Genomic DNA, 57,671 nt, shown 5'->3' with positions numbered 1-57,671 from the left:
TGGTGGATTCTGGTTGCCAATGCGTGGATGCAGAATCCCGTAGGTATGGAGTTCAATCCCGATACGGCACGCAACGAGATGGTGGACTTCTGGGCTGTGGCAACTTCGCCGATGGCTGTCAACAAGTTCTTCCACAGCGTGCTGTCCGGCTGGGTGCTGGCTGCCGTGTTTGTAGTAGGCGTAAGCTGCTGGTATCTGTGGAAGAAGCGCGAGAAGAAATTTGCGCTGGCAAGTGTAAAGATTGCCGCATGGGTAGGTCTGTGTGCCGCTGTGCTCTCTGCCTGGACGGGTGATGGCTCGGGCTATCAGGTGGCGCAAAAGCAGCCGATGAAGCTGGCTGCTATGGAAGGCTATTATGAAGGGCGGCAAGGTGCCGGACTGGTAGCGTTCGGGCTGCTGAATCCTGCCAAGCAGACACCGCAGGACGGAGTAGACCCATTCCTTTTCCGTGTGGAAATTCCGAAGATGCTGTCGTTGCTTGCCGAGCGCAAGATGGATGCTTTTGTTCCCGGTATCAATGACCTGCTGAAAGGCGGATATCCGTTGAGCGATGGTACCGTAGCGCTTTCGGCAGAGGAGAAAATAGAAAAAGGAAAAACGGCTATCGGTGCGTTTGCCGCCTATCGTGCAGCCAAGGCTGCGGGCAATGAGGCAGATGCAGAGGTGGCTGCCAAAGTGTTGAAAGATAATGTAGCCTATTTCGGTTACGGTTATATCAAGGACGTGAACGAGCTGGTGCCCAATGTGCCCCTTACGTTCTACATGTTCCGTGTGATGGTGATGTTGGGTGGGTACTTCATCCTCTTCTTTATTGTGGTGCTGTTCCTGGCCTATAAGAAAGACTTGTCGCGGATGCCATGGATGCATTGGGTGGCTATGCTCACCATTCCGCTGGGCTATCTGGCTGGACAAGCCGGATGGGTGGTTGCCGAGTGTGGTCGCCAGCCGTGGGCCATCCAAGATATGCTGCCCACGAGTGCCGCCATCTCTAAGCTGGATGTAGGCTCCGTGCAGACCACGTTCTTTATCTTCCTGGTACTTTTCACTGTCATGCTGATTGCTGAGGTGGGAATTATGCTGAAGGCCATTCGCAAAGGTCCGGAAACCGAAACGCACACACCGTCACATAACTCATAACTTATAACTCATAACTCACAATGAATGCTTATATATTTCTTCAACACTATTGGTGGTTTGTAGTCTCCTTGCTGGGAGCACTACTGGTATTCCTGCTGTTCGTGCAGGGAGGTAATTCGCTTCTGTTCTGTCTGGGGAAGACGGAGGAGCAGAAGAAGATGATGATTAATTCTACGGGACGGAAGTGGGAGTTCACGTTTACAACGCTTGTCACGTTTGGAGGCGCGTTCTTTGCTTCGTTTCCGTTGTTCTATAGTACCAGTTTCGGAGGAGCTTATTGGTTGTGGATGATTATTCTGTTCAGCTTTGTGTTGCAGGCTGTCAGCTACGAGTTTCAGTCGAAGGCGGGAAATCTGCTGGGCAAGACAACGTATCGCACGTTCCTGGTGATAAACGGAGTGGTAGGTCCGGTATTGCTGGGTGGGGCGGTTGCTACGTTCTTCACGGGGTCTAACTTCTATATCAATAAAGGGAATATCGCAGATGCGGCAATGCCGGTTATCAGCCAATGGGCTAACGGCTGGCATGGGTTGGATGCGCTGCTTAATCCGTGGAATGTGGTGCTGGGGCTGGCTGTGTTCTTTCTGGCACGTATCTTGGGAGCGCTTTATTTTATTAATAATATCAATGAGGATGATTTGGTGAAACGCTGCCGCCGGGCACTCTGGGGAAATACGGCGTTGTTCCTGGTATTCTTCCTGGCCTTCGTCATCCGCACGCTGCTTGCCGACGGCTATGCTGTACGTCCGGAAACGGGAGAGGTGTTTATGGAACCTTACAAGTATCTGACGAACTTCCTGCAGATGCCGGTAGTGCTGCTTGTATTTCTTGTTGGTGTGGTGGCTGTGCTCTGGGGCATCATCCGCACGCTGTGGAAGCCGACATTCGATAAAGGTATCTGGTTTGCCGGTGCAGGGACGGTGCTTACGGTATTGGCACTGCTGCTTGTGACAGGCTATAACAATACGGCCTATTATCCTTCTACCCACGACCTGCAAAGCTCACTCACGTTGGCAAACAGTTGCTCGAGTCAGTTCACACTGAAGGTTATGGCTTATGTCTCTATCCTTGTTCCTTTCGTTCTTGCCTACATCTTTTACGCATGGCGCAGCATAGACAATCGTAAGATTGATGCGAAGGAGATGGAAGAGGGTGGACACGCATATTGATTGAAAATTGAAGTGAGAGAGACTAAGGATGCAGAACTGGGTGCCAGTTTCATCAATCGCAGAATTAGTCTTTCTCTTTTATCGTTTTTTGTATTTTTGACAATGTGATTAATGTGCCAATATGCTAATCGGCACATTAATCACATTCGCACGTTAATTAGCTGCTTCCGCATTCTTAATCATCTGTTCGCTGGCATACATGTATACTTCCACGCGTCGGTTCTGGTCGGCAGACAGACTTTCGTCGTATTCGTTGTATCCCACGCCTTCCACTTTCTTGAATTGGGCTGGAGATACACCGCAATCCTGCAAATAGTTCTCTACGGCATAGGCACGATTCTTGGAAACCTTCATGTTAGCTTCGTAAGTACCCACCTTGTCGGTATGGCCGATGATGGCAATATCCGTTGTCGGGTCTTCCTTCAGAATTTGTGCAAGTTCGCGCAGGGAAGCCTTGGCATCGTTGCTCAGTGCTGCAGAGTTGAAGCCGAACAAAATACCTGCTGCAAAGGATACTTTGACAGCCGGCAAGCCGTTGGCATCCGTTACCTGCTCCACTTGGGCACCTTCAATCTTGGCAGCTTCGGCAGCCTTTTTGTCCATTTTGTGTCCGATGGCAACACCGGCACCCGTACCTACTGCCGCGCCTACTGCCGCGCCAATGGCAGCACCCTTGCCTTTACCTATCAGTCCGCCGATAATGGCACCTGCCGCTGCGCCGGAGCCACCACCGATTATTCCACCTTTTGCTTTGTTGTTCATGGTGCCACAACTGCCCAGCAGTAATGCACTGCACAGAAACAATACTGTAATTTTCATTTTCTTCATAATTCTTTTTCTTTTAAAAGTTGACTTTATCTTTAATACTGCAAATTTATGTATATAATAACCATATTTCTCTTCCTAAAGTTCGTCAGTGCGGTTGTTTTTCTAGAGAATTCTCCTTTTGATGGATATGAACCAGACTGTCAGTATCAGACCTTTTGCAATGGTGGTTCCGCTCACTGCCCACCAGATGGCATCCACCCCCCATACCCATGTGTACCAGCAGTAACGCCACTGGAATGCGCATATAGTTACATCCGATGCTTACAATGGCAGGCGGTATCGTCCGTCCCAGCCCGTAGAACACACCTTGCATGGTGATTTCCATCATCATGAACATTTGCGAATAGCCGTCAATGCGGAGATAGTCTCCACCCACGCGGTAGGCATCGCTCTCAGGCACGAAGATGGAGAACACCTCGTTGCCGAACAAGATGAACAGCAACGAGCAGAGGCTGCCGAATACACCAGTCATCCATAGGGTGGTGCGCCATGCCTGCTTCACGCGTGACTTCTGTCCCGCTGCATAGTTCTGGGCGATGAATGTACTCAGCCCTGTAGAGAACCCCTGCGAAGTATTCCAAGTAATTGCCTCGATTTGTCCTCCGGTGGTGAATGCCATCAGTCCGATGTGTCCTCCCTGCTCCGAGGCGGTGCGCGAGAGGAACATGTTGACGAAGGCAAAGAGCGTGTTCAGTGTAGCTACGGGCAGGCCGAGTTTGAAGATGCGTCGGGTATATTTCTTTTTCAGCGGAACGATAAAGGAGAGCCCTCCGAACACGGCGCTTTTCCCCCGGAGCTTGTAGAGGAAGATGCCGAAGACCGTGGCTTCGGACAGCCAGGTGGCAAGTGCGGCCCCTACTGTTCCCCAGCCAAAGCCGAAGATGAACAGAGGGTCGAGGAGGATATTCATTATCAGTCCCGTTCCGCTGATGTAGAACGGAATCTTGCTTTGCCCCGCCGCGTTGTAGATTCCCGTAAAGGCAGCAGAAAGAAAGATGAACGGCAGTCCCGTCGATACGATGCGCAGATAAGTTACGGCGGCATCCGTAATGTGCTGTTTCAGCTCGAAGATGTTCAGGATGGGGCGGGCGAAAAAGAAGAGCAGGCCTCCCCAGCAGACGGAGATGAGCAGGGCAATCGTAATGTTGTGCGAAGCAAAACTGCGTGCATCCTCTTCGTTGCGTGCACCGATGGACTGGCCCACGCTGACTTCGGCACCCACCTTGTTCAGCAGTGCGATGGAACCGGACATCCACGTCAGTATGCCTACCGCGCCTACTGCTGCCACAGACTCGCTGCCCAACCGTCCTACCCATGCCATGTCCGTCAGGCTGTAGGCCATCTGGATGAACGAGGTGGCCATGATGGGCATTGCCAGCGTGAAGAGCTGACGGTTGATGGGACCTTGTGTCAGATTCTTTGTTCCTTGCACATTGACGGGGGTTAGGTAAACAATGTATTGGCTTCTTCCACCAGTCTGCCTGCTTGCCAGACAGCGCGTATGTTCAGTTCCTTGTCCAGAATGAGGATGTCGGCATCCTTGTCTTTCTGGAGCGAGCCTTTGCAGTCGAATACGCCCATGATGCGTGCCGGAGTTTCGGAGGACATGCGCAGAGCATCGCCCAAGGGGATACCTGCTTTCACCATGGTGCGTACAAGTACGTCGCTGGTGGCGATGCTGCCCGCCAGTGCGGAACGGTCGGCAAGCTTGCAGACACCGTTGTCGATGATGTAGTGCGGGTCGCCGGACTCCTTGCTGCCGGTGGCTGCGCAGGAGAGCGCGTCGGTGACGAGGCAGGTATGCTCCACACCTTTCAGCTTGTATGCCAGGCGCAGGATGGTGGAGGGCAGATGGATGCCATCGGCAATCAGTTCGATGGTCATGCCGTCCGTCAGATAGACACTTTCCACGGTGCCTTCGTACTTGTACTCACGGCGTTTATGGAAGCCCGGCATGGCATTGTAAAAGTGTGCGGCATGGGTGAATCCGGCTTCGTAGGCTTTTTTGATACCGTCGTACTCGGCCTCGGTGTGCGAGGCGGCTACCAGTATGCCGTGGTCGTGGAGGTAGCGTGCCATCTCCAGTGCTCCGGGCAGTTCGGGGGATGCGTCCCAACGGCGGATGCAACGGGTGCTTTCGATGAGTTCGCGATATTCCTTTTCTTCAATTTCCTTCACCAGTCCGGAGAACTGGCTGCCTGCCATCTTCGGGTTAAGGTAGGGCCCTTCGATGTGCAGGCCGAGTATGGGGCTGCCGGGTTCCTGCATCAGTTGCTCGCAAAGGGCGGCTGCCTGGTGCAGCTTGTCGAAGGGGGAAGAGGAAAGGGTGGGGAAGATACTCGTGGCTCCATACTTCAGATGGGTGTGGACAGCGGTGCGGAAGGCTTCCGGGGTACATTCCGTAAAGTCGTATCCGCCACCTCCGTGAGCGTGCATACAGACGAAGCCGGGGACAATGTACATGCCTTTGGCATCTATCATCCGGGCACCGATGAGTGCGAGGTCACAGTTGGTCACTTCGAGAATCTTTCCATCGCGTATTAGGACAGAACCTTCGTTCAGCCAGCCTTGCGGGGTGAATATACGTCCGTTTATTATTTGGGTCAGCATTGCATTTATTTGATTATGAGTTATGAATATAATTTTGATATTAGTCTATTTTTTAATCATCGCCTTCTCCGTCTTCGGTGGTGGCGACGTTTCTGCTTGTACTTGCGTATCTTGGTATATACCAGCCAGATGAAGAGCATGCCGAAGACGGCGAAGATGAGCAGTACGATGCCCGTATTGAGGTTGTCGCCTTTCACGCGGCTCCACATTTCGAGTACCAGTTCCGTGCGGTCGCCGAAGTCGCGTATCATGGCACAGCGCTCCACGACGCGGCGGTCGGGATATTGCACCGGGTCTATCTGCAAGTTGTTGGCTCCGGGCAGGGAACCAAAGAAATAGCTTAGGTCGGAATGCACGTTAAGCGTGGTGTCGGTTTTCGCCTCCATGATTTCCGGTGTGGCGACGGCACTGACGTAACCGATGGCATCCATGTTGCGCAGTGCCACGGAGGGTTGGCAGAGGTAGTTGATGAAATAGCTTGCCGCCTTCACGTTGCGGGCGTAGCGGGGGATTACCCAGCCGTCGTACCAGATGTTGCTACCTTCGCGGGGAACGGTATAGTCCAGTTCCACGCCTACGGCATCGGCTTCCTCGATGGCCCAGACGGCATCACCGCTCCAGGTGAAGTTAAGCCACGCCTTGTTCTTGGTCATCATTTCCTTGCCGAAGTCGGCTTCCCAACCGGCAATGTTGGGCTTCATCTCCTTGAGGTATTCCTCGGCGAGGGCGATGGTCTGCGGAGAATTGTCGTTCATCAGTTGCTCTATGGTGACGGTGCTGTCGGCAAGTTCTCCGGTGTGGGCGTAGATGATGGCGGTGCCATAAGCATCGCGGTAGCTGTCCTTCATCAGTATCTTGCTGCGGTTTTCGGGGTTCCAGAGGATGGCCCACGTACTTGCCTCTTCGGCCGTGACGAACTTCTTGTTGAAGAGGATTCCGGCCGTGCCCCACATGTAGGGAACGGCATAGTCCTGAGTCCGGCGTTCCGGCTGCGAGGTCTTGTTCAGCTCTTGCCGTATGTAGGGTGACACATTGGGGATGTAGTCTGGCGTGCTGCCGAAATTGCGGTCGATGGGCAGCAGGAGGTTTTTCTTCAGCATGCGTTCGATGATATACTCCGAGGGGCATACAACGTCGAAATCTTCGTGCCCGCGTTCAATCTTGGTGAGCATGATTTCGTTGATGTCGAACACTTGGTAGATGAGGCGGATTTCTTCACCCGTCTGCTGCTTGTACCATTCGGGGAATTCGGCGAGGACATCTTCGTCAATGTAGTCGGCCCAGTTGTATATTTTCAGTACACGGTTGCGCTCTTCTGTGGAACTTCCGCAGGAGACGAGGGAGGCTATGCTGCACAGCAGAATCAGTATGTCTATTGTCCTTTTCATTGTCTTGTTTTGAAACTCCGGGTGTCTTTTTCGTTATGTCATCAAGTGTTCTTCGTCCGTTCAGCACGTTTGTTGATTACTGTCAGCAGCACCAGCACTGTCACGAAGATGATGGTGGATAAGGGGCGCAGCTCCGGTGTCAGTCCGCCTTTGCGCGCATCGGCGTAGATGTAGGTAGAGAGCGTCTCCAACCCTTGGTTGCCGATGGTGAAAATCGTCACGGCAAAGTCATCGATGGAGAGCGTGAAGGCGAGGATGAAGCCGCTTATCATGCCTGGAAATATCTCCGGAAGAATCACTTTGCGCAATGCCTGGAACGGTGTGGCGCCCAAGTCGAGTGCTGCTTCGTAGACATTCTGGTTCATCTTCTTGAGCCGGGGCATCACGCTGAGCACCACGTAGGGCGTGCAGAAGGTGATGTGTGCCAGCACCACCGTGGTGAATCCCTGCGATATACCGAAGCTGACGAATAGCAGGAACAGTGACACACCGGTGATAATGTCTGCATTCATCATTGGGATGGCATTGGCGAAGTTCATCACCTGCCGTGTGCGCGAGCGCAAGTTGAAGATGCCGATGGCGGCAATACTGCCCAGCGCCGTGCTGGCGGTGGCGGCTAGGAGCGCAATGGCGAACGTGTTCCAGATGGCGTTCATCAGCGAGTGGTGCATTCCACCCATGAACAGTGAGCTGTACAGCTTGGTGGAGAACCCCGTCCAGTTGCCCAGCACCTTGGCCTCGGTGAAGGAGAATGCCATAATTATCAGGATAGGCGAGTAGAGCAGCGCCAGCAGCAGCCACAAATAACCGCGTGTCAGAATTCGTGTCATCATATCACACCTCCGCTTTCATTCGATGCCCCGTCTTCCTCGTTGGTGAAGAGGATGGTGATGCCTATCAGCAGTAGCATGATGAGCGAGAGGGCGGCACCGTAGTTCCACATTCCGTTGTAAATATTCTCTTGTACCGTGGTGCCGAAAAGCTTGATGTTGTTCATCGTCAGCAGCTCGGCGATGGCGAAGGTGGAGACAGTGGGCATGAACACCATCACCACGCCGCTCATGATGCCCGGCATGGAAAGGGGCAGTATCACCTTGCCGAATACGCGCGTGGGGGAAGCCCCCAGGTCCTGCGCCGCCTCAATCAGGTTGTGGTCCATCTTCTGAAGTGTGTTGTAAATGGGGTATATCATGAATGGCAGGAAGTTGTAGACCATGCCGAACACCAGTGCTCCTTCGCCCAGCGGTAGGTTCAGGAAGTCGAACAACGCTACTGTGGCGAGCGTTCGTATCAAAATATTCACCCACATGGGGAGGATGAACAGCACCACCATGGTGCGCGAGGTGTTGAATTGCTTCTGGCTCAGTATATACGCTGCCGGATAGCCCAGCACGAGGCAGACCAGCGTTGTGATGACGGCTATTCCGATGGAGTAGACAAAGGTGTTCATCGCCTCGGGATGTATCATGAACTTGCGGAAGTTGGCAAGCGTAAACGCTCCCCCTTCGTCCGTAAAGGCGTAGAGCACGATGAGCAGTAGCGGCACTATGACAAATACAAGCAGAAACAGCGCGTAGGGTACCGTCCAGTTGCGCCGGCGCATGAAGAAATGGGATAACTTATTGAGCACTTCCTTCCTTATTAATAGATTGAACAATCCGTATATTTTCGGGCGCTATGGTGATACCCACGCGGTCACTGTCGTCCCATACGTCATTGGTATCAACAAATATATCTTCGTCCCAGTCCGTAAACACGGTCAGGTGGTAATGGTTCCCTTTGTAGAGGATGAATTTCACTTCACCCGTCAGCCGACCGTCCTCTTCGTTGTCTTCGAGGATGACGTGCCGGAAGTCCACTTCCACCTGCACGGTGCTGCCCGGCTCGATTTCCTGCACGGGAAGGCACTCGAAGTTGCAGCCTAGGAACTCTACGTGCGTTTCGTCCACCAGCTTTCCCTCGAAAGTGTTGCAGGTGCGTTCCTTCTTCATCACGTGGATGTCGAAGGGCTTTACCAGTAGACCCACTTCGCGTCCTGCCTCAAAGGCGTGGTAGTCCTGCACCATCAGTTCGTAGCCCTCGCGCGTCTGCACCAGCATCTCGTAGTGTACGCCTTTGAAGATGCAGCTTGTCACGGTGCCCGTCAATTGTGCGGCATCAGACACGTCGAAGATGTATATGTCTTCGGGGCGGATCACCACGTCCACTTGCGTCTGGCAGCCGAAACCTTCGTCCACGCACTCGAATTCGTGTCCGCAGAAGGTGACGGCTTTATCTTTTATCATTACTCCATTCAAGATGTTGCTCTCGCCGATGAAGTCGGCTACAAAGGAATTGATGGGCTCGTTGTAGATGTCCGTCGGCACACCTATCTGCTGGATGCGACCTTCGCTCATCACGACGATAGTGTCGCTCAGGGTCAGTGCTTCTTCTTGGTCGTGGGTCACGTACACGAAGGTGATGCCCAGTTTCTGGTGCATTTCCTTCAGCTCCATCTGCATGTCTTTGCGCATCTTGAGGTCTAGGGCGGCAAGTGGTTCGTCCAGCAGCAACACTTCAGGTTCGTTGACGATGGCGCGGGCGATGGCTACACGCTGTTGCTGCCCACCGGAGAGGGAATCCACGTCGCGGTCTTCATAGTCCGTCATGCCTACCATGCGCAGGGCTTGCTTCACCTTCTTCTCGATAGTGGCGCCGGACAGCTTCTTCAGCTTCAGCCCGAAGGCAATGTTATTGAATACGTTGAGGTGGGGGAAGAGGGCGTACTTCTGGAACACGGTGTTCACCGGACGCTTATGCGGCGGTGTCTGTGTGATGTCCTTTCCGGCAATGGTTATTACTCCTTTCGAGGCTGTCTGAAAGCCTGCGATGAGGCGCAACAGTGTTGTTTTTCCGCAGCCGGACGGTCCCAGTATTGTTACAAACTCGCCCTTACGGACAGACAAATTCACATCATTCAGCACGGCCTTGTCTCCGAAGAATTTCGATACGTGCTCCACACCGATGATGCAATCGGACTTTTGCATAAGCGTCTTTTACTTTATCCAAACGAATTAAACAAATCTCAGGCTTTCAAAAAAAGCGGATGCAAAGTTACATAATTTATTGGGAATTTTTGCTTTACTCTAAAATTCATTTGAAGTTAAAATAAACACATAGCGAAAAAGTAAATTTGGGCAAAGCGTAGCGAATTAGCTGATAGAGCGTTCGTTACGCTTTGTTTTTCTATGGGGCAGAGCCAACGAAATACCACCTCGAAGCCAAACGGTGCAGAAGTTCAGTTACCACCTCGTTACTCTCGTAACGGGTGCGGTTTTCTTGCTAAAATATTCTGTTTCTGCGTTTTGCGTTGATTTACATAGCTGTCGGTAACTCACTAAGAACTAATTTTGTAACCAAAAAAGGAGTGAGTTATGCGTAGTACATTCAAGGTATTATTTTACGTGAAGAAAGGCAGCGAGAAGCCGAACGGCAACCTGCCTCTGATGTGCCGTATCACGGTGGACGGCGAGATTAAACAGTTCAGTTGCAAGATGGACGTTCCCCCACGCTTGTGGGACGTGAAGAACAACCGTGCTTCGGGCAAGAGCGTCGAAGCGCAGAGAATCAACCTTGCGGTAGATAAAATCCGTGTGGAGGTAAACCGCCGCTATCAAGAGTTAATGCAGACGGACGGTTATGTTACCGCCGCCAAACTCAAAGACGCCTATCTCGGTATAGGCATCAAGCAGGAAACCTTGCTGAAGCTGTTCGAGCAGCACAACGCCGAATTTGAGAAGAAAGTCGGGCACAGCAGGGCGCAGAGTACATTTACCCGTTATCGGATGGTCTGCAACCATATTCGGGAGTTTTTGCCCCATACCTACAAGCGTGAGGATATTCCGTTAAAGGAACTCAACCTTACGTTTATCAACGACTTCGAGTATTTTTTGCGCACGGAGAAGAAATGCCGCACCAATACCGTGTGGGGCTATATGATTGTGTTGAAACACATCGTTTCGATAGCGAGAAACGACGGACGTTTGCCCTTTAATCCCTTTGCCGGATATATCAACTCACCCGAAAGCGTGGATAGAGGCTACCTCACACAAACGGAGATACAGACGCTCATGGACGCACCGATGAAGAATGCCACCCACGAGCTTGTACGGGACTTGTTCGTCTTTTTGGTGTTCACGGGTTTGGCGTATTCGGACGTGAAGAACCTCACCGCCGACCGCCTGCAAACATTCTTCGACGGCAACCTGTGGATAATCACACGAAGAAAGAAGACCAACACCGAATCGAACATCCGCCTTTTGGATGTTCCCAAGCGTATCATCGAAAAGTACAAGGGACTTGCAAGGAACGGTCATGTTTTCCCCGTTCCGAGCAACGGAAGTTGCAACAAGATACTTAAAGATATAGGCAGACAATGCGGCTTCAAGGTGCGTTTGACCTATCACGTTGCACGCCACACGAACGCCACGACCGTGCTTCTGTCGCACGGCGTACCCATCGAAACGGTAAGCCGCCTTTTGGGGCATACCAACATAAAGACCACCCAAATTTACGCCAAAATCACCGCCCAGAAGATAAGCCAAGACATGGAAACCTTGTCGCACAAGTTGGAAGATATGGAGAAGAATATCTGCCGAGCCATCTAATTAAAAACAGAATACCGATGAAAGAAGAAAGGGATATTATCACGATGGACGAGCAGGGCAATATCTTCCTGCCGGGCGATATAGGTGCAACCGCCATGACCGAGCGGGAAATCTGCGAACTGTTCGGGGTTATCGCCCCGACGGTTCGGGCAGGGATAAAGGCACTCTGCAAAAGCGGAGTTTTGAGTATATATGACATAAAGCGCATTATCCGCATATTGGATAGATACAGCGCGGAGGTTTACAACCTCGAAACGATAGCCGCCCTCGCTTTCCGTGTCGAATCGTTCGGGGCGGCGAAAGTCCGCAGGGCATTATTGGAAAGGATTATACACGGGCGAAAAGAGAAAACGACGGTGTTCGTGTCGGTTGTTTCGGACGGCAAGCCCAACAGCCGTTGGAAAGCATGATGATATATCAACATACCAACATGCAAACATATCAGCATACCAACATGAAAACCTATCACTATGGTGATATATATTGCAGGTTCTATTCCTCTTTTCAGAGGAAAGCGGAGCAATCATTTCCGTTTACAAAGGCAAAGCAAGCACGGGGCTTTATGTCGGCTAAAAGGTCAAGCGGCTGCGCCGTTTCCCGATAAATCTTCCTCTCGCTTCGCTGCGAGCGTATTTATCGGGAAAACCTTGTATCCGACCGCCCCATGCAAAGGAGCCTTTGAAAACGGAAACAACCGCCCCGCCACCCACCGACCGAAAGGGGAAAAATTAGGTGGGGTTATATGGGTAAGCAGACGGCAGGGACAGCCACCGCAGGGTATTTACGGAGAAAATACCGTAGCTTATTAGGGAATTTTCCGAGCCGCAATACTACGTATCGCTGAAAATTCCCCAATAAGGCAAGGGGCAAGCCCCTCTGCACACCCCATCGGGGACGGCATTTGCCGCCCCCGAAGATACAAAAAATCATTGTTTCACAAGCCAAAAAAGAAAGGAAGAATATATGGGTTTCGTAGTTTTACACATGGAAAAGGCGCACGGCAGCGACAGCGGAACGACCGCACATATCGAGCGTTTCATCATTCCGAGGAACGCCGACCCCACACGCACGCACCTAAACCGCAGGCTCATCGAATATCCCGACGGGGTGAAAGACCGTTCGGTGGCTATACAGCGAAGATTGGAAGAAGCGGGACTGACACGTAAAATCGGAAGCAACCAAGTACGGACAATCCGCATCAACGTATCGGGAACGCACGAGGACATGAAGCGGATAGAGGAAGAGGGGCGTTTGGACGAGTGGTGCGCTGACAATCTGAAATACTTCGCCGACACGTTCGGAAAGGAGAACATCGTGGCGGCTCACCTGCACAGGGACGAGGAAACGCCGCACATACACGTTACGCTCATCCCCATCGTCAAGGGAGAGCGAAAGCGCAGGAAAAGGGAGGAACAGACGAAAAAGCGATACCGCAAGAAGCCGACAGATACCGTGAGGCTGTGCGCAGACGATATTATGACACGGCTGAAATTGAAGTCCTATCAAGATACCTATGCCGAAGCGATGGCGAAATACGGGCTGCAAAGAGGCATAGACGGCTCGAAAGCTCGCCACAAGTCCACACAGCAGTATTATCGGGATATACAGAAACTTGCCGACGACCTCAAAGCGGAAGTGGTGGATTTGCAGCAGCAGAAAGAAACGGCACGGGAGGAACTAAGACGGGCGAAAAAAGAAATACAGACCGAGAAGCTGAAAGGGGCGGCAACCACCGCAGCCGCAAACATCGCCGAGAGTGTCGGTTCTCTTTTCGGCAGCAACAAGGTCAAGACGCTGGAAAGGGAAAACACTGCCTTGCATAGGGAGATAGCCGACCACGAGGAAACCATCGAAGCCCTGCAAGACAGAATACAGACCATGCAGGCAGACCACAGCCGACAGATGGCGGAAATAGAACGGAAGCACCGCAGGGAGATAGCGGACAAGGAAACGAAGCACAAGGAAGAAATATCTTTCTTGAAAACGGTAATCGCAAAGGCGGCGGCATGGTTTCCCTATTTCCGTGAAATGCTCCGTATCGAAAACCTCTGTCGCCTTATTGGGTTCGATGAAAGACAGACCGCAACGCTTGTCAAGGGAAAGCCGTTGGAGTATGCAGGGGAACTCTATTCGGAGGAACACGGACGGAAATTCACGACCGAAAAGGCAGGGTTTCAAGTGGTGAAAGACCCCACGGATGGGACGAGATTAGTTCTTGCCATTGACCGAAAGCCCATTGCCGAGTGGTTCAAGGAACAGTTCGAGAAGTTAAGGCAGAACATACGCCGACCAATACAACCGCAAAGGAAAGGCAGGAGGATTTAAGAAAAAATAGATAAATAATTAGCTGTACTACAATCACTAAATTCAAGTTAATCAAATTATTGTCTTTCTATAATGCATAAACAAAATAAAAGTAATAAATTTGCCAAATAATGTCAAGACAATAAAGAGTAAGGGCAGATGTTTTCAGAGCGCATAAAAGAACTTCGTATTCAAAACCAAATGCTGCAACGTCAATTGGCTGCGGCACTGGATATTGACACTGCAACATATTGCAAAATAGAGAAAGGTGAGAGGAAAGCAAGACGAGAACAAGTTGAAGAGATTGTCCAAATATTGCAGATTGATAAAAAAGAACTTGTAACATTATGGCTTGCAGATAAAATTTGTAGGCTTATTAAAAATGAGAATAATGCTACCCAGATATTGAAAGTAGCACAAAAAACTTTATAAACAATATGAATAGTATTGAAATTATAGGAAATACAGAACATAAGATAATTCATTCAGATGCAATAATAGCTCTGAATGAAGAAATCGCGGATGAATCAATTGATTTAATATTCGCAGACCCTCCTTATAACATAGGAAAGAATTTCGCAGGTTGCAAAGACAAGTGGGAAACGGATAATGCATATTTGGAATGGTGCTACCAATGGTTAAATTTATGCATTAAAAAGTTGAAGCCATCGGGAACTTTTTATGTAATGACATCAACGCAATTTATGCCATATTTTGATATTTTTCTACGTGAGAAACTAACAATTTTATCTCGTCTAATATGGTCTTATGATAGTTCAGGGGTACAAGCCAAACGTTACTTTGGCTCTATGTATGAGCCTATTCTTTTTTGTGTAAAAGATAAAAATAACTATACATTTAATGCTGACGATATAAAGGTTGAAGCAAAGACAGGTGCAAAACGCAAATTGATAGATTATAGGAAAAATCCTCCACAACCATACAATACAGAAAAAGTTCCGGGTAATGTTTGGGACTTTGCACGAGTAAGGTATAGAATGGGGGAATATGAGAACCATCCGACCCAAAAACCAATAGCTTTACTCGAAAGAATCATAAAAGCAAGTTCTAAAGTTGGAGATGTTGTATTAGACCCATTTTCTGGTACATTTACAACTTCTTATGTAGCCCAAAAATTAGGACGACAATCTATCGGTATTGAGTTACAAGAAGAGTATATCAAAATTGGACTTAGGCGGTTAGGATTGGCAACAGAATACAAAGGATTGCCATTAGAAGCATTGCAAAAAGTGTATAAGCCAACAATTTCTACAGATATTCAACAACCGTCATTGTTTTTTTAACTTATGGAACATAGCTTCACACCTATCATTAAAGATATTTTATCCTGTATGTACGGGGAAAATGGAACGGAGATTTATGCAAGAAATCTTTTGATTCAGTATATCAATGAGAAAACAAAATCCGCAAATAAAGGTTCTAAATCTCGTTCAAGTTTTGCCAATCTTTATGCTATATATGTTATAATTGAAGATTATATAGCACATGATTTCGATACAAATTCCATGTATAGAAATTATGAAGGAGCGCAATTTTCTCGTTTATTTCAGAGGCAACGAGAACTTCCTTTTGGAAGTAAATTGCAAAATCACGCATTGAATAATCGAATGAATGCAGAATTCCAAAAGTTCTTTCCCACATCAGACATAACTCCTATTTTGCGAAACTTGGAAACTAACCGTTATTGGATAAATGAAAATTTATTAATAGTTGATGTCAATGGGAACCGATATAATATTGCTAAAGCTATTATCGCAATCATAGATGAATATGTGAAGATTAAGCAAGACTCGTTTCAACGTTTCATCGCACAATGCGAAGAACTACAGGCAATAGAAGATAGCAATAGTGTAAATGTTCATGAGTTTATAACAGGATTACTTGCTCCAAATGTTGACGCAAGATTATTTGAGATAGTCAGTTATGCTATACTCAAATACTACTACAAAGAGCAGACTATTATATGGGGGTATTCTTGGGAAAATTTGAATGAGGAAGCATTGAAACTTTACAAGACAGGAAGAACAAATGCCAATGATGGAGGTATTGACTTTGTAATGAAACCTTTAGGGAGATTTTTCCAAGTCACAGAAACATTGGATTTTAAAAAGTATTTTCTTGATATTGAGAAGATAGAAAAATATCCAATAACATTCGTAGTTAAATCGCTTGATGACGTGGATGTTTTGAAAGATAAATTGTATAAAGACGCTTCCAAAACTTATGTTGTAGAAGATATTGTTTGTAAGTATATGGAATGCATAGAGGAAATTATAAATATCCCAACACTGCTACACCATTTTCAAAGAATAGAAGATGCCGGGCTAATTTCGAATGTACTCAAAGAGATAATACTTCAAAGTAGAATTGAGTTTAACTATGAGGATGAATTATAAAAAATAATATATATGGAAGTTAATATCAAACAAGCATTGAAGATGTTTTTCTCTAAATCGTCATTTGAGATGATTTATTTTGAAGCATTTGCAAATGCTTTAGATGCGGATGCTACCGAATTCAATATCAATATATCATTGAGTAATTATGGAGAGTTGCATAATTTAGTAGTTACACTTTCAGATAATGGTGTTGGATTCAATGATGTAAGATTTGGAAAATTTTCAAAATTGTTTGATGTTGAAGAACAAAGCCACAAAGGTTTAGGGCGCTTGGTCTATTTATGCTATTTTGATAAAGTTGAAGTTAAAAGCGTTTTTGATAATTCAAAACAACGAGTTTTTGAATTTAATGAAGCATTTGATAAAGATTGTACTATAACAGAAATCGAGCCAACACTCAATGGCTCAATTTTTAGAATGAGAGGTTTCACAGGAGAAAGACTTGGTAAAAATGATTATATAAATCCACATTATATAAAGAAAGCTTTATTGGAAAACTTTTATATGAAGTTCTATAAAGCTAAACTTGCTGGCAAACAAATAAGTGTTTATATCAAAACCACTATTGGAGGTTCTTTTGTTGAAGATACAATCAATACAGATGAATTACCGAATTTTCAAATAAAGCTATTAAGTGCTCAAACAGACCTTTTTAACAGAATTGAATTATATTATAATGTTAGAGAAGTTGCTCCCAAAGATAGTAATGTCATTACTGCATTAGCAATAGACGAACGTAGCCATAAGATAGATATTATTGCAGGAGAAAATTTGCCATCGGGTTATGAAATGATATTTTTACTTATGTCTGAATCTTTTCAAGGGAGTGTAGATGGGGCTCGCATAAACTTATCTATACCTGATTCAGACTTAAGTACTATTAAATTCATCTTTCGTAATGCTATTGCAGAGGTTGTAAAAGAACAATTTCCTCAGATTGATAGAAATAATAAAAGCAAGGAGAAATACCTAAATGATACATATCCTCATTTAAGTGGATATTTTGAAAATAATGACATTGGATACTCTTCGCAGTCAGATGTATTAAAGAAAGCGCAAGATAAATTTTTTAGAGACCAAAAAGAAATCTTGGGTGCAAAAGAGTTAAATGACGAGCAGTTTGAGAAATCACTTGATTTGTCTGCACGAGCTTTAGCGGAATATATTCTGTTTAGACAAAATGTCATAAAAAGAATGCAAACATTAAATGCCAAAAATAAAGAAGCGGATATTCATAACCTTATTGCACCAAAATCTTCCGAGTTCAAGGATGAAAATATTATCACTGATTTGTACAACAATAATGTATGGATTTTTGATGATAAGTTTATGAGCTATTATATGGTATTGAGTGAGGCTGAAATGTCCAAAGTAATTGATGTAATTACGCAAGGTGAGGTTAAAGATAACGATGATGATAGACCTGATATAACATTATTTTTCTCGGAAAATCCACAAATAGAAAATGCCAAAGTTGATGTTGTTGTAGTTGAGCTTAAACGATTGGGTATTAGTGCAGAACAAAATTCGATAGTAGAATTTCAGTTAGATACAAGAACTCAACGTTTAGCCGAATATTATGGTAATCGAGTTCAAAGAATGTGGTTCTATGGGATTGTTGATTTTGACGATAGGTATAGGAAACATCTGATAAATAATGGGTTTAAACCACTATTCTCTAATGGTGAGATGTATTTCCGTTCGAAATCTGTATATTTAGATTTGGATATGAAGCAAAGTGTTATACAAAATGCGTATATTCTTGATTATAAAGCAATGGTAGAAGATGCAGATTCAAGAAATTCCACGTTCTTAAAAATCTTACGGGAACGATTTAAAGCAAATCATAGAAAATAGACTTGAATTCAAGTCTATTTTCTATCTTTGCATTTAGAAAGAGTTATTTGACAGCATGGCAACGCAAAACGCTGAAATTCGCACGGTTGCTAACCCGTTACCGCCACTTCTCAAATAATTCGCTAAAAGTTTATTTTTCAATCGGTTAAGTCAAATCAATGAAAATGTAAAATAATAAGTGGTATTTTTACTGGCAGCATTGATATGGCCGAAGTGGTATGTTTCAGTTCCTCTCCGGCACAAGAAGAAAGAGGCTGATTCCGCCAACGGGTTATGAAAGGTATAAGGATATGATAAAATGATACTATCTCATCTACAAAAAAATGCCTATATTTGCCCACAATTAAATGATTATAGAATCTAAACAAGAAAAGCATGAATTTCAAGAAACGAACAAATTCTCTTTTGGGAGCGTTACTGCTGGTGAGCAGTTTGTGGGCTCAAAACGTGTGTGTGTCTACTCCAAAAACCTCTTTGGTGCTTTCGGCTCCTGAAGGGGGGACATTGAGACACTTGTATTATGGTAACAGGCTTTCTGAAGCCGACTTGCAGAATATTGCCACGACAGAAGCGGGTCACACGGCCTATCCCGAATATGGATTGAATGCTCCTGTAGAGACTGCCCTCGCCGTGAAGCACGCCGACGGCAACATGACCCTCCAGCTTGAAGTGCAGAACGTGACTACCGAGAAGGAAGGGGATGCCGTGACGACCGTCGTGGCGCTGAAGGACAAGGTGTATCCTTTCTTCGTCAACGTCTGCTACCGTGCCTGGCAGGATGCCGATGTGATAGAATCCTGGACTGAAATCTCCCATCAGGAGAAGAAGCCGGTAGTGCTCAATCAGTTTGCCTCCGGTTATTTGCCCATCCGTCGCGGTGATGTGTGGCTGTCCCATCTTTCCGGCTCCTGGGCCAATGAGGGCTTTTTGACACAGGAACCTCTTACTCCGGGCATGAAGGTTGTCAAGAACAAGGATGGTGTGCGCAATTCTCATACCGACCATGCTGAAGTGATGTTCTCCCTCGACGGTCGTCCGCAGGAGAATACGGGCAACGTGATTGGCGCAGCTCTTTGTTACAGCGGCAACTACAAGCTCCGCATTGAGACGCATGATGATGAATACCACCATTTCTTTGCCGGAATCAACGAAGAGAACTCTGCTTATTCCTTGAAGAAGGACGAGCTTTTTCGCACTCCCGAACTAGCCTTGACCTATAGCAATGAGGGACTGAGCGGCAGCAGCCGTAACTTCCACCACTGGGCACGCCTGCACAAGTTGGCGCATGGTACCACTCCCCGCAAGATTCTCTTGAACAGTTGGGAAGGCGTGTATTTCGACATCAACCAGCAAGGTATGGACCAGATGATGGCAGACATCTCCTCTATGGGCGGCGAGTTGTTCGTGATGGATGACGGCTGGTTTGGCGATAAGTATCCCCGTAAGAACGACAGTTCGTCGCTTGGTGACTGGGTGGTAGACCGGAGCAAGCTTCCGAACGGCGTCGAAGGTCTGCTAAGTGATGCCAAGAAGCATGGCATAAAATTCGGTATCTGGATTGAGCCGGAAATGGCGAATACCACCAGCGAACTTTACGAACAGCATCCCGACTGGGTGCTCAAGGCCTCTGAACGTGACCTCGTGTTGGGACGTGGCGGTACGCAGGTGGTGCTAGATCTCGCCAATCCTGCCGTGCAGGACTTCGTATTCGGTGTGGTTGACAATCTGATGACTTCTTATCCTGATATAGACTATATCAAATGGGATGCCAATATGGCTGTCATGAACCACGGCTCCCAATATCTGGCCAAAGACAATCAGAGCCACATGTATATAGAGTATCATCGCGGCTTTGAGAAGGTGTGCCAGCGTATCCGTGCCAAATATCCCGATCTTACCATCCAGGCGTGTGCCAGTGGTGGTGGACGTGCCAACTACGGAGTGCTGCCTTACTTTGATGAGTTCTGGGTGAGTGACAATACCGATGCCCTCCAGCGTGTTTATATGCAGTGGGGAACTTCCTATTTCTTCCCTGCCATCGCCATGGCATCGCACATCAGTGCCGCCCCCAACCATCAGACATTCCGCACCATCCCTCTGAAATACCGCATCGACGTGGCCATGAGCGGTCGTCTGGGTATGGAAATCCAGCCCAAGAACATGACGGAAGAGGAAAAGGCGCTTTGCAAAAATGCCATTGCCGAGTACAAGACCATTCGTCCTGTGGTGCAATTGGGAGACATCTACCGCCTGCTCTCTCCTTATGACAAGCAAGGTGTGGCCTCTCTGATGTACGTGGCTCCGGAGAAGGACAAGGCAGTCTTCTACTGGTGGAAGACGGAACATTTCTGTAACCAGCACCTGCCGCGTGTGAAGATGGCCGGTCTCTGTGCTGATAAGCAATACCGGGTACATGAGCTGAACCGTATAGATAATGTTCCCTTGAACTACGAAGGAAAGAGTTTCAGTGGTGCCTACCTCATGGCAAACGGTCTGGAGATTCCCTATAACCATAAGGTGGACTATCACAAGCAGAACGACTATTCGAGCCGTGTGCTTTATCTGGAAGAGGTGAAGTGACATAAGCAAAGGTGAGGTTGGGCCGTGCAGAGGTGAACTTGAGCGGCGTAAAGGTGAGGTTTATGGGTACAGTTGGTACAGTGGGTACAGCGTCTCTTCTATCTCACACACGCATGTATATAAGTAATGTACGCGAGCGCATGTGTGTGAAGCAGAAGAGACGCTGTACCCACTGTACCAACTGTACCACTGCTTAAAATGTGAACAATATTAAAACTGAAAGTTGAATTAGTAGAACATTGGTCTATTGCCACGGAAGGTCTTCATACGGAAATCACAGTGAGTCGGTGGGCTTTAAGTAAGCGACAACCACACCTTGAGCAATTATCTGCAATTACCCAGCCACTCCTGGTGTTGTTTTATCTTTTCTTTATCACACTATTCACCACCCGTACAGAGGAAACCAGTTTGTTGGTAGAAGTAAATACATCCACATTCCATATATGGGATGAGCGTCCTTTGTGCAGGATAGTGCCTACCGCTCTTACGGAATCTCCTTCGTGTGCAGAAGAAATATGATTTCCGCTGACTTGCATTCCCACGACAATCTCGTCAGGCTCGCAGATAATCATGGAGCCGAGTCCGGCAACGGTTTCTGCCAAGGCAAGGGTAGCACCGCCATGCAGAATGCCGAAGGGTTGGCGGGTACGGTAGTCGACCGGCATGATTGCCTCTACGCGCTCATCCGAAGCGTATGTGTATTGAATGCCCAAGTTTCCCATCAATCCATAAGTCGGCCTACCGGATGCCAAAACTATGCGCACTCCCATCTGCTGAACCTTTAGCAGAGCAGCTAATGTCCTTTTACTGATTTTTCTTTCATCATTGAGTAGCGTTCAGTCTATATCAAGAACCAATAATTTATATTTCATGCCAACTTCATTTTGGGGTTATTATGTTACAAAGTTAGAAAAATGACTGTTAAAACGGTAATATTTGTATTATTGTTTACTGAAATTTCTTTTATTTATCCTATCTTTGCCCACGTTTTGTTCCGCGTTCTCTATCCGGAGAAGCGGATGAAAAGGGAATCGGGTGAAAGTCCCGAACAGTCCCGCTGCTGTGAGTTCTATGCGCGGTATATCATACTTGTGCCACTGTCTTTCAGAAAGGATGGGAAGGCGATGTACCGGGAACGAGTCAGAAGACCTGCAAAACAAAGTCGAAAAATTGTCCATTCGAGGAAAGTGGGCAGTGTGCAAATGGTTTAAGATAATCTTCATTTATTCTATGTCAGGAAAGACTAAGGTACGACTGGTTTGTGCCGTTTTCTTGAGCGCAGGCATATTTCGGCTCTCTGCCCAAGAAGTGGGGGGAGATACGATTACAGGGAAAGTGCATCAGATAGAGAAAGTGACAGTAACAGCACGTAGGTCGCCCAATAAAGTGACTTCTGCCGTACCTATACAGACGATGTCACGTCAGGATATCAGCCAGCTGGGAGTACAGAGTATGGCAGATGCTGTGCGCCGTTTTGCCGGAGCCAATGTAAAGGACTATGGAGGCATTGGAGGACTGAAAACGGTTTCCATACGCAATATGGGAGCCGCCCATACAGCTGTCAGTTATGACGGGGTGGCGGTGAGCAATTGTCAGGCAGGGCAGATAGATATCGGGCGTTTTTCGCTGGACAATGTTTCCATGCTTTCGCTCGCCATCGGGCAGTCGGAGGATTTGTTGCAGTCCGCCCGCTTGTATGCGTCGGCCGGTGTGCTGGGCATAGAGACGGAAAAGCCTCATTTTGATGACGGGCGCAGTGCCGCTTTTCAGGCACGGGTGCGCGGAGGGTCGTTCGGCATGGTCAGCCCCTCGCTGCGCTGGTGGCAGAAACTGGGCAGCCGTACACGCGTGGCGGTAGATGCCGCTTATATGAGGGCAGACGGTAATTACCCTTTCACGCTGGTCAATGGGAAATACGTGACGGAAGAGAAACGTAACAACTCCGGCATCTATTCCTGGCAGGGTGAAGCCACCTTTTATCATACTTTCAAGGATGACAGCGAACTGGATGTGAAGGGTCACTACTTCTATTCCTGCCGGGGACTTCCGGGAGCGGTTACGCTCTATAATCCCCTTTCCGATGAAACGCTTTGGGATGAGAATACTTTTGTGCAGGCACGTTATAGGAAGCATTTTTCGCCCCGGTGGAGTCTGCAGGCACAGGCAAAGTATAATCATGGCTGGAACAAATATAAGGATGAGGGCAAGGAATATACCGACGGATATTATCGGGAAAATCACCGGCAAGACGAATATTATATTTCCGCAACCGTTCTCTACCGTCCTTTGGAAGCTTTGACCCTTTCGTTGGCGCAGGACGGGGTGATAAACAAGTTGCGCAACAGTTTGCCGGAATGTCCTTTCCCCACAAGATATACTTCCATCAGTGCCTTCAATGCACGCTACCGGCAAGGATGGCTCACGGCTACGGCCTCGCTGGTGCATACCGCCACTTCGGAGCATGCCGAGAAAGGTACGGTTCCCGATGACTTCCATCGCTTTGCCCCCTCTTTATCAGTCAGTATGCAGCCTTGGCAGGACGAGTCGCTGTATCTCCGGCTGATGTATAAGAGTACGTTCCGTCTGCCCACTTTCAACGACCTCTATTACTACCGGCTGGGCAACCGTAATCTGCGACCCGAGAAGGCAGACGAATATAATGTCGGTATCACATGGAGCAGATCCGGATTGTCTGTGTTCGACTATATCTCCGTTACGCTCGACGGTTACTATAATGATGTGACGGACAAGATTGTGGCTTTTCCCACCACCTATGCGTGGAAGATGGCGAACTACGGCAAGGTACATGCCGCAGGTGTGGATGCCACTTTAGCGGCAACTGTTCCATTGACGGAGACAATAAGGCTGATTGTGTCGGGCGGATATACATGGCAAAAGGCCATTGACCTGACCGATTCCGACGCGAAGAACTATAAGGACCAATTGCCTTATACTCCTCTTCATAGCGGAAACGCGTCCGCCATTGTAGAAACGCCGTGGGTAAATGTGGGCTACTCGGCGGTAGGAGTGGGAAAGCGTTACTATTTGTCGCAGAACATTCCGGAGAATGAGATTGAGGGCTATCTGGAACATACGATGAGCCTCTCTCATGAGTTTGCTTTGGGCGGTTGCCGGCTTCTGTTGCAGGCCGAGATTATAAATCTGACCGATGAACAGTATGACGTGATAAAATATTATCCTATGCCGGGCCGTTCGTGGCGGTTGACGGGTACTTTCAAGTTTTGAATAATCTATTTATGAACAACAAAAACTAATTATAAACAATAACAACTGTGATTATGAAAGTAAGAAGTTTATTATTCGGTATGCTCTGCATGCTTGCTTTGGGTGCCTCTTTGGCATCTTGTAGTGACGACGATGACGATTCTCTGGATGACGGCGGGTCGAAGGTGACATTGCCGCAGACGCGTGTCTATATTCTGAACGAAGGCTCTCAAGGGGCGAACAATGCAGGACTTGCCTTTTATGCACCCAATAAGGATGCGGATTTTATCAGTGATATCTACAAGACCCAAAACAATGCCAAGTTGGGTGACCTTGGTCAGAGTATGATTGAATATGAAGATGAAATATATATAGCCGTTTATGGCTCTAATTATCTGACCAAGCTGAATGCAGCAGGTGTGGAGTTGAAACGTGTTTCGTTTGTTGGTGATAATGACCTTAGTGGCGGCATTCGTTATATCGATGCTGAAGATGGATATATCTATGCTTCCTTCTACGGAGGAGTTGTTGCTAAAATCAATGCGAAAACGTTGGAGGTAGTGGATAAATTGCCCGGACTTGGCGACAATCTGGAAGGTGTGGCAATCTGCGAGGATATGCTGTATGTGGCGAATAGCTGTACTGCTGATTGGAGCACTTATCACAATGACGTAAAGGTGATAGATTTACGCACTTTCAAGCTGAAAGAGACGTTGACGGTAGGTTTGAACCCCAATGCTTTGGTTGAAGAGGATGATAAGGTTTTTTTGATTTCATGGGGTAATTATGTTGATATTGGCTATTCATTACAGATGATAGACCCTGCTGCCAACAATAGGGTGACGGAATTGGGCAGTGCCACCCGTATGTGTGCTACTGATGATATTCTCTATTTGACTTATTCAAATTACACCAATCCTATCGCTTCTTTTTTTACTTATAATATAAAGACTGGAAAGATGGATGAAGCTTCTTTCTTGAAGGATATACCGGAAAAGTTGAAAACTTCTACGATTTATATGTTGGAAGTAAATGATAATAACGGTGATTTCTATATTGGTACTTCTGAATATACCACGAACGGCACCATTTATCGTTTCAAGAAAGACGGTACCTTTATAGAGCAGTTCGATGCAGGAGGTATGAATCCTAATTCCGCTATCTTCTTCAATTAATATCAATGAAAAGAAATAGTTTACTTATCTGTCTGTTCGCAGTCTTGTTTCTTTCCTCCTGTGGGGGAAGGAGCAAGACTGCCTCTGCTTTGGCCAACGGTGACACCATTCCCTTACGTTATGCAGAGAATCTTACCTTAATGTCCTATCCCGGCTATACCCTTGCCACCTTGCGCAATCCTTGGGATACGTTGCACACGCTACATACCTATATACTGGTCCCGAAAGACCGCGAACTCCCGGCACATCTTCCGGCAGGTACTGTGGTACGTACCCCGCTCTCCAAATCAGTCATCTACTCTTCCGTCCACTGCGGACTGATGGATAATCTGGGTGTGTTTGGCAGCATCGGCGGCGTCTGCGACTTGAAGTACATAAAGCTACCCGCCGTTCACGAAGCCTGCCGCCGGGGTGCCATCGCCGATTGTGGCGACGGCATGAATCCCGATATGGAGCGCATCATCGACCTGCATCCCGATGCTATCCTTCTGTCTCCGTTCGAGAACAGTGGCGGTTATGGGCGTATCGAGAAACTGAATATTCCCATCATCGAATGTGCCGACTACATGGAAACCTCTGCTCTGGGACGTGCCGAGTGGATGCGTTTCTACGGACTGCTCTTCGGGGTTGCACCACAAGCCGACAGCCTTTTTGCTGAAGTGGACAGTTGTTACCAACGTCTCAAGATGCGTGCACAACTTTCATCCACCTCGTTCTCCGTTGTCAGTGAGCAGAAAAGCGGCTCGGCATGGTACGTGCCGGGAGGGCGCAGCACCATAGGAAGGCTTTTTCAGGATGCTTGCGGGCGTTACGCCTTTGCCGACGATACCCACAGCGGCTCCGTTCCTTTGGCTTTCGAGACCGTTTTCGACAAGGCGGGCGATGCCGACGTCTGGCTGGTGAAGTACAATCGCGACCGCGACATGAGCTATGCTGATTTGGAGGCGGATTATATCGGCTACACCGGTTTTAAGGCTTTCAAGACCCGGAATGTCTATGGTTGTAATACGCTGAAAGTTCCTTTCTACGAGGAGACTCCTTTCCGTCCCGATTATTTGTTATCCGACCTGATACAGATTCTGCATCCCGAAATAGGAGATTTGGGAGGTTTGCGCTATTTTTGCAGACTGAAGGAGTGATGAACACAGAGATACGGAGCTTTTGTGAAAGTAATGGAAAACTCTGTGCCTCCGTGTCTCTGTGTGCAAAATAATATAACTATGAGTAAAGGCTGGAAATATGGTATCGGGCTGGGAGTAGTCATCTTATTGCTGTTTGCGGGCAATCTGCTGGTGGGGTCGGTTTCGATTCCGCCTGCCGATGTTTTCCGCATCCTGCTCGGTGGAGAAGGGGAGAAGGCAAGCTGGAGCTTCATCCTTTGGGAATCCCGTTTGCCCCAAGCGCTGACGGCGCTGCTTTGCGGTGGCGCATTGGCTGTCTGCGGACTGATGTTGCAGACGGCTTTCAAGAATCCGCTGGCAGGACCATCCATTCTGGGCATCAACTCCGGGGCAAGTCTGGGAGTGGCCTTCGTCATGCTGCTGTTTGGCGGCAGCATCACGGCAGGGGCGTTCAGTCTGTCCGGCTTCTTCTCCGTGCTGCTTGGCGCATTTATCGGAGCCATGCTGATTATGGCACTTATCCTTTTCTTTTCCACGCTGATAAAGAGCAATGTCATGCTGCTGATAACGGGTATCATGATAGGCTACATCACTTCTTCGGCCATTGCCCTGCTGAACTTCTTTGCTACGGCAGAGGGAGTGCAGTCTTATATGATATGGGGGCTGGGCAACTTCGGCGGAGTTTCCCTGCAGCAGATGCCGGCCTTTGCGCTGGTCACCATTGTGGGACTGTTCGGCTCATTATTGTTGATAAAGCCCCTGAACGCCTTGCTGCTGGGAGAGCGCTATGCCGAAAATCTAGGTGTAAATATCCGCCGTGTGCGCAACTGGCTTTTGATTATCACCGGGCTCTTGACGGCTGTCACCACCGCCTTTTGTGGTCCGGTCGCCTTTATCGGCCTGGCCGTGCCGCATGTGGCCCGCATGATATTGGGGACAGCCAATCACAATTCCCTATTGCCGGTCACCATCCTGAGTGGCGGTGCAGTGGCACTGCTTTGCAACCTGATTTGCGTCTTGCCCGGCGAAGCGGGCATTATCCCCTTGAATGCCGTCACGCCCATTATCGGTGCGCCGGTCATCATCTACGTTATTCTGAGCCAACGGAAGCCGCAAGAATTCAACTGATAATTTACGTTTCGGAGAGAGGGAGACTTCCGGTTTCCTATGATAATAGAACAGACGGAGAAGCACCCTGAATATAGTCTACAATCGTTTGCGGTGAATGCATTGTATATTCCACACTAAGAACATCCATATCTTTGGTTTTTTATTGTAATTTTGCACCCGGTATTAGTTTTAATTTAAAGATTGTAACTATGAGATTACCTGAAGATCCGGTGATGCTGTACAGCTTCATCAACATGAAACTGCGTGATTTCTATCCTTCGCTGGATGCACTCTGTGAGGATATGAACGTAGAGAAAGAGGACATTGTACGGAAACTGAAGCTAGTGGGATTTGAGTATAATCCTGCAAAGAACAGATTTTGGTAAATGATGTTTTTCAAAAAAACAGCTCCCGCCGATTGTTGCCGTAAGGCGCAAGTGGGCGGGAGTTGTTTTTATTAAGCCAGATTGCCTATTTCGTCCAGATTCTTCCGGATGTCATTGTCGGTCAGTTCATAATTGACCAAGTCGCCGGAGAGATACTTGTCGTAGGATGCCATGTCGATAAGTCCGTGGCCGGAGAGGTTGAACAGGATTACCTTCTCTTCGCCTGTTTCCTTGCATTTGTTTGCTTCGCGAATGGTGGCGGCAATGGCGTGGCAAGACTCGGGAGCGGGGATAATGCCCTCTGCTTGTGCAAAAAGACAACCGGCATCGAATGATTCGAGTTGTTTGATATCTACAGCTTCCATATATCCGTCCTTCAACAGTTGCGAGACGATGACACCTGCGCCATGATAGCGCAGACCACCGGCATGAATGTTGGCGGGGGCAAAGTTATGTCCCAGTGTAAACATGGGCAGCAGTGGAGTGTATCCTGCCTCGTCGCCGAAGTCGTATTGGAATTTGCCGCGTGTCAGTTTCGGGCAAGAAGCGGGTTCGGCGGCAATAAAGCGTGTTTTCTTTCCTTCAAGAATATTGTGGCGCATGAAGGGGAAGGTGATACCGCCAAAATTGGAACCGCCTCCGAAGCAAGCGATGACCATATCGGGGTATTCGCCTGCCATTGCCATCTGCTTTTCAGCTTCCAGGCCGATTATGGTTTGGTGCAAGGTGACATGGCTCAATACGGAACCAAGAGTATATTTACAGTTCGGAGTGGTTTGCGCCAGTTCGATAGCTTCGGAAATAGCTGTACCCAATGAACCTTGATGGTTGGGGTGGGCTGTCAGAATATTCTTTCCGGCACGGGTCGACATGGAGGGCGACGGTGTAACCTGCGCACCGAACGTCTGCATGATGCTGCGGCGGTAAGGTTTCTGCTCGTAGCTGATTTTTACTTGATAAACAGCGGCTTCCAGTCCGAAGAGGCGAGCGGCGTATGCCAGGGAAGCTCCCCACTGTCCGGCACCGGTTTCGGTGGTTACATTGGTCACTCCCTCTTGTTTGCAATAGTATGCCTGGGGAATGGCGGAGTTCAGCTTGTGCGAGCCCATCGGGCTGACACTTTCGTTCTTGAAGTAGATATGTGCCGGCGTGCCGAGTGCTTTCTCCAATCCGTAAGCGCGCACCAGCGGAGTGCTGCGGTAGTATTTGTACATTTCGCGGACCTTTTCGGGGATTTCAATCCACGCGTCGGTCTGATTCAGCTCCTGGCGGCAGAGTTCCTCGGCAAAGATGGGGTATAGGTCTTCTGCCTTCAACGGTTGCTTGGTGCCGGGATGAAGCGGCGGCATGGGCTTGTTCACCATGTCGGCTTGTATGTTATACCAGTACTGTGGAATTTCCTCTTCCGGAAGAATGAATCTTTTCTTTTTATTGCTCATAGTGGTCATGATGATTAATAATTCAATGCTCAAATGTAGCTATTATTTTTGAACCAATTTCTTTTTTCTTTTGTTTTTTGTATATGAGGGTAGATTTGTCTAAGTTTGCCGCGTTTCATTAATCGATGCATTTATGAAGATTTATCATAAATTCCTTTTGTATCAGAATAAATGGATTCACCCTTACGTACGGATGACAGTGGGGGTAATGACCTTCATCACTTATTTGATGTCCGTCCTGCTGATTGTCGGTGTGGTCTATGAGCATGGCTTTACGATTTCCGTAGCTGAGGCGCATCAGCTCCAGCACTTGTATCATGGGGTGTGGATTGCTTTCCTGATAGACGTCACTCTGCGCATTTTGCTGGAATACAAGGATACCCGGCGTATGTTCAGTAGGCTCACATGGATATTGACCATTCTGCTCTATCTGACTCTTATTCCGGTTATTTTCCATCGTCCGGAGGAGGAGGGTGCCGTTCTGCAATTCTGGGATTTTCTGCATGGGAAGACCTATAGGCTTGTCCTGTTGCTGATATTTTCCTTTCTCAGTCTTTCAAACGGGCTTGTGCGGCTGTTGGGAAGGCGTACGAACCCTTCTCTTATTTTGGCTGTCAGCTTTCTGATAATCATACTTGTGGGGACGGGGTTGCTGATGCTTCCTCGTTGCACGGTGAACGGTATATCGTGGGTCGACTCGCTGTTCATATCCACCAGCGCGGTGTGTGTCACCGGGCTGACATCGGTCGATGTAGCTTCTACATTCACCCCGACCGGTTTCACGGTCATCATCCTGCTGATTCAGATTGGCGGTCTGGGTGTGATGACGCTGACAAGTTTCTTTGCCATGTTCTTCATGGGTAATACCTCGTTGTATAATCAGCTGGTGATGCGTGATATGGTGAGTTCCGATTCCCTGAATTCCCTGCTTTCCACTCTGGTCTATATTCTGGCCTTTACACTGGTGATTGAAGGGGTAGGGATGCTTGCCATCTGGGGAGACATTCATGGGACGATGGGGATGGACTTGCAGGAAGAGCTGGCTTTTTCGGCCTTCCATGCCATTTCCGCTTTCTGCAATGCCGGATTCTCCACGTTACCGGGTAATCTGGGCAATCCGCTGGTGATGACGGGGCACAATCCTTTTTTCATCTACATCTCGCTGCTGATTATTCTGGGTGGTATAGGTTTCCCTATCCTGGTGAATTTCAAGGATATTATTCTTTATCATCTGCACCGTCTGCGACACTTTCTGCGTACGTGGCATTGGGATGGTAGTAGGCGTTTCTACCATCTGTACAACCTGAATACAAAGATTGCATTGATTGTCACTTTCCTGCTGCTGGTGCTGGGCACGGCGGGCATTGCCCTCTTTGAGTGGAACGCAGCCTTTGCAGGTATGCCGGTGGCGGACAAGTGGACCCAGGCGTTTTTCAATGCCGTATGTCCCCGTACGGCAGGCTTCAATAGCGTGGACTTGGCCGGATTGGGGGTACAGACATTGCTCATTTATCTGTTTCTGATGTGGGTGGGAGGCGGTTCCCAGTCTACGGCGGGCGGTATCAAGGTGAATGCCTTTGCGGTAGTGGTGCTGAACCTGGTGGCTGTGTTGCGCGGCACGGAACGGGTAGAGGTGTTTGGCCGTGAACTGTCACACGATTCCATCCGCCGTTCCAATGCCACAGTGGTGATGTCGTTCGGTGTCTTGTTGCTGTTCGTTTTCATCATCAGCATTCTGGAGCCGGGTACGTCGCTTTTGGCCATTACCTTCGAGTGTGTGTCGGCATTGAGTACGGTTGGGTCCAGTTTGAACCTTACCCAGCAGTTGGGAGACGACAGCAAGCTGCTGGTGGCACTGCTGATGTTTGTGGGGCGTGTGGGACTGATTACGCTGATGCTTGGCGTCATAAAGCAGAAGAAGCATACGAAGTATCAGTATCCGAGTGGTCAGATTATAATCAACTGATAATTGATTTGTAGATTTATTATCCATTTATCCATTAATAGAATGAAATATATTATTATCGGTTTAGGGAATTATGGTCATGTGCTGGCAGAAGAGCTTTCTGCACTGGGGCACGAAGTGATAGGTGCGGACGTGAGCGCCGGCCGGGTAGATAGTCTGAAGGAGAAGATAGCTACAGCTTTTGTCATCGATGCGACGGACGAGCAGGCGCTGTCCGTGTTGCCGCTGAACAGCGTGGATGTGGTGATTGTTGCCATCGGCGAGAATTTCGGTGCGTCCATCCGTGTAGTGGCTTTGCTGAAGCAGCAGAAGGTGCAGCATATCTATGCCCGCGCCATTGACGCTGTTCACCGTTCCGTGCTCGAGGCCTTTGAGTTGGAGCGCATTCTTACTCCCGAGGAAGATGCTGCACGCGGGCTGGTGCAGTTGCTGGAATTCGGTGCCGATATGGAGACATTCCGCGTGGCACCGGATTATTATGTGGTCAAGTTCACCGTTCCGGACAAGTTCATTGGATATTATGCCAACGAATTGAATCTTGATGAGGAGTTTGGCCTGAAGATGCTCGCCTTGAAGCGTGCCGAGACTTTGAAGAATTGTCTGGGCATCTCTTATGTGGAACGCAATGTGCGGAACGAACTGCCGGAAAATGACCTGATACAAGCCGGCGACCAGTTGGTGTGCTACGGACGATATAAGGCTTTCCAGAAGTTCTGGAAAGCACTATGATAATTGGTAGTTGGAAATGTGTCAAAAGTGGTGAATTTTGCCCCTCCCCATTTTCAACTAATCAAAGTCCTTCTCCCGACACCGATAATGGAAATAATCAGTCAGGAAGTGTGCATTCTTGCGTATGAACTCTTGCCCGTGTTCTTTTCCTTGCAAACTGTTCAGATAAGCGTCGGGCAGCATGCCTTCGTCTTGCAGGATGCAGCTCAGCTGGTAAGGGATGATGTCGGGGTTGATGATGAACATAATGGCGTTTTTCTCTGCTTTCTCCTTATTATAATTGGGGTTGTCCGGAGATTTGATGCATTCGCACAGCTTGAATTGGATATGTAGGCCGGTGTGCGGGTTGGCCATCAGCATGGCTCCGGTTTCTGTATGTATGCGTGGTATGTCCAGGTCTTCTTTCAAGCCGTATCCCATCTTGTTCAGCAGAAAATCAGAGATTTCCTCTTGCGATTGGCAGAATACAAAAGATTTCCCGCCGGATGCTTTTATGAAATCATGGAATGTAGCCTTTTCATTCGTCTTTTCTTTCTGGTTCGTCAAGTCGTCCACATATTCCGCTATTTTCCGGTCGTACTTGTTTTCGAGAAGCATGCCGCACTGCCACCATGCGTTGCCAAAATAAATCAGTTCGCAGATAAGGGTGCTTTTCCCTACTTCTCTGCTACGGATGGCCGGGAGGTTCAAGGACTTCTTGGTTATCTTGAATTCGCATTCGTCTTCACTACACAAATCTTTGACGTACAGATACTCGTCGTCTTCTTTCTCCAGCAGATAGCAACTGTTTTCCCGTGCCTTCACCTTGCCCCAAAGCTGATGTTCGGGATGGGCTTTTCCGATGAGAGCCAGCCATTCCGGTGAGGTCAGCGACAGCAGGTTGCGGCGGCCTTTGAACGTCAGTGAGGTGCGTGTGGCATATATGAGGGTCTCTGCCATTTCGATAGTAATCTTTTCATCATTCAGCAACCGTTCAGCTTCGTCCCGGCATTGGGCGACATTTTCGATGTTGAAGTAGCATTGGTAGTGAAACCAGTTCAGTATCTCCCGGTAGCGGAAGAAGTCTTCTTCTCCCATGGCTGAGGGGTATAGAAATTCCTGCATCCTTTCATTTTCTGGAGCGGTTTCGTATTCCTCTGCAAGCAGTCCGTATATCTCTTGTGCAGTCTGCTCTATTCCGGGATTCTCGGGGTTGATGGCGCTTATTCCCCGGCACAGATATTGTATATGGTGCCAAAGCAGAAAGCGTATGTCCTCCAGATTGATTTCATCCGGAAAATAATCGCCTTTGATGGGGTAGAAGGGCAGATAGGCTCCGTATCGCTTCCGGCACTCGGCAGTGAATGCCTGCCAGATGCCGGTCTGGGAGATGACGTCCTCAAACCATGCGGCGAGGCAGAGGCTTGTATAGCGTATGTTTTCCTCTTCTTCGAAGGCGTCGGCTATCGTTGAAGAGTAAAGTCTTTTGTGGATTTCGTTTGCAATGCCGACGTAGTACTGGTCAACGCTGTTTGTCTGCTTGTACGGATGCAGTTCCAACCATTTTTTGGGATATATTTTCTTCATGACTCTAAAGTGAGTTTGGTGTGTATTTTTTATATGTTTCATTTCCAGCGTAAAGATATGTTTTTTATGGGAATTTTCTTGTTTTTCCTCCTTTCGATTAGTATATTTGTATGCTACTATTAAATCGTTCCATCGTGTGGAAAAAATCGTTCTACCATGGTGGAACGATTTTTCTTCCGTGGTGGAATGATATTTTCTCCATGATGGAACGATTAAAGAATTGCTTTTCTTTTCCTTAATGTTTGGGAAGAAGAAAAAAACAGAATTGCAGAACCATTTAAAAACAGAATATATATGAGTGCGTATTACGACCTTTTTGAGAAACCCGACGTCCGCCAGACCGGCGAGCAACAATCCCTTTATGCCCGCTTTGTCCCCAAGGGAACCATCGACCGCAAGGAATTTATCGAGCGTGTGCATCTTTTCACCGGCCTCAGCCGCAGCCTGCTGGAAGGAGCGATGGCAGGCTTTATGGACGAGTTGCGCGACTGCCTTGCCAATGGCTGGACGGTGGAGCTGGGCGAACTGGGTTACTTCACCCCCTCCTTGAGTTGTACCCGCCAGGCGACGGACAAGAAAGAGCTTCGTGCTGCCTCCATCGCTTTGCGCGGGTTGAATTTCCGTCTGGGCAGGGAGTTCTATAAGGATTTGAAAGGTAAGATGCAGTTGGAGCGTTGTCCGCAATCGGCATCGGCGCCTGCTTCGTCTGCCGATGAGGCGTTGGGCGTGGAGCAGCGCTGGAAGTTGCTGGATGAGTATTTGCAGCAGTATCCTTGCATCAACCGCGCCCAGTATGCACGGCTGGCAGGACGCAGTTACAAGCAGGCTGTTGTCGATTTGAACAGGTTTATAGAAGAGGGGATGCTGATGAGGCATGGGATGGGGCCGAGTGTGGTGTATGCAAGGAAAAAGTGAGCAAGATTTGGCTATTTGCAATTCAGAAACGTACCTTTACACTAATTATAGATTGTTTTTATGGACAAGATGACTCCCGAGCAGCGGCATCACTGCATGAGCAGTATTCGTAGTAAAAACACGAAGCCGGAGATGGTGGTACGCCGTTATCTTTTTTCCCGTGGTTTCCGTTTCCGTGTCAATGTGAAGCGGTTGCCTGGCACGCCCGACATTGTACTCCGCAAGTATCGTGCGGTGATATTCGTGAACGGATGTTTCTGGCATGGGCACGAGGGATGCAAATATTTTGTACTTCCCAAAAGTAATGTGGAATTTTGGAAGGACAAGATTGAACGGAATCGGCGCAGGGACTTGAAGGAACGGATTCAGTTGCGTTGCATGGGGTGGCATGTGATGCAGGTGTGGGAATGCCAGTTGAAACCCAAGGAGCGGGAGATGACACTGAAAGGGATTGAATGGGCACTGAATAGGATATTGCTGGAAAATTACGGAATGCGTAAGAAAGGTGAAATGAAACCTTATCGGGAATATGAAGAGGGAAATGGTAGGATGATAGCAGCCGATGGGATGGAGGATTACGGAAAGTGAGAAATTGCGTGGATAGAATAATGTATTATTTCCTTAAATAAGAAGTGGACCGCAAGTAAGGTTGCTTGCTTTTTATTATCTTTGCCCATTAAACGGAGAAAGAATATTTTTTATAATATTGAGGATTTCGAGAGTTTACATCCGTACGTGAACTTTTGAGTCTTACAGTTTAACCTTCTTGGTTCATTTGCCAAACTATCGGCTTCTAACTTCCGATAACTCCGGGCGAAGCCTTGACTCCCGATAACTGCCGTGAATAATATAGGTTAAACCTCCTTTAACCTCCGAAAACCTCCGTTAAAGCACCATCCCGTTTTCTGCCCGTTGTATCTTTGCATTGTGGTCACAAAGAAATAGGTTTTGCAGACTGACGAGCGAACAAGACCGGCTTTTATTAATCAACTTAAAATTAAAAAAACTATGGCTTTGAATTATGAAGTAAAAAAGAGAGTGTTCGGTTTTGACGAGACAAAAACGGAAAAGTACGTGGCGCAGATGAAGACTTTGGGGGTGGTCGCTTTCAGAGATTTATGTGACGAGGTTTCCAAGATAGGCATGGCGCCTCGCGGTGTGGTGAAGTTGGTGTTGGACGGATTGATTGACACCTTGAATATGAATATCAACAAGGGATTTTCGGTACAGTTGGGGGAGTTCGGCTGTTTTCGTCCCGGCATCAACGCCAAGAGCCAGGAAAAACAGGAAGACGTGACGGCAAGTACGATTTATCGCCGCAAGATTATCTTCACTCCGGGTTTCTACTTTAAGGATATGCTGACCCGCGCCAGTGTGGAGAAGATGAGTTGGCCGGGCAACGGGACTGTTTCCGGCGGCAGCTCTAATCCGAATCCGGATGGCGGAGGTTCCGATGGTAATCAGGGAGAAAATCCGTTAGGATAAGCATTCTGTAAATAAGGAGAATATGAACTTTCTCGGAAAAAGGTTCATATTCTCCTTGAAATACTTGACTTCGCCTTTTGAATATCGTATCTTTACGTCAATCATTTTAAATCAGACCAACTGTTATTATGAAAACAAAAACCGGATTTCGTGTAATGACCTATAAAAAGAAAGATTTGGCATGCCTCTATTGCCCAAACGCTACTGCACGTTGCGCCATCCGCACCCTGACGCGGTGGATAAAGCGGAATCACGAACTGTATGAAGCCTTGGCGCATACCGGCTACAATGTAAGGACACGGACATTCATGCCGAAGCAGGTGAGCCTCATCGTACAGTATCTGGACGAACCTTAATATTCTTTTCAACCTCATTTATTATGTTAAAGCGGGAAGTTGCGGTTAAACTTCCCGCTTTTGTTTTTGTCATAGATACGTTGCAACACAATAGGTATAACTGACATAAGGTATTAATTAAAAAAAGAGAAAAATGATGAAAAGAATAGTTCTGATATGGATGGCCGCCTTCCTGATGGGTGGCATGGCAATGTCACAACATGTCCACCGCAGTGATAAAATGCCCGAACCGAAAGTCCGTGCCGAGCGCATGACGGAACGGATGGTGAAAGAGTACTCCCTGAACGATACGCAGAAACAACAACTGCTGGAAGCCAATCTGGCATTGGCCGAGAAAATGGAAGATATGCCGATGCATCGTGCCAAAGCACACAAGCATTTGAAGAGAGAAGGTAAGCGCCATCAATTGACGGATGAGCAGCGCGCGCAGAAAAAAGCGGAGATGGAAAAGAAACGTGAAGAGATGAAGGCTGCCCGTATTGCTTATGATTCACAACTCCAGAAGATTATGACGGAAGAACAATATGCTGCATACAGCAAGAAAGTGCAGGATAGAAAAGCAAAAATGGAATCTAAAAGAAAATAAATTTTCTATTGCATTCAATTTGTACTATTTTTGTCCGGTCAATTACTAAAAACAAAACAATGAAGAATATAGTCTATATTTTGGTATGTGCATCGGTTGTCTTTTTCACAGCTTGTTCGTCTCAAGACAAGAATAAGAAAGACGGCCTGCTATTGATGCAGGATAGTACAGAATTTGCCGGTCTGCAGCGCATGCAGGTGTCTGACGTAAAAACATCCTTTAGGTATAAGGGAAAAGAGTATCAGTCTTCTGTAGTGCGTCGGCCGGATGAATCTTTGCCGATAGTGAAAAACGAGCAGGGAGAGAAATTTGTGGATAACCGTATTACCTTGCACATTACGTGCGATGGGAAGCAGGTGGTGGATAAAGTGTTCACCAAAGATAATTTTGCTTCGTTGGTGGATGCCAAGTTTATGAAGTACTCCATTCTTGAGGGGCTGGTCTATGACAAGACCACTCCGCAGGGAATCATATATGCGGCCAGTGTCTGCTATCCGCAATCCGACCTTTATGTTCCCATCAGACTGACCATTACGGCTGACGGGAAAATCTCCATGGCAAAAGAGGAACTGCTGGAGGAGTATCAGACAAACAGCATTGATTAGTGGATGGTTTTCCAGATTGTTTCCTGTTTTATAGACCATCTTTGCCGGTATGAAAATCCTGATTGTAGAAGATGAGCAAGATTTGCGGGAAACCATCCGCACTTCGCTCCTGAAAGAAAAGTTTGTCGTAGAGACTGCTGCCGACTATTTCTCGGCATTAGATAAAATCAATGACTACGATTACGACTGCATTCTACTGGATATAATGTTGCCCGGTGGAAACGGTCTGGACTTGCTGCGTGAGTTGAAACGGCTGCACCGCAGTGACAGCGTGCTGATTATCTCGGCCAAAGATTCTCTGGACGACAAGGTGGACGGGCTGGAACTGGGAGCCGACGATTACCTTACAAAGCCTTTCCATTTGGCAGAACTCAATGCACGTGTCAAGTCATTGATACGTAGAAGGCAGGCGAAGGGAGATGTGACCGTCACTCTTGGAAATCTTCTGTTCTATCCCGATAAACGGCAGGTAGAGATAAACGGAAAGCCTTTGCTACTGAACCGTAAGGAGTTCGACCTGCTCTATTATTTTGTTGTCAACCCCGGCCGGGTCATCAATAAGATGAGTCTTGCCGAGTCGGTGTGGGGAGATAATATAGACCAGACGGATTCGCTGGATTTTATCTACTCGCAAGTGAAAAATCTGCGTAAGAAATTGAAACAAGCTGAGGCTAGCGTAGAATTAAAGGCTGTTTATGGATTCGGCTACAAACTCTCCGAATTATGAAACTGTTGAGCTACACTTACCGCAAACTTGCATGGCTGATGTTTCTGCTGATGGCAGTGTGGGGTGTGCTGTTCTATTACGCAATCATCGACGAGGTGGTGGATGAGACGGACGATACATTGGAGAATTACGGTGATATATTGATGGAGAGTGCGCTTCATGACCCCGCGATACTCGAAACAGAAGGCTCGTTGATGTCTTTCTATAAGTTCACTCCAATATCCGAAGAAGAAGGGCGGCATTACCGGCAAGTGTTTTATGATGCTACAGTCTATATCGAACTGGAGGATGAAGACGAGCCGGTACGTGTCATGTGTACCGCTTTCCGTATGCCCGACGGGCAATATTATGAGTTGAAACTGATGATTTCCATTCTGGAGCGGGACGATATGGTGGAGGCTATGCTTTGGTATCTGGGAGCGCTGTTCCTGCTGTTTCTAATCTGTACTTCCATCGGCATTCAATTGGTGTTGAAGGGGGTGTTCCGTCCATTACATAAGCTGCTTGACTGGTTGCACCGCATTCAGCCCGGCAAGGAGGTGCCTTCATTGGACAACCCGACGAAGATACGGGAGTTCCGCCAGTTGAGTGACGCCGCATTGGATATGGGAAACCGCAGCTACAAGGCATACGAGGAGCAGAAACAGTTCATCGAGAATGCCTCGCATGAGTTGCAGACACCGCTTGCCATCGTGAGGGGAAAAGTGGAACTGCTGGCTGAGAGTGAAGGAATGACGGAACAGCAAATGAAGGAACTGGACGAGATATATGTCACGTTGGACCGTGCCGTGAAATTGAATAAGTCCCTGTTGTTGCTTTCCCGTATAGAAAACGGGCAGTATACTGAGATGGAAGATGTCTCGGTAGATGAAATATTGGATGAACTCTTGCCCGACCTGATGGATATTTATGAACATAAGTGCGTGAATCTGATACGGAAACGGGAGGAACAACCTTTTATCATCCGTTGTAATCATTCGCTGGCGCAAATACTGGTTTCCAATCTGGTGAAGAATTCGTTGCTGCACAATAGGGAAGGGGGGGAGTTGCAGGTGCTTACCACTCCAACTTCGCTGGTCATCAGAAACACGGGGGATATTCCTTTGGATGGAGAGAAGCTGTTCCGGCGTTTTTATCGCGGCATGGATGGCAAGAAGGATTCCACAGGACTGGGGCTTGCCATTGCGCGTTCCATTGCATTGTCGTCTTCACTGAAGCTTACGTATGAATGGCAGGATGGCATGCATTGCTTCTGTCTGGTTAAAGAAAACTAAAAAAATCGTAAACTGCGATTATTCCCAAATCTTTCCTAATTCTCTACTGTTATTTGCAGTGTGAATGATATGAAATTTATTAGTAACATTAAAAAATGACGATTATGAAGAAAGTATTGTCTATTTTTATATTGGCTCTTGTAGCTGTTCAGTTTGCTTTTGCCGGTGATGTAATTACTCAGGATGCCAAGCTGCTTCCGCTGACAGCGCGTAACTTTATCAATCAGTATTTCTCGAAACCGCATATTTCGCATATCAAGATTGAAAGTGAAATACTGCAGACCAAGAAATATGAAGTGCTGCTGACTGACCGTACGGAAATTGATTTCGATAAGAAAGGAAATTGGCTGGAAGTGGATTGCAAGAAATCTGCTGTTCCCGAAGCATTGATTCCGGTTTCGGTAAAGGAATATGTGAAGACCAACTTCCCGAGAGAGATTATTACCAAGATTGAGCGCGGACGTACCGGTATGGAAGTCGAGCTGAACAATGACTACTCTTTGAAGTTCAACAAAAAAGGAAAATTTGTCAGTATGGACGACTGATTTTTTAGTAAATATTTTAACTTTATATGGAAATGATGAGAATGAAGATTCAAATGTTGGCGATGATGTTCATCACCGCCTTGGCACTTGGTGCATGCAGTAATGATGACGACAAGGATGATGTGAAAGTGCCTGAAGCAATGTCACAGGCATTGAAGTCCAAATACCCTTCCGCAATCCATGTGGAGTGGGAACAGAAAGGAGGTTATTTGGTGGCAGACTGTAGAGTGGATGGCCAGGAAAAGGATGTATGGTTCAATAATCGGGCAGAATGGGTGTTGACGGAGACAGAACTGCTTTGGAACGATCTTCCGGGAACTGTACTGACTTCTTTCAGCGGCAGTAAATATGTTGGCTGGAAGATAGAGGAGATTGTTCTTTTGGAGTATCCGGTAGTGCCTATGCAGTTTGTCATTGAAGTTGAAAAGGGAAATGCAGAGTATCAATTGTTCTATTCGGAAGAAGGCGACTTGCTGCAGACAAAAGATGTGAGCGGTGATAGGGATGATACGTATTGGCCGATAAAACTTGATTAAAGGATAAGGGATTAGGGACTAGTGTTGTGGTAATCATATTGCTCCCCTAATCCCTAATTCCTAATTTCTGGCTACATCGGTTTATAGTCCTTTGCCAGTCCTCCTTCACTGGTTTCTTTGTAGAGGGAGGGCAGGTCGTTTCCGGTTTCTTTCATGACTTCTACCACCTTGTCGAATGATACGCGGTGCATGCCGTCGGTGAAAGAGGAGTAAAGGTTGGCATCTAGGGCGCGTGCGGCGGCGTAGGCATTACGTTCGATACATGGGATTTGTACCAGTCCGCAAACCGGGTCACAGGTCATTCCCAAATGATGCTCCAATCCCATTTCAGCGGCATATTCTATTTGTGCCGGACTACCTCCAAACAATTGGTTGGCCGCGGCTGATGCCATAGAACATGCTACGCCTACTTCTGCCTGGCATCCGGCTTCCGCTCCCGAAATGGAAGCGTTGGTCTTCACGATATTTCCTATCAGTCCGGCTGTGGCAAGGGCACGGAGTATGCGTGTGTCGCTAAACTCCCGGCTTTTTTGCAGATGATAGAGCACTGCAGGTACAATGCCGCACGAACCGCAGGTAGGTGCAGTGACAATGACCCCGCCTGACGCATTTTCTTCACTTACTGCCAAGGCATAGGCAAATACCAGTCCGCGCGACTGGAGGGAAGCCTTGTAGCCACTGGCACGTATATAATAGGTCGAGGCTTTCCGGCGCAGATTCAGAGGGCCGGGCAGGACTCCTTCACTATCCAATCCCCGTCTCACGGCAGCTTGCATGGTTTTCCATACCTCCTGCAGGTAATCCCAAATATCGCTTTCCTCGCATTCCTTGACGTACTCCCAATAACTTTTTCCGGTACGTTCACACCATTGCAGTATTTCGGTCATGCGGTTCATTTCGTATACATCCGGGGTGTTGACGGATGAGGTTCCGTCATTCTCCTCTGCCAGGGCACCGCCACCGACACTGAATACAGTCCATTGGTCTGTCTCCTTGCCTTCACTGTCCAAGGAGACGAATTTCATGCCGTTGGGATGGAAGGGCAGGAATATTTTGGGTTCCCAGATTATTTCTACTGGTGCTGCGGGTTGCAGTGTCTCGGTGATGGCAACATTGGTCATGTGTCCCTTGCCGGTAGCAGCGAGGCTTCCGTATAGGGTTACTTGGAATGCGGCTGCTTTGGGATGTTTTTCCAAGAATATCTGAGCTGCCTTGCGTGGCCCCATAGTGTGGCTGCTGGATGGGCCGGTACCGATACGGTAGAGTTCTTTGATTGATTTCATATATTTCAAATTTATCAAATTTATGATTTAGATTTAACTATCAATTATCCCTTAATTCAGGTCTACAACGGTGATGCCTGCTCCGCCGAACTGTATATGTTCGTCGGCAAAGTGGCGTACTCCGGGAACAGTTTCCAGATATTGACGGATGAGCATGCGCAGGATGCCTGTCCCCGTTCCATGAAGGATACGCACGCGTGACATGCCGACAAGGATGGCGTCATCAATGAAATAAGTTACGGCTTGCAAGGCCTCGTCACCTCGCATACCTCGGACATCGATGTCTTGCTTGAAATGCAGTTTCTTCTCGTACATGCTGTCTTGGGTCTGGGCACTGATAAAAGTGCTTTTGGTGGACACATCAGCTTGTTTAGGCTGCGCGTTGGTACGTTCCAGTCTATCCAGCTTTACGGTAGTCTTGATACTGCCGAACGCGATGACCGCATTCTTGCCATTTACTTCCATTACTTCGCCCACAGAGGTCTGTCCCTTTATTCTGACGTTGCAGCCGGGGATGATGGCTGCGAGACGTTCTGCTTCTTTCCGTGCCTGCTGTTCTGCCAAAGCTTGAGCAGACAGCCCGTTTTCTTTTCCTTTGCCCGCTTTCTTTTCCTTTTTCCGGTTTTGCTTCTCTTTCAGCTTTTCCATTTTGCGGGCAATTTTTTCTTCCAGTTCCTTGTTGGCAAGTGCTTCCATTGATTCACGGAAGTCCGTCAACTCCTGGCGGGCCTGGCGTGTCTTTTCTTTTTCTGCTTGGGCTTCTTTGATGGAGCGTATGGTGTTCTCGATGCGCGCATTGGCTTCCCGCATCAGTTGCTCCACTTCTTCTTTCGCTTTGCGCAGAATCTCCTTCCGGGATTTCTGCAAATCTTCTATTTCAGTTTGATAGCGCTCTATGGTCTCTTCCATGTACTTTTCACGCTGGCGTATTGTCTGGCGTTTGCCTTCCCAGTAGCGTTTGTCGCGCACAATGTCTTGCAGGTACTTATCGGCATTGATGTATTCGCTGCCCACGATTTCCGAGGCATCGGCAATGACATCTTCCGGAAGACCAATCTTGCGGGCAATCTCTACAGCGAACGAACTGCCCGGATTGCCTATCTGCAACTGGAACAGTGCTTGCATCAGATGGCGGTCATAGAGCATGGCACCGTTTACTACACCTTCGTGGTCTTCGGCAAAATGTTTTAGGTTCTGATAGTGTGTGGTGATGACACCGAACGTCTGTTTTTGGTTGAAACGTTTCAATACGGCTTCAGCGACAGCGCCTCCAATCTGGGGTTCAGTTCCACCACCGAATTCATCAATCAAGATGAGGCTCCGTTCATTGCAGCTTTTCATCATGATTTTCATGTTCGTAAGGTGGGAGGAGTAGGTACTCAAATCATCTTCAATGGACTGCTCGTCACCTATGTCGATGAATATGCTGCTGAATATTCCGGCATGACTGCGTTCGTGCATCGGGATGAGCAGTCCGGATTGCAGCATGTATTGCAGTAAGCCCACTGTCTTTAGGCAGACGGACTTACCGCCTGCATTCGGGCCAGAGATGATTAGGATACGTTGTTTCTCATTCAGTTCGATGTCAAGCGGTACTACTTCTTTGCCATGTTTGGCAAGAGAAAGTTGCAAGAGCGGGTGCACAGCCATTGTCCAGTCTAGCAACTGCTTGTTTTCGAGAGCTGGTTTCAGCCCGGATATCTGCTCAGCAAACAGTGCTTTGGCACGTATGAAGTCTATTTCAGCAAGGAATTCGTATGATAGCAGTACGTCGGGGATGGAGGGACGCAGCTGGTTGGAGAAGTCCGTCAGGATGCGGATAATTTCTCTGCGTTCGTCACTTTCCAGTTCCCGTATGCGATTGTTGGCTTCCACTACTTCGGCAGGCTCGATGAATACGGTTTTACCGCTGGCCGACTCGTCGTGTACAATACCACGTATTTTCCGTTTCAGTGCCGGTGCAACGGGAATGACCAGACGACCGTCACGCATGGTGGGCGTTACATCTTTGTCCACAACGCCCTCGGACTGAGCATTTCGTAGAATGCTGTTCAGTGAGCGAGAGATGCTTCCCATAGTACTTGCCAGTTCCCGGCGGATGCGTGCCAACTCTGTAGAGGCATTGTCCTTGATTTTTCCGTAAGGAGAGAGGATGCCGTTTATTTTTGTTATGAGCTGTGGGAAAACGGTGATGTCTCCCGCTAGTCTTTTCAGACAAGGGTAGGGGGAAGCCCTTTCTTCCTCATCATCGTCGCTTTTTTGTAGGAAGCGTACAATATCACGTATGGTTTCCAGTGAACGGCGCAGGTCAAAAAGCTCTTGTTCATCCAGATACATGCCTTCCACGCGTATGCGTTTTAATGATGGGCGTACATCAAAAAAATATTGTGCCGGGAAATTATCTTCTTCTTGGAGTATACGTACAAATTCGGTGACTTGGTCCAGACGTTCTTCCACCTCTCCAAAGCAATTGGAAAATGTCATGTTCATCACCCGTTCTTCGCCAAGTGTACTGAGGCATTTTTCTTTCAGTAATTGGCGTATTTGGTCGAAACCTATTTTCTGTTCAAAGTTCTGCGGATATATCATGGTGCAAAAGTACTATTAATTCATGAAAAAATAGAAAAGAAGTTTGCAGAATTAAAAATGATTTGTACCTTTGCATCGATTTAAGAGAAAAGCACTTCTTGAAAGAGGAGTTTGGAGAGGTGGCAGAGTGGTCGATTGCGGCGGTCTTGAAAACCGTTGTACTGCGAGGTACCCGGGGTTCGAATCCCTGTCTCTCCGCTGAACTTACTGGACAGAAATGGACAGTAAACGGACAAAAAGCTACAAATCAATGATTTGTGGCTTTTTTTATTGCCCGAAAGTCCTGCTTCCAAGACTTCAAAAGTACGGTAAAAGACAAAGTTTCGTTACTAAATCGTTACCTATTCCCCACCGGACAAAAACGGTAACGATTTGTCCATAAATGACCTGATAATGACTTGATTAGTCCATAGTCTGCATAACTCAGAAACGAGAGGTAAAAAGTAATTTTGCAACTAAAAAAAGTGAGTTATGAAATCGACATTCAAGGTTCTTTTTTATTTGAAGAAAGGTTCTGAAAAGAAAAACGGCGAGGTAATGATTATGGCACGTATCACCATTGACGGCAAACAGTGCCAGTTCAGTACGAAACAGAGCATCCAGCCCGATAACTGGAGCATTGCCGCAGGCAAAGCCAAAGGCAGGGATGCCGGAAGAATAAACGCCCTGCTGGACGACATACGTTCTTCCCTGAACACCATTTACCACGAAATGCAGCGGCGTGACAACTACGTGACCGCCGAGAAAGTGAAGAACGAGTTCTTGGGACACAGCGAGAGCCACGAAACAATCCTTTCATTGTTCCAAAAGCACAATGACGATGTGAAGCAGCTTGTGGGCATATCCAAGACGATAGCGACCTACCGCAAGTATGAAGTGACCCGCCGCCACCTTGCCGAGTTCATCCGCAGCAAGTACAACGTATCGGACATATCCATTAAGGAAATTACTCCAATGTTCATTACCGATTTTGAGTTGTATTTGCGTACCGCCTGCAAGTGCGGTTACAACACCACCGCCAAGTTCATGCAGTTCTTCAAGCGCATCATCATCATTGCCCGCAACAACGGCATACTGGTGGGTGACCCGTTCGCCAGCTACAAAATTCGGCTGGAAAAAGTGGATAGGGGCTACTTGACGGAGGACGAGATAAAAATCATCCTTAAAAAGAAAATGGTTTCCGAACGGCTGGAACACGTCAGGGACTTGTTCGTCTTTTCCTGTTTCTGCGGTTTGGCTTACAGCGATGTTGCCAACTTGCGGCAGGAGAATATCCAAAAGTCCTTTGACGGCAACCTTTGGATAATCACCAAGCGGGTAAAGACCAACACGGACGTAAATGTTCCCCTGCTGGATATTCCTAAGATGATTTTGAAGAAGTACAAGGGCAAGTTGCCGGACGGCAAGATACTTCCCGTAATCAGCAATCAGAAGCTAAACGCCTACTTGAAAGAGATTGCCGATATTTGCGGTATTAAAAAGAACCTGACATTCCACCTTGCCCGACACACGTTCGCCACGACCACCACGCTGTCAAAGGGCGTACCCATTGAAACGGTGTCCAAGATGCTGGGACACACAAATATAGAAACTACGCAAATTTACGCCCGCATCACCAACAGCAAGATAGGCAGCGATATGCAGGGGCTTGACAAGAAGTTTGTCGGCATCGAGAAAATTTACAAGGAAGTCGCCATGTGAGTTTTTAGTTACCTATATACTGTTGGTAACAGAACAGGTAACGATTTCGGTAACGAAATTCCACCTAACAAACTATATCCCAATAAAGTACATTCTTTCACCTTGCGGGCAGTCCACCGACTACCCGCATTTTTTATATCCTTTTCCCACTGGCACATTCCCCGAAACGCCAGCCGTGCGTGGCATGGCTGACTGTATTTCGTGAAAAGAGCCGTTGGAAACCCGCACAAGCGTACCGCAAGGTAAACTTGCCATACCCTTGCCTTTCCCACCCGCATGGAGTGTTCCCTAAAAGATGAAAGAGAACAGGCACTTTTCCCCAGTTTCCCTATCTGTAAATCTTCCTCTTACGCAGTCCCCCAGCCGGGACAGTCGTTTTAATCATTTCAATAGGCAAAGGTAGTTACGTGTTCTTCACGATTTTGCAAGGTCGAGCCGTTCCGGTTTGGCGAAAAAATCTTCCCTGCCTTGCGAGGTATTTTTTGCCCAAAACTTTGCAAACTCTAAACACTACCCTTTTACGCCTATGTGAAACGAAAACGACCGACCCGACCGGAAGACGCATAAAAAAAAAGTCGGATTTACGGGAAACAGGAAAAAAGTTCAGTGAAACTTCAACTCCCTCACCTCTCGAATCCGCATAAAATTAAAAACTTAAAAATTACAGCAATATGGAAGCAACGACATTATCAGCAGCAAGCGTTTATGTAGGCACTTACGCCAAGTACAACAACGGTTCATTGTCCGGCGCATGGCTCAACCTTTCGGATTATTCGGACAAGGAAGAATTTTACGAAGCCTGCCGGGAACTTCACAAGGACGAGGAAGATGTGGAATATATGTTTCAGGACTGGGAGAACGTGCCGGAGGGCTTAATCGGCGAAAGCTGGATTTCTGAAAATTTCTTTTCCCTGCGTGATGCGGTGGAGGATTTGAGCGACACCGAGCAGGAAGCCTTTTTCGTGTGGTGCAACTATAAAAGCCATGATTTAGGCGAGGAAGATGCGGACGACCTTGTACGTGATTTCCGGGATGAATATCAAGGGGAATATGACGATGAAGAAGATTTCGCCTATGAAATTATAGAAGAATGTTACGACCTGCCGGAGTTCGCAAAGACCTATTTCGATTATGAAAAGTTTGCCCGTGACCTGTTCATGTGCGATTACTGGTTTGATGACGGCTTTGTGTTCCGTGCGGCATAACAACCAATCCGGGCGGGGTGTCAAAGCCCTGCCCGTTAAAAACAACCAAGTTTATAACCGTAAAAAAATAAGACATCATGCAGTCACTTAACAAAAACGGGGTAAGCATCACCCAAACACCGGGAGAAGAAAAATACGTGAAATGTTGCTTAGGCGCATTCAGGGGACAGATTTATTTTCAATATGACTACCGCCACTTTGACGGCGAACTTTTCAGCACGGTAGCCAAAACGCTGGCAGAGTGCCGCCGCAGGCGTGACGGGTGGATAGCGAAAAAAGAACAGAGTAATAAGTAAATTTTAGGGATATGAAAACGACAGAAGTAAACAAGGAGCTTATCGGCAAGCGTTGCGAGTGTATTTTTACGGGCTTAATGGTAACGGGCGTTATCGAGGACACAGAAGAAAACGAACACACCATAGAGGTAAAAGTTCGTTTCGACCGCCCGCACCAGTGGGGCGATGATTTATATAATGATGTGTGGGCGTGGGGGCGTAAAATTGACGAGTTCGGCACGTTGCGCCATTTGCAACTGTTGGAGGACAAACCGGACTTTCAGACAATGACGGTAGTTTTCGGTGAGCCAATCAGCCAAATAGACCGCAGTGTTTTTGAAGATGTTGCAACGTGGGGTGTCTGTTCCCTGCAAGGCTGGGTAAACAGCTATGAAAGTGTCCGGTTTGTAGCCATAAACGACCATACGGCGGTCATAACGGGCGAATATAACATGGAACAGGTAAAGGTGTGGTTAGAGAAATACACGTCCATAAAGAGCCTTAAAATCAGTTGATAGAGAACGGCGGCTGTTTGCCGCCGTTACTTTCTTCCGTGAGCCTGCCAGCGGGTGAAGAAAGTAACAAAGAAGCCGCTCGTTTCCCTATCATGGAAACAGCCCGCCGATGCTTCCCGGCGGGCTGTCTGCCCAATATTTACGCTTTGCGTATCATTAAACGAATATCACAGCTACAAATCCTCACAGTGAATAAATTTTACACTAAGTATGCACACGGTTTCTTCTTCCTCGATGTCGTATTTCCAAGTCCGCTTATTGACAAGCATTTCCGTGTCGTTGTCAAACCATTCCATAACGGGCATATCTTCTTCTTCGTCCACCCATTTGAAAACCTGATTGGACGGTATTTTCCACAATTCAGCCCTGTCACGTGCGGAAATGCAGTCCTTATCCACGATAATGATGTCACCTACTGCCGGAACCGTATCTGTTTCCAACGTGGTTTCTATATACCACGAGATACCTTTTATATCCAATTCTATTTTTACCATGTCATTTTATTGTTAGGGGGTTATTGTTTCCGTTTCTTCTTCGCTGTTGTCATTATTAAATGATAGTGTAAGTTGCTGCATCTGTCCGAAGCTGTCGATAATATAAATGTCAATCGTCTGCTGGTCTGTCGATGCCGAGGTGTAGTAGAGCCGGAATGTTTCTTTCTCCAGCGGGTAAAGGTCATTGGGCAGGAACACCGTGCCGTTGTCCATTTCCAGCTTCCCTTTGCCGTCCGGCTGGAAGTACCTTATCCGATAGGTAGTCGGCTGATAGTAACCCTCACGCACCAACTGGCAGCGTATTTCAGCGGTTTCCCCGACTTTCAGCCTTTTGGGTACTGGCAGCGTTTCGATGCTGAACGGGTACGCCTGCTGAATATCCAAACTGTCATTACAGGCGGTGACAAGCACAAGGGCGGCCACGATGTAGCAGCCCATGATGATTTTATACATTACATTCTTCATATACATTATTATATAGGGGTCAGTTGATAATGAATTTTACTCCCAAAGATACCTGCGTGTGGAACTTGCCTATGTCCGAGCCGAACAACGCCCGTTCCCTTGCGTTCAGCAGCAGAGCCACCCGGTCGGTCAGGTAGGCTTCCAGTTCCAGCGTGAGCGCACCGCCGTAAATGAAGCAGTCCTTATCCAGCAAGGTAGAACCGTCCGGCAGCAGTTTTTCGCTTTTGTTGCTCACCTCATACCCGGCGAGTGCCGACAATCCCAGCGAGAGGAAAAAAGTCTTTCGCCTGTCCGAAAGGAATTTCAGGTAATAGCCGCCCTCTGCGGTGAACTGTTCGACTGGTATCTGCATATCCTTGTAGTCATACTTCTTGTGCAGGTATTCCCCACCAATCACCCAGCGGTTTGCGTTCTTGGTGTAAACGCTGTATGCCGCCCCGATGTGGTAGGCGAAATCCGTGTTGTCATTCCAATGCACCCCGTCCGTCATGCCCGCCGTGACCTGCAAGCCTTTCATACCCGGCAGGTATCTTTGTGCGTGTACCTGAAACGAGGTCAGGCACAGCGCAAAGAGCATCATTATAAAGATGTGTTTCTTCATTCCCTATTTGATTTTGAGTTCGTTAATCACTTCTGCGTTCACGATGTCGGCGTTCTCTACCCGGATAACCTGATGCCGCCCGCCGTTTTTCTCGTAGAGTTCCACCAACAGTAGCTTATCGTCCGGTATGGTGAACTTCGGCAGGGCGTACACAGTGCGGACGGTACTTTTCCCGGCAATCTCTACTACCTCGTTGTAACTGCGTACCGCATCCAGCACCGTTTCCTGAATAGCCGTGCGTTTGGGTACTTTCTTATCGACTATCTTAAACTTGATGAAGTCGGTATCGAAAGGCACGTTGGAACTGTTCTTCGTCTGCGTGTGTACATAGAGCATCCCGTTATAGGTGTAAATCCCCTTGATTAAGAACTGTATGCCGAAACGCTTGCTACCCAAGTGGCGCACTTTGCGGTCGTTGTTCTTGTAGATGCTCTGCATTATCAGTTTCACCAATAGCGGGCTTTCGTTGCCCAGTTCCCGGAAGTAGATGTTCATGCGGGTATGCGAAAAGTCAGACGTATCTTCATTTTCCAAGAAGTCTTTCATTTCGATATTGAGCATTTCCGGTTCACGGGCGTATTTGGCGTTGAACGAAAAGAAACTGCCGTCCTCGCAAATGACGGAGAAGTTCGTTTCGCCCGGAAAGCCCTCTGTCGTGGCTTTCACCCGGATTACGTTCTCCGCACCGTCCGCCTTGCCCGCTATGATGTGGTTGCTTCCCAAATCGACATAGCGGACGGCGGCGGGGAAGATGATATGCACCGTCTTGGCAAAGGTCACTTCCACGCCGTAGGGCGTTACCATTTGGCGGTACGGGAGTTTCCGGGTAATGCCCCGGTACAAGTCGTTGCCAGCCGCATACTTCACGGTGTCGGTTTCCTGTGCGTTTGCCGCACACACGCCCAGCAAGAGGGCGAACATTACAAAAATCTGTTTCATTGTTGATTGAAATTTTAGTGGTTAATAATTATTGTTGTTTGGCGTAAAGCATCACCTTGTACCCGGCTTTCAGCTTCACTTTCACGGTTCGGAACTTCTTGGCGAGGTAGCCGGACGTTCCTTGCAGCAAGCCCCTTGTCACGTCCATAGCCACCTGCTGCCCGGCACTTTGGGCAAAGGATATGCTTGTACCCAGCCCGCTACCGATGTTCGCCATTGCTTCGTTGAACGCTTCCTGTTCCATTGAGGACGGGACGGACAGCCCCTTTTGCCCGTCCGTGTCGAACACGGCAAGCTCCACCGGGATGATGTTGCCAGCGTACTCAATCGAAGACACCAGTATGTCGAGCCGTTCGCCCTGCACCTTTGCCGTACCCGCTACAAGGGTATTTTTCGGCACGACTATGTTCCCGGCCTGCATAGGTTCGAGCAGCCGGAGTTTCACCGCCTGCCCGTCCGTCAGCGTTTGGTCTTGGTGGATGCAGGCGGCTACCGTGTTCTTTCCCATAGCGTAGCCCGTGCCTACCGCCGTGTTGAAGCCGTAGTTTCGTGGCTGGCTGTAAGCACGGATGAAGTCGGCATCGTTCATGGGCTGCTGCAATCCCGATACGGTCGTTTCCCGGATTGCTTGCACGGGTTGGGCTTGCGGCTTTTGGGTGACAGTCCCGGCAACAGGCACTTGTGCCACCTGCCCGTTCTGCCCGCCGTCATTTATATACCTTGCCGCCAGTTCGTAGGACTTTTCCAAGAGTGCCATTTGGTCGTCAGTGGTGGGTGTGGCGTTCTGCTGTTGTTGCAGTCGGTCGGTCAGTTCCGCCACCTGCCGCTTCAAGTCCTCTTTTTCCTCGTCCACCGCCGGGGTTTCGTAGAACGTGCTTAACTGGCGGTTGATGTCCCGGTAAGCCGCCCGTGAAGAAGCACCGCCGCCCCTTTGGGGCTTCGCATCATCTTCCGGCATCAGGTCGATTTCCGCTTGCGGTTCTTCCGTTTCATCGTCCCCCGTGAAACCGAAGTCCTGCAAGGATTGTATCTTGTCCTGCTGTTTGCGGTTCAGCATTGCTTGTTCGTATGCCTTTTGCTTGTCGGCTATAATCCCGTCCTCTGCGGGCAGGGGTATGTCGGCGTTGAAGCCGCCCACGCTTTCCACATTCACATTCTCTTTGCCGGAGGGGGCGAATATCAGGTACATGCACCCGGCAAAGGCAAGGAACATCAGCGGGAAGACTATCATTTTCCTGCGCTGCTGTACCTGTTGGGGTGTCAGTTCCTTTTTAGGCTTATTTTCTTTTGGGGGCTTCCCATTTGTTGGTGAAGTAGATATGCTACTTTCATTCTTCTGTACTTCGTCCATTGTTCAGTCTGTTTAATAAGTTGATACTGTCGCTATCGTGTAGCGGGTATTGTTTGATGTGTTCTATTTGCAGCCGCCTGCCGTCCCGTTTCCCGATATTGTAGATTGATGAAACGGTGATGTAGATAGACAAGCCGCCGAAAAAGAAGAACATCACGAGGATAACCGCCAGCCTTTTGCCCGGCGTAATCCGTCCGCACATCCGGCGCAGGCAGTCGTCCGCCCAGTCTTGTACTTTTCCGATATAACTCTGTTTCCTTTCCATACGGCTATCTTTTGACGGTTTGTAAATCCTTGTTTTCGGTAATGGTGAACGCTTCGATGATGAAGCCGTGCGGGTTGTTGTCGCTCCGTGTGGCGTTGAGCAGGCGGCACGAGGTCACAAGGCTGCGCACCGTCAGGCTGCTTTCCCGGACAATCAACTGGCGGGCGTAGGTGTTCACCTTGTAGGGGTACTGGTCGAAGTCGCACTTCACGCTGTCAATCTCCACCGTCTGCGTGACGTTCCCCGAAATCACCCGGTTGTAGTAACCCTTTTCCGCCAAGTCCTTGTAATAGTTGAAAGCGGTCTTGTCGGCAAGGAACAGTGAGCGTTTGATATTACTTTCGATAGCCCCCTTGTCGGGCGATAAGGTGAAAAACAGTTCGTGAAAACGCCGCACGTGTGATTTGGCTTCCACTGGTCTGTTCTGTGCCATGTCCTGCGAGAGTGCCAGCATCAGGCTTTTGCCGTTGTCGAGGACGTATATCTTCTGCCGCTGCTTCTCGGCGAAGCTGTACGAGTTCCACACGGCAAAGCCCGTCACCAGTGCGCACAGGCAGATGAATACCAGCGCAAAGAGCCGGATTTGCCGGAAACTCGTTTCGATATTGTTCAATGACTTAAATTCCATATCCTTAAAAAATTGATGTTGTTTATTTGAGTAGTTTTCCCGATACCTTTCCACCGACTGCGCCAACCGCAGCCCCGGCGACCGACCCGGCTTTCGACACGTTGCGGTTATAGGCGGACATACCGCCAGCCGACACAATCCAGCTTGCCACCGTTGGAATGGTGAAGTAACCCACGATGCCAATAATCATAAAGATTACATACACGGTGCTGCTCCCGTCAGGGATGAAATTCGGGTCTGAAAGTTCCTGAATATCCTTTTGGAGCATCAGCGTTTGTATGCGAGCCAGCACACTGCTGAACAAGTCCGACACGGGTAGCCACAGGTAAATGGAGATATAGCGTGAAATCCACTGGGTCAGCGTGCTTTGGAAACCGTCATAGACGGAAATGGCGAACGCTAGCGGACCCAGTATCGAAAGTACAATCAGGAAGAACGTGCGTAGCGTGTCTATAATCAGCCCCGCCGCCTGAAAGAGCATTTCCAGCAATTCCCTGAACCAGTCCCGGACGGACTTCTTGATGTTATAAGCCGCCCTGTCCATGTACATACCCGTCATAGTCACCATGTCGGAGGGCGACCAACCCAGTTCTTCCAGTTGCCTGTCAAATTCCTCGTCCGATGCGAGGTAAGCCGTTTCGGGGCTTCGCATCAGGGCTTCATATTCCAGTCGGTCTTTCTGCGCCCGGTACTCGTTCATGTCGAAAGTCTGCGTTTCCATAAGCTGGTTGCACCCTTTTACCACTGGCGACAATACCGTGTTGATAGTCCCCAACACGAAAGTTGGAAAAAACATGATACACAGCCCCAGCGCAAAGGGACGGAGTAGCGGGTACACGTCTATGGGTTCGGCACGTGCGAGCGACTGCCACACTTTGGCGGCTACATAGAACAAAGCTCCCAGCCCGGCTATCCCTTTGGCTACCCCCGTCATGTTGCCGCACAAGGGCATCATTTCATCGTACAGCACCCGCAACACTTGGTGCAGGTTGTCAAAATCCACTGCTGCTAATAACATAGGCATACTAATTAAGTGGTTGTATCATGTTACCAATAGCGTTCATCCGCCGAGCCGTAGAGAGCCAACACCCGGTCGGTGTCGTTCTTCTTCTTCGCCCGCAGGTAGGACACGGATATGTTCTTGCGGGTGTAGTAGTTCACAAGGTTGCGGTAGTTGAGCAAACTTCGATAAGCGTTGTCGATGATTGCTAACCGTTCGGCATCCGTCAGCGACATACCCGTGATGTTCACTACATTTTTCAAGTCCTGCAACACGTCCGAGCTTTCCGACATCAGTTTGGCATAGCCGAACGATATTGCGGAAAGTTCGTCAGGCGTGAAATTCGGGTCTGCCAGCATGTTTTGGAAATTGCGCACGTAGATTTCGGATATTTCCGCCACCAGTTCAATGGACTTCTTCACCTTGACACCGCCCTTAACCACGTCATGCACCGCTTTGAGCGCATCGTAATATTTTTTACCCTGCTGGAAAATCTTCTGCGCTTCCATAAAGCCGTCCAGCGTGTTCTTGGCTGTGGTAGAGGTCTGCACTATCTGCTTTGTGGTGTTAATGATACCCTGTGCCAAGTTGCCGGGGTCTGACACCACCCACTGGGCGGATGCCCTGCCGATGAAGCAAAGGCACACCGCCATAAAGAGGATTATTTTCTTCATGTTCCTAATTTTTAAGTTGTTGATGATTGGGGATTACGTTTGCTTTCCGCAAGCCGCTTGATAGCCAGTTCAAGGTTGCCGCCCAGCTTCTCGGCGAGGGCGAACAGTTCCATTTTCTCGCTTTCCTCTGTCGTGAACGTGTAATATTCTTCCAGCGAAACTTCTGTGGCGTACACTGCCGACTGCGTGCCGCCCAGCGAGAAGAAAACTTCCTTGTACTTCCGTCCGGGGTGGTTCGCCATGTTGATAGACAATATTTGCGAACGCTCCTTGTCGGTCAGTCCCAGCAGGTTTTGTATGCTGTCGAACTTGTTCAGGTATTTTCGCTGGTCTAACAGGATTTTGCAGTCCGAGTTGTTGATGATACTCTCTTTCACGATTGGGGAAGAAATAATATCCTCAATCTCTTGCGTGACTACAATCGCTTCCCCGAAATATTTTCGGACTGTTTTGTAGAGGTAGCGGATATAGTCTGCCATGTTCGCCGATGCAATCGCTTTCCACGCTTCTTCAATTAGTATTAACTTCCTTATTCCCTTTAACTTGCGCATCTTGTTTATAAAGGCTTCCATGATGATGATAGTCGTTATCGGGAATAAAATCTTGTGGTCTTTGATGTTGTCCAATTCAAAGACTATGAAGCGTTTATGCAGCAAATCCAGTTCCTTGTCGGAGTTCAGCAGGTAGTCGTATTCACCGCCACGATAGTACGGTTCAAGCACGTTCAGGAAATTGTCAATGTCAAAATCCTTTTCCCTGACGTTCTTCTGTTCAAGCTGTCGGCGGTAATCATCCCGGACAAACTCGTAGAACGTGTTGAAGCAGGGTGTTACCGACCTGTCACCCGTGATACGTTCGATATAGGCACTTACCGCATTGGACAACGCCACTTCTTCCGACCGCTTCGGGGCTTCATCGTCCCGCTTCCAAAGGGTGAGTATCAGGGTCTTGATACTCTCTTTCTTCTCGATGTCAAATACCCCGTCTTCGACATAGAACGGGTTGAACGCTATCGGGTTCTCGTTGGTGTAGGTGAAATAAATCCCGTCCTCGCCGTGCGTGCGGTTGTGGATAAGCTGGGACAGCCCCAAGTAACTGTTACCCGTATCTACCAGCAGCACGTGCGCACCCTGCTCGTAATACTGGCGCACCATGTGGTTGGTGAAGAAAGACTTCCCGCTACCGCTCGGCCCAAGTATAAACTTGTTGCGGTTGGTAGTGATTAATCCGTACCAACATTTATTTATTTAATACTGAATATCAGTTAATTATAGTATAAAACACATCAATATTAATATTTTTAAAGCATACAATTTGCATATAAATAGAGTGATTATAAGAAAACAGAAAAGGATATTTGTTGTTAAGGGGTAAATGTGGTAGGAGATGTTTTTATATCTGTTTTCTCTCGTTTTTCAGTGAAAAATAGACATGATACTGGCAAAAAGAGAAAGAAACTCTGTTTTTCTTTTTTCGCCAGCATATATAATTTGCTGTCAATAGAAATAGGTTTAAATTGGTTTGGATATATATACAAAAGAATAAACTAAACTTTCGGGAGCGGGAAGCAATAATGATGTAATCCGTTGTTCCATATTTGAATGAATTGATTTGTTGTCTGTACGTTACCCAGTAGCCCATAGCCAAAAACTTTTGGATTAGCCGCCAAACCACATACTAAAGGAACATGGCGATTAGAACTGATAAAGAAAGAACATTAAAAGAAGACCGACAATAAGTACAATATATCTGATACTTAATACGGCCTTATCTGAGTATTTGGTATTATAAATATTATCTTGAAATTTCTCAAATAAGATGCGAATCCTTTTCTTATTATAATATATGTACACAACAATCCAGGGAAGTATAAAACCGATTACCCATACAATAAATGTTGTTAGTTTAGACATATATGAAAAAAAGAAATCTCCTGTTAAAAAAAACGAGAATAAAAAAGATGCGAACATATAAGTTATTGAAATAACTTCCGATAATATACAACTTGCACCAAAACGCGGAAATTCCTCATTTTTCAAACAAACTAAATAATATCTATAGAATAGATAGTCAATAATCTTTTTCATAAGCAACTGTTACAAAATATCAATTATATTATTGTCAGTAATGGGATGCAGCTTGCCGCCGTAGGCGGAACAGGTGCTTGTTATTCGCATATTATTCAGGTCGCCAATATGGATGTAATGCCGTTTCAATATTAAACTTTGGAATATTAAACTCATTTATCCATTCAAGGCGAGTCCAAACGCCAGAGTTTTCACCAACCATAAGCATCTTTTCATTACAAAAAACAGCTTCCATTTCATAAGGACGATGACCAATTTCAAAGTTCATTACAATGAATCTAACTGGTGCTTTATCTTGTAACGGCACAACAACCGAACTGCATTTTAAGGTGGATTTTGCCATTTTTCCTAATGGTCTTTCACTATGCTTAATGACTTCAACAGAGCGTTTGACATTTCTTGAAATTACTATTGGCTTATATATTGGACCATACTCCAGTTCTACATCATTGGGCAGAGCATCCATTTTATCTGCCAATTTTATAAGACCATTCATTATTATTTCTTTCATATCCATTGGATTTACATTGCAAAATTCCGTCCATGCAGTAAGCTGTTTGTCGGTAGGAAAACTCTCGCCATCCATATCAAACCACGCATCGAAGTTACCGCCCAAAGAATTGATATGGATAGGGGATTTGGCGGCATATAGCCCCAAATCATCAACTCGCCAAAGCGAGCAATCAAGATTTGATATGTAGTTTTCTTCTTTCTCCATTTGTTATTGCGAATAATTTATTTATAACCGCACCTTATGGTGTCGTTCCTACACTTCTAAATCATAGCCTAATCATCCAAACAATCCAGCTTTCAAATTAGACTATCCGCAAATATAGGAAAAGTGCAGTACACCACGAAGATGCACTGCACTTTTCTCCACATATTGTGCGGGCTTTAACATTTACAGTTTGTAT

At 47.6% G+C, this 57,671-nt stretch carries 52 protein-coding genes, 1 tRNA gene, 4 pseudogenes and 1 riboswitch (1 of these 58 running past the window's edge); of the genes and pseudogenes, 33 read left to right on the top strand and 24 right to left on the bottom strand.

What is annotated here, in order from left to right; genetic code table 11:
• A protein-coding gene (locus tag M1B78_RS08230; protein WP_061412888.1) for a cytochrome ubiquinol oxidase subunit I crosses the window boundary here: on the top strand, positions 1-1,137 show its 3' portion. 438 nt of this gene lie to the left of the window's left edge; 1,137 of the gene's 1,575 nt are visible here — the last part of the coding sequence; its start codon lies off the left edge, out of view; the stop codon is at positions 1,135-1,137.
• Positions 1,138-1,157: 20 nt separating this feature from the next.
• Positions 1,158-2,306 carry a cytochrome d ubiquinol oxidase subunit II gene (locus M1B78_RS08225; RefSeq protein WP_257940389.1) on the top strand — a complete coding sequence of 383 codons (1,149 nt, stop codon included), beginning with the start codon at positions 1,158-1,160 and terminating at the stop codon, positions 2,304-2,306.
• A gap of 153 nt (positions 2,307-2,459) precedes the next feature.
• On the opposite strand, the gene M1B78_RS08220 is transcribed toward M1B78_RS08225, so the two are convergent.
• The 7 genes and pseudogenes from M1B78_RS08220 to M1B78_RS08190 form a co-directional block, all read right to left on the bottom strand.
• A complete protein-coding gene (locus M1B78_RS08220; RefSeq protein WP_136009366.1) occupies positions 2,460-3,134 on the bottom strand; it encodes an OmpA family protein in 675 nt (224 codons plus the stop codon).
• Positions 3,135-3,236: 102 nt separating this feature from the next.
• Positions 3,237-4,566, bottom strand: a pseudogene (locus M1B78_RS08215) (MATE family efflux transporter).
• A gap of 11 nt (positions 4,567-4,577) precedes the next feature.
• Positions 4,578-5,744, bottom strand: coding sequence for an N-acetylglucosamine-6-phosphate deacetylase (gene nagA, locus M1B78_RS08210; RefSeq protein ID WP_257940388.1), 1,167 nt, complete (start codon positions 5,742-5,744; stop codon positions 4,578-4,580).
• A 56-nt stretch (positions 5,745-5,800) separates the two neighbouring features.
• The gene (locus tag M1B78_RS08205; RefSeq protein ID WP_257940387.1) at positions 5,801-7,132 is read right to left on the bottom strand and encodes an ABC transporter substrate-binding protein; all 1,332 of its coding nucleotides are present in this window, start codon (positions 7,130-7,132) and stop codon (positions 5,801-5,803) included.
• Positions 7,133-7,173: 41 nt separating this feature from the next.
• Positions 7,174-7,965 carry an ABC transporter permease gene (locus tag M1B78_RS08200; protein WP_257940386.1) on the bottom strand — a complete coding sequence of 264 codons (792 nt, stop codon included), beginning with the start codon at positions 7,963-7,965 and terminating at the stop codon, positions 7,174-7,176.
• Positions 7,962-8,735: an ABC transporter permease gene (locus M1B78_RS08195; RefSeq protein ID WP_136009410.1), complete on the bottom strand. Its 774-nt coding sequence runs from the start codon at positions 8,733-8,735 to the stop codon at positions 7,962-7,964. The genes M1B78_RS08200 and M1B78_RS08195 overlap by 4 nt, the downstream gene beginning before the upstream one ends.
• Before the next feature lie 16 nt (positions 8,736-8,751).
• Positions 8,752-10,158, bottom strand: coding sequence for an ABC transporter ATP-binding protein (locus tag M1B78_RS08190; RefSeq protein ID WP_257940385.1), 1,407 nt, complete (start codon positions 10,156-10,158; stop codon positions 8,752-8,754).
• A 387-nt stretch (positions 10,159-10,545) separates the two neighbouring features.
• On the opposite strand from M1B78_RS08190, the gene M1B78_RS08185 reads away from it, so the two are divergent.
• The 9 genes from M1B78_RS08185 (at position 10,546) to M1B78_RS08145 (ending at position 20,939) form a co-directional block, all read left to right on the top strand.
• Positions 10,546-11,778 carry a site-specific integrase gene (locus tag M1B78_RS08185; RefSeq protein ID WP_257940384.1) on the top strand — a complete coding sequence of 411 codons (1,233 nt, stop codon included), beginning with the start codon at positions 10,546-10,548 and terminating at the stop codon, positions 11,776-11,778.
• A gap of 17 nt (positions 11,779-11,795) precedes the next feature.
• A complete protein-coding gene (locus M1B78_RS08180) occupies positions 11,796-12,188 on the top strand; it encodes a hypothetical protein (protein ID WP_257940383.1) in 393 nt (130 codons plus the stop codon).
• A 60-nt stretch (positions 12,189-12,248) separates the two neighbouring features.
• Positions 12,249-12,587 carry a hypothetical protein gene (locus M1B78_RS08175; RefSeq protein WP_257940382.1) on the top strand — a complete coding sequence of 113 codons (339 nt, stop codon included), beginning with the start codon at positions 12,249-12,251 and terminating at the stop codon, positions 12,585-12,587.
• Between the two features lie 154 nt (positions 12,588-12,741).
• Positions 12,742-14,103 carry a MobV family relaxase gene (gene mobV / locus M1B78_RS08170; RefSeq protein WP_257940381.1) on the top strand — a complete coding sequence of 454 codons (1,362 nt, stop codon included), beginning with the start codon at positions 12,742-12,744 and terminating at the stop codon, positions 14,101-14,103.
• Positions 14,104-14,241: 138 nt separating this feature from the next.
• Positions 14,242-14,514 (top strand): helix-turn-helix domain-containing protein, encoded by a 273-nt coding sequence (locus M1B78_RS08165; RefSeq protein WP_257940380.1) that lies wholly within the window; start codon positions 14,242-14,244, stop codon positions 14,512-14,514.
• A gap of 5 nt (positions 14,515-14,519) precedes the next feature.
• Positions 14,520-15,386 (top strand): adenine-specific DNA-methyltransferase, encoded by an 867-nt coding sequence (yhdJ, locus tag M1B78_RS08160; RefSeq protein WP_257940378.1) that lies wholly within the window; start codon positions 14,520-14,522, stop codon positions 15,384-15,386.
• Between the two features lie 3 nt (positions 15,387-15,389).
• Positions 15,390-16,499 carry a restriction endonuclease gene (locus M1B78_RS08155; protein WP_257940376.1) on the top strand — a complete coding sequence of 370 codons (1,110 nt, stop codon included), beginning with the start codon at positions 15,390-15,392 and terminating at the stop codon, positions 16,497-16,499.
• A gap of 12 nt (positions 16,500-16,511) precedes the next feature.
• Positions 16,512-18,359: an ATP-binding protein gene (locus tag M1B78_RS08150; RefSeq protein ID WP_257940375.1), complete on the top strand. Its 1,848-nt coding sequence runs from the start codon at positions 16,512-16,514 to the stop codon at positions 18,357-18,359.
• Positions 18,360-18,734: 375 nt separating this feature from the next.
• The gene (locus tag M1B78_RS08145; protein ID WP_257931176.1) at positions 18,735-20,939 is read left to right on the top strand and encodes an alpha-galactosidase; all 2,205 of its coding nucleotides are present in this window, start codon (positions 18,735-18,737) and stop codon (positions 20,937-20,939) included.
• Between the two features lie 359 nt (positions 20,940-21,298).
• On the opposite strand, the pseudogene M1B78_RS08140 reads toward M1B78_RS08145, so the two are convergent.
• Together M1B78_RS08140 and M1B78_RS08135 are read right to left on the bottom strand one after the other, a co-directional pair.
• Positions 21,299-21,670, bottom strand: a pseudogene (locus M1B78_RS08140) (PaaI family thioesterase); the annotation flags it as partial.
• 3 nt (positions 21,671-21,673) lie between these two features.
• A pseudogene (locus tag M1B78_RS08135) lies at positions 21,674-21,763 on the bottom strand (HAD hydrolase family protein); the annotation flags it as partial.
• A gap of 148 nt (positions 21,764-21,911) precedes the next feature.
• Positions 21,912-22,110: riboswitch (cobalamin riboswitch) on the top strand.
• Between the two features lie 59 nt (positions 22,111-22,169).
• Here M1B78_RS08135 and M1B78_RS08130 point away from each other — a divergent pair.
• The 5 genes from M1B78_RS08130 to M1B78_RS08110 all read left to right on the top strand — a co-directional run bounded on the left by M1B78_RS08130 (position 22,170) and on the right by M1B78_RS08110 (position 27,956).
• Positions 22,170-24,185 (top strand): TonB-dependent receptor, encoded by a 2,016-nt coding sequence (locus M1B78_RS08130; protein WP_257940374.1) that lies wholly within the window; start codon positions 22,170-22,172, stop codon positions 24,183-24,185.
• A 53-nt stretch (positions 24,186-24,238) separates the two neighbouring features.
• Entirely contained in the window at positions 24,239-25,339 is a 1,101-nt protein-coding gene (locus M1B78_RS08125; protein ID WP_257940373.1) for a YncE family protein, read from the top strand.
• Positions 25,340-25,344: 5 nt separating this feature from the next.
• Positions 25,345-26,478, top strand: a complete 1,134-nt coding sequence (locus tag M1B78_RS08120; RefSeq protein ID WP_257940372.1) for an ABC transporter substrate-binding protein — start codon at positions 25,345-25,347, stop codon at positions 26,476-26,478.
• 81 nt (positions 26,479-26,559) lie between these two features.
• Positions 26,560-27,588, top strand: a complete 1,029-nt coding sequence (locus M1B78_RS08115; RefSeq protein WP_136009377.1) for an iron ABC transporter permease — start codon at positions 26,560-26,562, stop codon at positions 27,586-27,588.
• Between the two features lie 191 nt (positions 27,589-27,779).
• Positions 27,780-27,956: a DUF4250 domain-containing protein gene (locus tag M1B78_RS08110; protein ID WP_005832662.1), complete on the top strand. Its 177-nt coding sequence runs from the start codon at positions 27,780-27,782 to the stop codon at positions 27,954-27,956.
• 71 nt (positions 27,957-28,027) lie between these two features.
• On the opposite strand, the gene M1B78_RS08105 is transcribed toward M1B78_RS08110, so the two are convergent.
• Complete coding sequence (locus M1B78_RS08105) at positions 28,028-29,395, bottom strand: TrpB-like pyridoxal phosphate-dependent enzyme (protein WP_136009378.1); 1,368 nt, start codon at positions 29,393-29,395, stop codon at positions 28,028-28,030.
• A 133-nt stretch (positions 29,396-29,528) separates the two neighbouring features.
• Here M1B78_RS08105 and M1B78_RS08100 point away from each other — a divergent pair, with 133 nt between their 5' ends.
• Both M1B78_RS08100 and M1B78_RS08095 read left to right on the top strand, forming a co-directional pair.
• The gene (locus M1B78_RS08100; protein ID WP_257940371.1) at positions 29,529-31,361 is read left to right on the top strand and encodes a TrkH family potassium uptake protein; all 1,833 of its coding nucleotides are present in this window, start codon (positions 29,529-29,531) and stop codon (positions 31,359-31,361) included.
• A 42-nt stretch (positions 31,362-31,403) separates the two neighbouring features.
• Positions 31,404-32,090, top strand: a complete 687-nt coding sequence (locus M1B78_RS08095) for a potassium channel family protein (protein ID WP_257940370.1) — start codon at positions 31,404-31,406, stop codon at positions 32,088-32,090.
• Between the two features lie 57 nt (positions 32,091-32,147).
• Here the strand turns inward: M1B78_RS08095 and M1B78_RS08090 are convergent, their stop codons facing one another.
• Entirely contained in the window at positions 32,148-33,656 is a 1,509-nt protein-coding gene (locus M1B78_RS08090) for a DUF3843 family protein (RefSeq protein WP_257940369.1), read from the bottom strand.
• 294 nt (positions 33,657-33,950) lie between these two features.
• On the opposite strand from M1B78_RS08090, the gene M1B78_RS08085 reads away from it, so the two are divergent.
• The 10 genes from M1B78_RS08085 to M1B78_RS08040 all read left to right on the top strand — a co-directional run bounded on the left by M1B78_RS08085 (position 33,951) and on the right by M1B78_RS08040 (position 40,685).
• Positions 33,951-34,571 carry a DsbA family protein gene (locus tag M1B78_RS08085; protein ID WP_136009382.1) on the top strand — a complete coding sequence of 207 codons (621 nt, stop codon included), beginning with the start codon at positions 33,951-33,953 and terminating at the stop codon, positions 34,569-34,571.
• A 60-nt stretch (positions 34,572-34,631) separates the two neighbouring features.
• Positions 34,632-35,159 (top strand): very short patch repair endonuclease, encoded by a 528-nt coding sequence (locus M1B78_RS08080; protein WP_257940368.1) that lies wholly within the window; start codon positions 34,632-34,634, stop codon positions 35,157-35,159.
• A gap of 420 nt (positions 35,160-35,579) precedes the next feature.
• Positions 35,580-36,056: an HU family DNA-binding protein gene (locus M1B78_RS08075; RefSeq protein WP_176468269.1), complete on the top strand. Its 477-nt coding sequence runs from the start codon at positions 35,580-35,582 to the stop codon at positions 36,054-36,056.
• 128 nt (positions 36,057-36,184) lie between these two features.
• A complete protein-coding gene (locus M1B78_RS08070; RefSeq protein WP_257931186.1) occupies positions 36,185-36,412 on the top strand; it encodes a DUF4248 domain-containing protein in 228 nt (75 codons plus the stop codon).
• A gap of 136 nt (positions 36,413-36,548) precedes the next feature.
• On the top strand, positions 36,549-36,998 hold the full coding sequence (locus tag M1B78_RS08065) for a DUF4890 domain-containing protein (RefSeq protein WP_257940403.1): 450 nt from the start codon (positions 36,549-36,551) through the stop codon (positions 36,996-36,998).
• Positions 36,999-37,057: 59 nt separating this feature from the next.
• The gene (locus M1B78_RS08060) at positions 37,058-37,603 is read left to right on the top strand and encodes a DUF4738 domain-containing protein (RefSeq protein WP_176468267.1); all 546 of its coding nucleotides are present in this window, start codon (positions 37,058-37,060) and stop codon (positions 37,601-37,603) included.
• A gap of 49 nt (positions 37,604-37,652) precedes the next feature.
• Positions 37,653-38,330 carry a response regulator transcription factor gene (locus M1B78_RS08055; RefSeq protein WP_136009388.1) on the top strand — a complete coding sequence of 226 codons (678 nt, stop codon included), beginning with the start codon at positions 37,653-37,655 and terminating at the stop codon, positions 38,328-38,330.
• On the top strand, positions 38,327-39,604 hold the full coding sequence (locus M1B78_RS08050) for a sensor histidine kinase (RefSeq protein ID WP_257931188.1): 1,278 nt from the start codon (positions 38,327-38,329) through the stop codon (positions 39,602-39,604). Before M1B78_RS08055 ends, M1B78_RS08050 begins: the two co-directional genes overlap by 4 nt.
• Positions 39,605-39,708: 104 nt before the next feature.
• Positions 39,709-40,149 (top strand): PepSY-like domain-containing protein, encoded by a 441-nt coding sequence (locus tag M1B78_RS08045; RefSeq protein ID WP_257940367.1) that lies wholly within the window; start codon positions 39,709-39,711, stop codon positions 40,147-40,149.
• A 32-nt stretch (positions 40,150-40,181) separates the two neighbouring features.
• Positions 40,182-40,685: a PepSY-like domain-containing protein gene (locus M1B78_RS08040; protein ID WP_136009411.1), complete on the top strand. Its 504-nt coding sequence runs from the start codon at positions 40,182-40,184 to the stop codon at positions 40,683-40,685.
• A gap of 71 nt (positions 40,686-40,756) precedes the next feature.
• Here M1B78_RS08040 and M1B78_RS08035 read toward each other — a convergent pair whose 3' ends face one another.
• Positions 40,757-41,968, bottom strand: a complete 1,212-nt coding sequence (locus M1B78_RS08035; RefSeq protein WP_257931189.1) for an L-serine ammonia-lyase — start codon at positions 41,966-41,968, stop codon at positions 40,757-40,759.
• Between the two features lie 51 nt (positions 41,969-42,019).
• Positions 42,020-44,557, bottom strand: a complete 2,538-nt coding sequence (locus M1B78_RS08030) for an endonuclease MutS2 (protein ID WP_257940366.1) — start codon at positions 44,555-44,557, stop codon at positions 42,020-42,022.
• Positions 44,558-44,670: 113 nt separating this feature from the next.
• On the opposite strand from M1B78_RS08030, the gene M1B78_RS08025 reads away from it, so the two are divergent.
• The 5 genes from M1B78_RS08025 to M1B78_RS08005 all read left to right on the top strand — a co-directional run bounded on the left by M1B78_RS08025 (position 44,671) and on the right by M1B78_RS08005 (position 48,253).
• A tRNA-Ser gene (locus tag M1B78_RS08025) sits at positions 44,671-44,755 on the top strand.
• 273 nt (positions 44,756-45,028) lie between these two features.
• Positions 45,029-46,258, top strand: a complete 1,230-nt coding sequence (locus M1B78_RS08020; RefSeq protein ID WP_004294842.1) for a site-specific integrase — start codon at positions 45,029-45,031, stop codon at positions 46,256-46,258.
• A 671-nt stretch (positions 46,259-46,929) separates the two neighbouring features.
• A complete protein-coding gene (locus tag M1B78_RS08015; protein WP_005680369.1) occupies positions 46,930-47,463 on the top strand; it encodes an antirestriction protein ArdA in 534 nt (177 codons plus the stop codon).
• Positions 47,464-47,540: 77 nt separating this feature from the next.
• Entirely contained in the window at positions 47,541-47,759 is a 219-nt protein-coding gene (locus M1B78_RS08010) for a DUF3873 domain-containing protein (RefSeq protein WP_005680371.1), read from the top strand.
• 11 nt (positions 47,760-47,770) lie between these two features.
• Positions 47,771-48,253 carry a DUF7258 domain-containing protein gene (locus M1B78_RS08005; protein ID WP_005680372.1) on the top strand — a complete coding sequence of 161 codons (483 nt, stop codon included), beginning with the start codon at positions 47,771-47,773 and terminating at the stop codon, positions 48,251-48,253.
• A 173-nt stretch (positions 48,254-48,426) separates the two neighbouring features.
• Here the strand turns inward: M1B78_RS08005 and M1B78_RS08000 are convergent, their stop codons facing one another.
• The 11 genes and pseudogenes from M1B78_RS08000 to M1B78_RS07950 form a co-directional block, all read right to left on the bottom strand.
• Complete coding sequence (locus M1B78_RS08000; RefSeq protein ID WP_004294838.1) at positions 48,427-48,747, bottom strand: hypothetical protein; 321 nt, start codon at positions 48,745-48,747, stop codon at positions 48,427-48,429.
• Positions 48,748-48,759: 12 nt separating this feature from the next.
• Positions 48,760-49,218: a DUF3872 domain-containing protein gene (locus M1B78_RS07995; protein WP_032556333.1), complete on the bottom strand. Its 459-nt coding sequence runs from the start codon at positions 49,216-49,218 to the stop codon at positions 48,760-48,762.
• A 13-nt stretch (positions 49,219-49,231) separates the two neighbouring features.
• Entirely contained in the window at positions 49,232-49,813 is a 582-nt protein-coding gene (locus tag M1B78_RS07990; protein WP_005680374.1) for a conjugal transfer protein TraO, read from the bottom strand.
• 3 nt (positions 49,814-49,816) lie between these two features.
• Positions 49,817-50,752 (bottom strand): conjugative transposon protein TraN, encoded by a 936-nt coding sequence (gene traN / locus M1B78_RS07985; protein ID WP_005680375.1) that lies wholly within the window; start codon positions 50,750-50,752, stop codon positions 49,817-49,819.
• A 28-nt stretch (positions 50,753-50,780) separates the two neighbouring features.
• Positions 50,781-52,103, bottom strand: a complete 1,323-nt coding sequence (traM, locus tag M1B78_RS07980; protein ID WP_005680376.1) for a conjugative transposon protein TraM — start codon at positions 52,101-52,103, stop codon at positions 50,781-50,783.
• Complete coding sequence (locus tag M1B78_RS07975; protein ID WP_005680377.1) at positions 52,081-52,368, bottom strand: TraL conjugative transposon family protein; 288 nt, start codon at positions 52,366-52,368, stop codon at positions 52,081-52,083. Before M1B78_RS07975 ends, traM begins: the two co-directional genes overlap by 23 nt.
• A gap of 4 nt (positions 52,369-52,372) precedes the next feature.
• A complete protein-coding gene (gene traK / locus M1B78_RS07970) occupies positions 52,373-52,996 on the bottom strand; it encodes a conjugative transposon protein TraK (protein WP_005680379.1) in 624 nt (207 codons plus the stop codon).
• A gap of 22 nt (positions 52,997-53,018) precedes the next feature.
• A complete protein-coding gene (gene traJ / locus M1B78_RS07965; RefSeq protein ID WP_004294831.1) occupies positions 53,019-54,014 on the bottom strand; it encodes a conjugative transposon protein TraJ in 996 nt (331 codons plus the stop codon).
• Between the two features lie 29 nt (positions 54,015-54,043).
• Positions 54,044-54,670 (bottom strand): DUF4141 domain-containing protein, encoded by a 627-nt coding sequence (locus tag M1B78_RS07960; protein WP_005680380.1) that lies wholly within the window; start codon positions 54,668-54,670, stop codon positions 54,044-54,046.
• An 11-nt stretch (positions 54,671-54,681) separates the two neighbouring features.
• A pseudogene (locus M1B78_RS07955) lies at positions 54,682-55,893 on the bottom strand (TraG family conjugative transposon ATPase); the annotation flags it as partial.
• Between the two features lie 955 nt (positions 55,894-56,848).
• Positions 56,849-57,475, bottom strand: a complete 627-nt coding sequence (locus tag M1B78_RS07950) for a hypothetical protein (protein WP_065539096.1) — start codon at positions 57,473-57,475, stop codon at positions 56,849-56,851.
• Between the last annotated feature and the right edge of the window lie 196 nt (positions 57,476-57,671).

The organism is Bacteroides muris (ex Fokt et al. 2023) (assembly GCF_024704895.1).
Lineage (GTDB): Bacteria > Bacteroidota > Bacteroidia > Bacteroidales > Bacteroidaceae > Bacteroides > Bacteroides muris.
Note: the sequence above shows the minus strand (reverse complement) of the source record. Positions and strands in the feature narration are given on the sequence as shown.

Excerpts from the sequence above, each read along its gene's own strand:
- M1B78_RS08185 (WP_257940384.1), top strand. The coding sequence starts at position 10,546 with ATGCGTAGTACATTCAAGGTATTATTTTACGTGAAGAAAGGCAGCGAG.
- M1B78_RS08180 (WP_257940383.1), top strand. The coding sequence starts at position 11,796 with ATGAAAGAAGAAAGGGATATTATCACGATGGACGAGCAGGGCAATATC.
- nagA (WP_257940388.1), bottom strand. The coding sequence starts at position 5,744 with ATGCTGACCCAAATAATAAACGGACGTATATTCACCCCGCAAGGCTGG.
- M1B78_RS08165 (WP_257940380.1), top strand. The coding sequence starts at position 14,242 with ATGTTTTCAGAGCGCATAAAAGAACTTCGTATTCAAAACCAAATGCTG.
- M1B78_RS08125 (WP_257940373.1), top strand. The coding sequence starts at position 24,239 with ATGAAAGTAAGAAGTTTATTATTCGGTATGCTCTGCATGCTTGCTTTG.
- M1B78_RS08020 (WP_004294842.1), top strand. The coding sequence starts at position 45,029 with ATGAAATCGACATTCAAGGTTCTTTTTTATTTGAAGAAAGGTTCTGAA.
- M1B78_RS08070 (WP_257931186.1), top strand. The coding sequence starts at position 36,185 with ATGAAAACAAAAACCGGATTTCGTGTAATGACCTATAAAAAGAAAGAT.
- M1B78_RS07990 (WP_005680374.1), bottom strand. The coding sequence starts at position 49,813 with ATGAAGAAACACATCTTTATAATGATGCTCTTTGCGCTGTGCCTGACC.
- M1B78_RS08190 (WP_257940385.1), bottom strand. The coding sequence starts at position 10,158 with ATGCAAAAGTCCGATTGCATCATCGGTGTGGAGCACGTATCGAAATTC.
- M1B78_RS08050 (WP_257931188.1), top strand. The coding sequence starts at position 38,327 with ATGAAACTGTTGAGCTACACTTACCGCAAACTTGCATGGCTGATGTTT.
- M1B78_RS08030 (WP_257940366.1), bottom strand. The coding sequence starts at position 44,557 with ATGATATATCCGCAGAACTTTGAACAGAAAATAGGTTTCGACCAAATA.
- M1B78_RS08045 (WP_257940367.1), top strand. The coding sequence starts at position 39,709 with ATGAAGAAAGTATTGTCTATTTTTATATTGGCTCTTGTAGCTGTTCAG.
- M1B78_RS08130 (WP_257940374.1), top strand. The coding sequence starts at position 22,170 with ATGTCAGGAAAGACTAAGGTACGACTGGTTTGTGCCGTTTTCTTGAGC.
- M1B78_RS08015 (WP_005680369.1), top strand. The coding sequence starts at position 46,930 with ATGGAAGCAACGACATTATCAGCAGCAAGCGTTTATGTAGGCACTTAC.
- M1B78_RS08120 (WP_257940372.1), top strand. The coding sequence starts at position 25,345 with ATGAAAAGAAATAGTTTACTTATCTGTCTGTTCGCAGTCTTGTTTCTT.
- traK (WP_005680379.1), bottom strand. The coding sequence starts at position 52,996 with ATGGAATTTAAGTCATTGAACAATATCGAAACGAGTTTCCGGCAAATC.
- M1B78_RS08115 (WP_136009377.1), top strand. The coding sequence starts at position 26,560 with ATGAGTAAAGGCTGGAAATATGGTATCGGGCTGGGAGTAGTCATCTTA.
- M1B78_RS08080 (WP_257940368.1), top strand. The coding sequence starts at position 34,632 with ATGGACAAGATGACTCCCGAGCAGCGGCATCACTGCATGAGCAGTATT.
- traN (WP_005680375.1), bottom strand. The coding sequence starts at position 50,752 with ATGAAACAGATTTTTGTAATGTTCGCCCTCTTGCTGGGCGTGTGTGCG.
- M1B78_RS08010 (WP_005680371.1), top strand. The coding sequence starts at position 47,541 with ATGCAGTCACTTAACAAAAACGGGGTAAGCATCACCCAAACACCGGGA.
- M1B78_RS07995 (WP_032556333.1), bottom strand. The coding sequence starts at position 49,218 with ATGTATATGAAGAATGTAATGTATAAAATCATCATGGGCTGCTACATC.
- M1B78_RS08200 (WP_257940386.1), bottom strand. The coding sequence starts at position 7,965 with ATGATGACACGAATTCTGACACGCGGTTATTTGTGGCTGCTGCTGGCG.
- M1B78_RS08000 (WP_004294838.1), bottom strand. The coding sequence starts at position 48,747 with ATGGTAAAAATAGAATTGGATATAAAAGGTATCTCGTGGTATATAGAA.
- M1B78_RS08085 (WP_136009382.1), top strand. The coding sequence starts at position 33,951 with ATGAGTGCGTATTACGACCTTTTTGAGAAACCCGACGTCCGCCAGACC.
- M1B78_RS08075 (WP_176468269.1), top strand. The coding sequence starts at position 35,580 with ATGGCTTTGAATTATGAAGTAAAAAAGAGAGTGTTCGGTTTTGACGAG.
- M1B78_RS07950 (WP_065539096.1), bottom strand. The coding sequence starts at position 57,475 with ATGGAGAAAGAAGAAAACTACATATCAAATCTTGATTGCTCGCTTTGG.
- M1B78_RS08100 (WP_257940371.1), top strand. The coding sequence starts at position 29,529 with ATGAAGATTTATCATAAATTCCTTTTGTATCAGAATAAATGGATTCAC.
- M1B78_RS08090 (WP_257940369.1), bottom strand. The coding sequence starts at position 33,656 with ATGAAGAAAATATATCCCAAAAAATGGTTGGAACTGCATCCGTACAAG.
- M1B78_RS08065 (WP_257940403.1), top strand. The coding sequence starts at position 36,549 with ATGAAAAGAATAGTTCTGATATGGATGGCCGCCTTCCTGATGGGTGGC.
- traJ (WP_004294831.1), bottom strand. The coding sequence starts at position 54,014 with ATGTTATTAGCAGCAGTGGATTTTGACAACCTGCACCAAGTGTTGCGG.
- M1B78_RS08225 (WP_257940389.1), top strand. The coding sequence starts at position 1,158 with ATGAATGCTTATATATTTCTTCAACACTATTGGTGGTTTGTAGTCTCC.
- traM (WP_005680376.1), bottom strand. The coding sequence starts at position 52,103 with ATGGACGAAGTACAGAAGAATGAAAGTAGCATATCTACTTCACCAACA.
- M1B78_RS07960 (WP_005680380.1), bottom strand. The coding sequence starts at position 54,670 with ATGAAGAAAATAATCCTCTTTATGGCGGTGTGCCTTTGCTTCATCGGC.
- M1B78_RS08035 (WP_257931189.1), bottom strand. The coding sequence starts at position 41,968 with ATGAAATCAATCAAAGAACTCTACCGTATCGGTACCGGCCCATCCAGC.
- M1B78_RS08175 (WP_257940382.1), top strand. The coding sequence starts at position 12,249 with ATGGTGATATATATTGCAGGTTCTATTCCTCTTTTCAGAGGAAAGCGG.
- M1B78_RS08055 (WP_136009388.1), top strand. The coding sequence starts at position 37,653 with ATGAAAATCCTGATTGTAGAAGATGAGCAAGATTTGCGGGAAACCATC.
- yhdJ (WP_257940378.1), top strand. The coding sequence starts at position 14,520 with ATGAATAGTATTGAAATTATAGGAAATACAGAACATAAGATAATTCAT.
- M1B78_RS08040 (WP_136009411.1), top strand. The coding sequence starts at position 40,182 with ATGATGAGAATGAAGATTCAAATGTTGGCGATGATGTTCATCACCGCC.
- M1B78_RS08220 (WP_136009366.1), bottom strand. The coding sequence starts at position 3,134 with ATGAAGAAAATGAAAATTACAGTATTGTTTCTGTGCAGTGCATTACTG.
- M1B78_RS08095 (WP_257940370.1), top strand. The coding sequence starts at position 31,404 with ATGAAATATATTATTATCGGTTTAGGGAATTATGGTCATGTGCTGGCA.
- M1B78_RS08110 (WP_005832662.1), top strand. The coding sequence starts at position 27,780 with ATGAGATTACCTGAAGATCCGGTGATGCTGTACAGCTTCATCAACATG.
- mobV (WP_257940381.1), top strand. The coding sequence starts at position 12,742 with ATGGGTTTCGTAGTTTTACACATGGAAAAGGCGCACGGCAGCGACAGC.
- M1B78_RS08205 (WP_257940387.1), bottom strand. The coding sequence starts at position 7,132 with ATGAAAAGGACAATAGACATACTGATTCTGCTGTGCAGCATAGCCTCC.
- M1B78_RS08060 (WP_176468267.1), top strand. The coding sequence starts at position 37,058 with ATGAAGAATATAGTCTATATTTTGGTATGTGCATCGGTTGTCTTTTTC.
- M1B78_RS08150 (WP_257940375.1), top strand. The coding sequence starts at position 16,512 with ATGGAAGTTAATATCAAACAAGCATTGAAGATGTTTTTCTCTAAATCG.
- M1B78_RS08005 (WP_005680372.1), top strand. The coding sequence starts at position 47,771 with ATGAAAACGACAGAAGTAAACAAGGAGCTTATCGGCAAGCGTTGCGAG.
- M1B78_RS08145 (WP_257931176.1), top strand. The coding sequence starts at position 18,735 with ATGAATTTCAAGAAACGAACAAATTCTCTTTTGGGAGCGTTACTGCTG.
- M1B78_RS08105 (WP_136009378.1), bottom strand. The coding sequence starts at position 29,395 with ATGAGCAATAAAAAGAAAAGATTCATTCTTCCGGAAGAGGAAATTCCA.
- M1B78_RS08155 (WP_257940376.1), top strand. The coding sequence starts at position 15,390 with ATGGAACATAGCTTCACACCTATCATTAAAGATATTTTATCCTGTATG.
- M1B78_RS08195 (WP_136009410.1), bottom strand. The coding sequence starts at position 8,735 with ATGCGCCGGCGCAACTGGACGGTACCCTACGCGCTGTTTCTGCTTGTA.
- M1B78_RS07975 (WP_005680377.1), bottom strand. The coding sequence starts at position 52,368 with ATGGAAAGGAAACAGAGTTATATCGGAAAAGTACAAGACTGGGCGGAC.